This is a genomic window from Asticcacaulis sp. AC460 (assembly GCF_000495795.1).
Lineage (GTDB): Bacteria > Pseudomonadota > Alphaproteobacteria > Caulobacterales > Caulobacteraceae > Asticcacaulis.
In genome coordinates this window covers 113,826-164,943 of sequence record NZ_AWGD01000015.1, presented here as the reverse complement: position 1 = coordinate 164,943, position 51,118 = coordinate 113,826, and the positions used below count along the sequence as shown (strand labels likewise).

Below are 51,118 nucleotides of genomic sequence, written 5' to 3'. Positions count from 1 at the left end.
GACCGTCCTCAAGGGGACCGCCCACCGTTCAATCGCGACCGTCCGCAGGGCGATCGTCCGCCGTTTAACCGAGATGCACCCCGTGGTGATCGTCCGCAGGGCGACCGCCCGCCGCGCGATCCGAACCGTCCTTACACCCCGCGTGATCCCAATGCGCCGCCGCGTCCGCCGCGCGATCCGAACGCCCCGCGTCCGGACCGTGGCGAAACCGTGCGCTACAGCGCCAATTCGCCGCGTCCGCCCCGTCCGGGCACCGGTGCTGCACCTAATGCTCCGGCGACGCCGGAAGTCGACCGTATCCGCTCGTCGCGCGGCGCGGCCGGTCCTGTCAGGGCTCCGGGTAGCCGGGACGATGATGATCGTGGCGCCGTCAAGCGCGGCGGCAAGGCCGCCCCGACCAAGGCTGTCTCCCAGACCCGTGGCGAGCCCAAGCGCCGTGAAGGCCGCCTGACGCTTCAGGCCGTCGTCGGTGACGATGAGAACGCCGTCGAACGCATGCGTTCGCTGGCCTCGGTTCGCCGGGCCCGTGAGCGTGAGCGCGAAAAGCGCAAGGGTCACCAGGTCGAACAGGCCCGCGTTGCTCGCGAAGTCATCATCCCGGACGTCATTACCGTCCAGGAACTGTCCAACCGTATGGCCGTCCGCGCCGTCGACATCATCAAGATGTTGATGAAGCAGGGCATGATGTTGAAGATCAACGACGTTATCGATACCGATACCGCCGAGCTGGTGGCCGAGGAATTCGGTCACACTGTCCGCCGCGTGTCGGAATCCGACGTCCTGGAAGGCTTCATCGACGCCGAGGATCACAGCGACGACACCCAGCCGCGGCCTCCGGTCGTGGCCATCATGGGTCACGTCGACCACGGCAAGACCTCGCTGCTGGACGCCCTGCGTTCCACCGACGTGGCTGCTGGCGAAGCCGGTGGGATCACCCAGCATATCGGCGCTTACCAGGTTCGCCTGTCCAATGGCGAGCGCGTCACCTTCCTGGATACCCCGGGCCACGCCGCCTTCTCGGCCATGCGTGCCCGTGGTGCCAATGTGACGGATATCGTGGTGCTGGTCGTGGCGGCCGATGACGGGGTCATGCCCCAGACCATCGAAGCCATCAACCATGCCCGCGCCGCCAAGACGCCGATCATCGTTGCCGTCAACAAGATCGACAAGCCGGGTGCCAAGCCGCAGAACATCGTCAATGAACTGCTGCAGCACGAAATCGTCGCCGAAAGCCTGGGCGGTGAAACCCAGATCGTCGAGGTTTCGGCCAAGACCCGCCAGGGCCTGGACAACCTGATTGAAGCCATCCTGCTGCAGTCGGAAGTCCTGGACCTGCGTGCCAACCCCGACCGTACGGCCGAGGGCGTGGTCATCGAAGCCAAGCTCGACAAGGGCCGTGGTCCGGTGGCGACTGTCCTGGTCAAGCGCGGTACCTTGAAGCGCGGCGACATCGTCGTGGCCGGTTCCCACTTCGGCCGCGTCCGCGCCCTGATCAACGAGCGCGACGAGCAACTGGACGAAGCCGGTCCGGCCATGCCGGTCGAAATCCTCGGCCTCAATGGTGCGCCCGATCCGGGCGAAGCCATCGCCGTGGTCGAAAACGACGCCCGTGCCCGTGAGATCACCGAGTACCGTCAGCGTATCCGCCGTGAAAAGCAGGTTGCCCCGGTCGGTGCGGTCTCGCTGAGCGACATGATGAGCCGCCTGGCCGCCAACAAGGTCAAGGAACTTCAGCTGATCATCAAGGCGGATGTCCAGGGTTCGACCGAAGCCATTGTCGGCTCGCTGGAAAAGATCGGCAACGAAGAGGTGCGCGCCCGCATCATCCATTCGGGCGCCGGTGCCATCACCGAGTCCGACGTGCAACTCGCCAAGGGCTCCAACGCCCCGATCATCGGCTTCAACGTCCGTGCCGGCAAGCAGGCACGCGACCTGGCCGAACGCGAAGGTGTCGAGATCCGTTACTACGCGATCATCTACGACCTGCTGGACGACATCAAGGGCGTCCTGTCCGGCATGCTGGCGCCGGTTCAGCGCGAAACCTTCCTCGGCAACGCGGAAGTGCTCGAAGTATTCGACATCTCGAAGGTCGGCAAGGTCGCCGGCTGCCGGGTCATCGAAGGCAAGGTCCAGAAGGGCGCTCGCGTCCGGATCGTGCGCAACGAGGTCGTCATCCAGGAAATGGGCGTGCTCTCCACGCTCAAGCGCTTCAAGGACGAGGTCAACGAAGTCGTGGTCAGCCAGGAATGCGGTATGTCCTTCGGTCCGTTCCAGGACATCAAGCAAGGCGACCTCATCGAGTGCTTCACGGTCGAAGAGATCAAGCGCACGCTGTAATCTCGACATCGTTCAGATGTTTATCGGCCCGGCTGCAAAGCCGGGCCGATTTCGTTTTATGGCTACTCGCGCGTTTCGCGAAATAGCTGGTGGAATCGCAAATTGTCCCTGAAATTAGGCCAAACGCATCGATCAGGGGGCTGTCTTGCGTCACTCGAACTCCGGCGATGTCCTGGCGCGTCTGGCCCGGGACATCACAGCGCTTTGTTTGAAGACGGAAATCGCCAACCTGCAGGGTTGCGCGAAGCGTCGCGATGATCATGCCGCTCTGCGCATGCTGGACGCCGTGGCCGGCCTGCGCTGCGACATCGCCGTCCGCCCGGCCCTGACCGAAGTCGATCACGCCCTGTGCTGGCTGGAAAGGCTGCTGGAAGAGCAGGTGGCGCACCTCAGTCCGCAGCGGCGGCGACAGCTTTTGACACGGCGCGGCAAGGCGCCCGACAGTCTGGCGCAGATCCTCCGCCCGGCCCTGGCGGCGGGCCTGATCGGGGCGATCGCCACCCCCGCCGCCGCCGACCTGGCCTGCGACACCTCCGGCGCGGTGATCGTCTGCACGGCGACCCTGACTCCGCCCGACGGCACGGTCGGGCTGGAAAAGACAACGACCGCCGATGACGCTTCTTCCGGCAGTGACGGCGGGCTCTATGTTTCGGCCAAAGACGGCGATGACGGCGATACCGGTGAGGCCATTACCATCACCTTCAACGGCGAAATCACCACGGTCGACGCTCACGGCATGAAGGTCGGCACCGTCGGCGGACTGGGCGGCAAGGGTGGTGACGGCTATCTCGGCGCGTCGTCGGGTGACGGCGGCCGCGGTGGCCGTGGTGGTGTCATCACCATCACCAATAACGGGGTCATCACTGTGGCCGGCGACAACGCCAACGGTGTGGCTGCGGTCAGCAGCGGGGGCGACGGCGGCACGGGTGGCGGCGACATCGTCTCGATCGGCGGCAATGGCGGTGAAGGCGGCCAGGGCGGCATCGGGGGCTTTGTCGACATCACCAATTACGGCGCCATCATCGCCGAAGGCAGCCAGTATGCCGGCGGTATCGTCGCCCAGAGCCGGGGTGGCCACGGCGGCGGCGGCGGTGACAGTGTCGGGTTTGCGTCCACGGGCGGCGAAGCCGGGCGCGGCGCCGATGCCGGGACCGTGTGGGTCGTCAACTACGGCCGGATCGAAAGCCATGGCGCCTATTCCAACGGCATCCTGGCCCAGAGCATCGGCGGCTTCGGTGGCAGCGGCGGCGATGCGTTCGGGATCGCCATCGAAGGCGGTGACGGCCGCACCGCCGGCAACGGTAATGTGGTAATTGTCCAGAACGGCGGTCAGATCGAAACCTTCGGCGACCATTCCGAAGGCATCCTGGCCCAGAGTATCGGCGGCGGCGGCCATGGCGGTGACGCCAGCGGCTTTGCCGCCCTGGGCGGCTATGGCGGGGCCGGCGGCCTGGCCAGCGACGTCTTTGTCCGCAGCAGCGAGAGCATCGTCACTCACGGCGACGACGCCTCCGCCATGAAGGCACAATCGGTCGGTGGCGGTGGTGGCGACGGTGGCCGCGGCATCGGCGTGGCGGTCATCGGCGGCCAGGGTGCGGGCGGTGGCAATGGCGGTACGGTCAATGCCGACATCAGCGGCACCCTGCTGACCGAAGGCGACGATTCCGCCGGCATCTGGGCCCAGTCGGTCGGCGGCGGTGGCGGCTCCGGTGGCGGAACGATCAGCGGGTCGTTATGGGCCGGCTTTGCCGTAGGTGGTTCTGCGGCCAAGGGCGGTGACGGCGCCGGGGTCTTCGTCAACGCCCTGACCCATGAGACTTCGCCGGAAGGCCATATTGTCACCAAAGGCGACCGGGCGTTCGGCATCTACGCGCAATCCATAGGTGGTGGTGGCGGGCACGGCGGCTACGCCATCAGTGCTGCCCTGGGTGTTGCCGGCAGCGCCAGCGCGGCCGTAGGGGGAACCGGTGGCCAGGGCGGTGACGGCGGGGGTCGCGGGTTTCGACACCTATCAGTCGACCGGAAAGTCCGCCGTCACCGTGAATGCCGGTATTTCGGTCGAGTCCGACGACCCGTACGGCCCGCGCGGCCGGGTGAGCTACGAACACTATGAAAACAAGGGCTTCCGCTCGGACGGCGTCGCGATCAAGCTGGTCAAACCGTTCTGAGAAAAAAGTTTGCGTCTGAACGAATATGAATGTCCGGCTCAACGGGCGTTCAGGTTGAGGGGTTTATAACGGTCTTCATCAACGGCACGGAATTCACTTAATCCCCGGCCGGTTCATTGAAAGGAGACCAAGTTATGAAGACCTTGATCAAAACCACCATGGCTGCGGTCATCTCGTCCGGCCTGATCCTGGGCGCTGTCGCCGTCCCCACCGCCGCTTCGGCCCGTCAGTCCTATGTCTGCCAGGTCGAAAAGAAGGAAAACGCCCAGAAGGGTATGATTATCGGCGCCATCGCCGGCGGTCTGCTGGGCTCGCAGGTCAGCAAGAATGAACGTGGCCTGGGCGCCGTCGGCGGCGCGGTTATCGGTGGCGTCCTGGGCCGCAGCCTGGGCGAGGACAAGGGCAAGTCGAACTGTAAAAAGATCGAAGCCCAAGCCCGCGAAACCTACGGCAACCGCCGCGTCGACCGCTACCACAGCTATGACGATCGCCGGTATGACCGTGGGTATGCCTACGGATACCGTTAAGATTAAAGGGTTTGGTTAACCCCGCATTACCCGCCGGTAGGGCCTCCCCTGCCGGCGGGTATTTCATGGTTAAGGCTTATTAATCAATGTTGATGTTCATGCAATCCGTTGCGTGGAGATTCGTTCGCGATATAATCAAGCGTTGATCAAAATAACATCGTTCTGATGAATCCAGGGTTGTTTTTACCGCGCCGACTCGTCGTCCGGCAGGAATCTCCAGGTTCGCGGTCTCGCCTATAGGCAAACCGGGATGTGTCGTGTACACCGCGCGCGACTCAATTCCTCCCCCAAAAAACGCCCTAGGATGCCATAATGCCTGTCGCGCCCGACTTCCCGCCCGCTCCCGATCTCGTTGCCCCCAAACGCGCCCTGATTTCCCTGTCCGACAAGACGGGCCTGATCGAAACGGCGACGGCTCTGAGCCAGGCCGGGGTCGAGCTGATCTCGACGGGCGGCACGCGCGCCGCCATCCATGCAGCCGGGTTGGCGGTCAAGGACGTGTCGGAGATCACCAGCTTCCCGGAGATGATGGACGGCCGGGTCAAGACCCTGCACCCCAAGGTCCATGGCGGTCTGCTGGCCTATCGCGATGCGCCGGACCACGCGCGCGCCCTCGATGAGCACGATATCCTGCCGATCGACATTGTCTGGATCGACCTCTATCCGTTCGAGGCGACCGTCGCTTCGGGCGGTGGTTTCGAGGCGGCGATCGAGAATATCGATATCGGCGGTCCGGCCATGATCCGCTCCTCAGCTAAGAACCACCCCTATGTGTCCATCTGCGTCGACAAGGCCGGCATGGACCAGGTCCTGGCGGCGATTGCCGAGCGCGGCTGCACCGACCTGGCGTTGCGCAAGTCCCTGGCGGCCAAGGCGTTCGCCCGCACGGCAGCCTATGACTCGGCCGTGTCGTCGTGGTTTGCCGGACAGCTGGGCGATGACTATGCCGAACGCAAGACGGTCGGCGGCGCCCGCCTGCAGACCATGCGTTATGGCGAGAACCCGCATCAATCGGCGGCCTTCTACAAGACCGGCGAGGACCGCCCGGGTGTCGCCACCGCCAAGCAGCTTCAGGGCAAGGAACTGAGCTACAACAATGTTGCCGACACCGATGCGGCGATCGAACTGGTGGCCGAGTTTGACGCCCCGGCCTGCGTCATCGTCAAGCATGCCAATCCGTGCGGCGTGGCAGTCGGCGATGACCTGACGGCGGCCTATCGGCGGGCGCTGGAATGCGATCCAATCTCGGCGTTTGGTGGCATCGTCGCGCTGAACCGCCGTCTGGACCGGGCTACTGCGGAAAAGATCGTCGAGATCTTCACTGAGGTGGTGGTGGCGCCTGAAGTCGATGAGGACGTCATCGAAGTCTTTGCCGCCAAGAAGAACCTGCGTTTGCTGGTGACCGGCTCGTTGCCGGATCCGCTGGCCGGCGGTCAGGTGTTCCGTTCGGTGGCCGGTGGCATGCTGGTGCAATCGCGCGATACGGCGCGGATCACGGCGGCCGACCTGAAAGTGGTAACCCAGCGTCGGCCGACTCCGACCGAAATCCAGGACATGCTTTTCGCCTTTACCGTGGCCAAGCATGTCAAGTCGAACGCCATTGTCTACGCCAAGGACGGTCGCACCGCCGGCATCGGTGCCGGCCAGATGAACCGCCGGGATTCCGCCCGCATCGCTGCCTTGCGCGCCAGGGAAGCCGCGGAGGGCCTGAGTTTAGCTGAGTCGCTGGCGACCGGTTCGGCCTGTGCGTCGGAAGCCTTTTTCCCGTTTCCCGACGGTCTGTTGGAAGCCGCAGCGGCGGGCGCCACGGCGGTTATCCAGCCGGGTGGCTCGATGAACGACAAGGCGGTGATCGAAGCCGCTGATCAGGCCGGCCTGGCTATGGTGTTCACGGGCGTGCGGGTATTCCGGCACTAAGAGGAAGTAAGGTTGACCACGGAAGGCCCACGTTTCCAGGCCTTCCGTGGTAAAACCTTACTTAGGCTCCGGATACGCGCCTGTCTCAATGCTGCATATTGGCGCGGCCGACCGTACCGATGTCGGGTTTGTCGCCGGTCACCAGCGCCTTGAGATAGCTGACGCTGCGCACCACCGCATTGGGTGCTTCCCAGAATTCGGCGGTGTTGGCGTCGAACCGCAGCAAGGTGAGGTTGGGGTCGTCCTTGCCCTCCGGAAACCAGATCTTGGCATAGTCGGTCCATAGCTCGTCGATCTTGGCGCGATCGTCGACCAGGGCCGCACGGCCCGTTACCGACACATAATTCATTGCCTTCGGATCGGCATAGGTCAGCAGGGCGTCGTGATCGTCGCGGATCTCGTCGGCCTTGCGAGAGTGTTTGCCGGTGAAGAACCATAGGGTGCCATCGAAATCGTCGGTTTCCAGCGCCATCATTGGACGGGCGTGGGACTCATGGCTGTCCTCATCCCAGGTGGCCATCATGGCGACCTTGATATCCTTGATTAGCGTCCAGATCTTGGCGCGGGCTTCATCGCCGTACAGCGTATGCATAAGAGACTCTCCTGATTTTACAGGGAGTTTCCTTCAAAACGACGTAAGGAAGCGATAAGCGCCGCCCCTGCCGAAAATAAGAAGGCTACTGCACCGACACGGTGCGGCTGTAACGGCCGCCGCCGGCCGCCACGGTGCGCAGTTCGACCGAGCCCTTGACCTCGACCGGCGCACTGTAGGTTTTCCAGGCCCCGCCCTTCATCCGGTACTGGATGGTCAGCCCGCCATAGGGAAGATTGGCCTCCAGCACCCCGCCATTGACGCGCGCACCCGGTACCGGCACGCGGTAACGCACCCCGGCCTTGTCCAGCGCGGCCAGATGTGGCTTCAGGCGGGCATTGAAGCCTTGCCAGTCGCTGAGCAGGGCGGCGTTATCCACCTGACCGCCACCCCAGCTGTAGGACTTGCCGGCGACATAGGCCGGTTCCCACGATCCGGTGTGCCAGGCCCGTTCGGCCAGGGCGATGACGCGCGGATACAGCATGTAGTCGGCGATCTGGGCGCTGCGTACGCCCTCGCTCCACAGTTGGCCCTGGATGCCCGTGATCCGGCCCTGGCCGTTCAGCGGCACCGGATCGGCGATGGTGCCTGGCGTATTGGGCACGGTCTTCATGACCTCGGCATTGGCTGCCAGGTTTTCCGGCATGAAGACGAAGACCTTGTACAGGTCGGTGGCGCGTGACGCCCAGTCATAGCCGCGTTCCTTGGGGTCGAAGGCATAGGGCATGTCGAGATACATGACGTCCGGGGTCGACATTACGACATCCCAGCCGCGGTTGGCATGCTCATAGGCTTCCTTGCTGCCGCCGCTGAACAGTCCACCCCAGGAGTTGGACTGTACAGCCTTGGGCATCTTGGCCGGGTCGACATGGCCCATGCCGTCGCTCCACCCGGCCGGTTCGATGCCGCGGGCTTCCAGGATGGCCGAGACCTTCTGGATAAAATACGGCGTCATCTTTTCATGCGTCAGGCCTTGGGCCTGCATCAGGGCCTGGCAGGGCTTGGAGTCTTTCCAGGCTCCGGCGGTTTCGTCGGCCCCGATATGGTACAGTTTCAGCGGAGCGCCGGCGGCATTGTGGTATTCGGCGATCGAGTCGATGACCTTTTCGATGAAGCTGTAGGTCGACGGCAGGCAGATGTTCAGCGTGTTGTCGTTATAGTGCTGGATCGAGTCGTAGACGGTGGTGTCTTCCGGATCGATCAGGCGGTAGCGCGCGGCGTCCTCCGGCTTACCCTCGGCGATCAGCCGGCGGGCGCGGGACTCCATGGCGCGGGTGGCGGCGCGCGAATGGCCCGGCATGTCGAAGGACGGAATGACCGTGATATGGCGGGCCTTGGCGGCCATGACGATCTCGATATAGTCCTCACGCGTCAGGTAGCCGTCGGAATAGCCCCCGCCTTCGGCCAGGCCGCCCAGTTGCGGCAGCAGACACTTATCTTCCGCCGGGTCGTGGCAGCGGTGACCGCCGATATCGGTCAGCTCGGGCAGGTCGGTGATGGCCAGGCGCCAGCCCTCGTCATCGCCCAGGTGCAGGTGAAGCTGATTGAGCTTATAGGTCTCCATCCGGTCGAGCATGCCCAGGATATAGGCCTTGCTCTGGAAGTTGCGGGCGACGTCGATATGCAGGCCGCGGAACGCAAAGCGCGGGGCGTCCGTGATCTCCAGCGGCTTGAGGCGGCCGTTCTCGAATACCGCCTGCTGGCGCAGCGATTCCAACGCATAGGCGGCGCCGGCGGCATCGCCGGCGGTGATGGCGATTTTCCCGTTCTGCGCCGTCAGGTGATAGGACCCCGGCTTGCCCGAAGCGGCGTCGATCGTGATGGCCACCGGCACGCCGGTCGTGCTCAGGCGCAAGCCCGAGGTTTCCAGGTCGGCCACGGCGGGGCGGACATCCGACAGGTTGGTGTTGATGTCGATCTTCAGTCCGGCCTTCAGGTTCAGGGCTGCACCGTCCAGGCGTTTAACAGATACCGGCGTTGGCAGGATGATGAACTCCGGCGCGGCGACGGTCGCTTCGCGCTGGGCGGTCTGCTGGAAGAGGCGTTCCGGCGTCATCCAGACATTGGAATCTTCGCTGCCGAGTTTGGCTTCGTCGGTCAGGGGCGTGTGGAAGGGCAGGATTTCTTCGCCCGTCTGCGGATCGACAGCCGGACGGGTCGCGGCGATGGTGCGTGCCTTCAGGCCATCGGCGGCGATATAGGCATTGGGCATGATCTTGAAGGCGTTATACCAGCTGCCGTCGGCGTGGAACTTCAGGCTGTAGGTGGCGCCGGGCTTCAGCACCGCACCGGGTTTCGGCGTCAGGACATAGTTGTCGCCATTGATGTGCTTCAGGTCGAAGACGTCGCTGTCCAGCGCCTTGACCGGCATGACGAAACCGACATGCAGGCTCCAGGCGCCTTGCGGTACCGTCTTGGGCACGGTGAGCTGGATCTCGCTGACGAAGCCGCCGGGGGCCTTGTTGTCCAGAATGGTGAAGCGGTAGCCCAGGTTTTTGGCGAAGCTGTCGATCTCGGCCTGGGTGGCTGCCCAGGTGGGCGCAGTGAGCGCTGTCGTGGCCAGAAGCGTCAGGCCGGCGAAAAGCGTGTTGCGGACGATCTTGGACATGCGGGCTTCCCTCTTCGATTTTGTCCGGGAGGTTGGCGCATGGACCGGGCATTGTCAAGGAACGTCACGACCCGTTTGTTACCAATATAGAACCATTGTGGGTGTCGAACCAATCCTTACCTGTGCGGCAACTGTACAAAATACAAGGTTCGGGCGGTTTCTCGGTGAAAGGACTTCCTGCGCCCGGCTATGCCGATTACATACCAAGGCAAATCAATTGTTTGAATCAAAATCGAGGTAATCGGTGTCATATCGCGGGCCGAAACGAAAATTCCAAACGATTAAACCTTGAGTCCATCGTGCCCATCGCCTTTTGCGGCATTTCTTTTGCCAAATTGCATTAAGAAGGTGCGTCAGCGGATATTGGATAGAACCAATTACGGATGACTTTCGGGCAAACTAACAGTCCTGTCACATGGACTCCCTGTTCGACCGGACAGGCCCGGACAACAGAAATGACAGAAATATTAACCTGTTAGGGCGCTTGTACCACGCGATATCCGCGACGCATTCAGGTGCAATATACTGTATAATAAGGCCGTGACGGACGTTGACGGATGCATACCAATCCCGCATAGTAACTTCGTTCGCCGGTGATATCCAATCCACAGGTGAACAGGTCCGCAAGCGTTCCGGCCGCCCGGCAAGAGAACGGACCTGGAGAAAAACCGCCTGGGGAGGCAGACATGTCGTTTATGGAAACCGTAGGCCGGCTTCAGGTCGATGATCCGGCGCCTTTATACATGCAGCTGCAAAAGGTGCTGCGCGACGCCATCGTTGGCCGTATCATCAGCCCGGAAGCCGCCATTCCGCCCGAACGCGACCTGGCCGAGGAGTTCGGTGTATCGCGCCTGACGGTGCGCAAGGCCGTTGACGGCCTGGTCACCGAAGGCCTGATCACACGTCGCCGCGGTGCGGGTACCTTCGTAGCTGCCCGCGTCGAAAAGAGCTTTTCCAAGCTGTCGTCCTTCTCCGAGGACATGATTTCGCGCGGCCGGGTGCCGCATTCGGAGTGGCTGGCGCGGACCATCGGCGCGGTAACGCCCGAAGAATCCCTGTCGCTGGGCCTGTCGCCGGGCAGCCAGGTTTATCGCTTCCAGCGCCTGCGTTATGCCGACAGCCAGACCATGGCGCTGGAATATTCGACCATCCCTGCCTACTGCCTGCCTTCCATCGAGTCGGTGGGCGAGTCGCTCTACGCTGCCCTGGACGCCGCCGGCAATCGCCCGGTTCGTGCCCTGCAACGCCTGCGCGCTGTGTCGTTTTCGGCGGAGCAGGCGCAGATTCTGGGTATTCGTATCGGTGATGCCGGTCTGTTCATCGAACGCCGCGGTTTCCTGCAGGACGGCCGGGCGGCGGAGTTCACCCAAAGCTATTACCGCGGCGATGCCTATGACGTGGTGGCCGAGTTGAATCGCGCCTGATTTGATTTGGAATTGACCTTTGGTCGCATGGACAGTGGCCGAAATCCCGCGTAAAAACAAAGCCTGAGCTCCAACTATAACCACAGGCGGAACCCACGGATGGAAACCCCAGCGTCACAAGGCCCCGGTCGCAGCGTGCTGATCGTCGGTGGTGGCGCGGCCGGCTGGCTGACCGCCTCTTACCTGGCCAGCCATCTCGGCCAGGAACGCCACGGCGGGCCGCGCATCACCCTGCTGGAATCGCCCGACATCGGCATTATCGGCGTCGGCGAAGGCACGTTTCCGACCACCCGCAACATCCTGCGCACCCTCGGTATCGAGGAGGCGGAGTTCATGCGCGAAAGCCAGGCGGCGTTCAAGCAGGGCATCCGCTTCGACGACTGGGAAGTCGCGCCGAAGAACGACGTCCACAGTCACTATTTCCATCCGTTCGAAGCGCCCTATATCGGCAAGGACGAACTGGATCTGTTGCCCTATTGGCTGATCCAGGACCCCGCCACCCGGCCGCCCTATGCCGAGGCCGTCACCTTCCAGAAGCGCATCGCCGATGCCCGTCTGGCGCCCAAGCGGTTGTTTCAGGGGCATTATTCCGGTCCGCTGAACTATGCGTATCACTTCGACGCCGCCCGTTTCGCCGGGGTTCTGGCGCGGCGGTCCAAGGCCCTGGGTGTCCACCACTTGCAGGGGCTGCTGGGCGAGGTCGTGCTGGACGATACGGGGGCGATCAGCCACGCGATATCGCCGGATCATGGCCGGCTGGAGGCCGATCTCTATATCGACTGCACCGGTTTCCGCTCGGAACTTCTGGGCAAGGCGTTGAACGTACCGTTCCGGCCGGTGTCGGACATGCTGTTCGCCGACCGCGCGGTGGTCTGCCAGGTGCCCTACCCCAACCCCAATGCGCCGCTGGAAAGCTACACCATTGCCACCGCGCATGAGGCCGGCTGGACCTGGGACATCGGCCTGGCCAACCGGCGCGGCATCGGCTACGTCCATTCCAGCCACCACAGCAGCGAGGCCCGGGCCGAAGGGGTCCTGGCGGCCTATGTGGCGCGCAGCGGCGGCAAGGAAGAGGTCGAGATGCGGCACATCAAGTTCGATGCCGGCTATCGCACTCAGCACTGGGTGAAGAACTGCGTCGCCGTGGGCCTGTCGGCCGGCTTCCTGGAGCCCCTGGAATCGACCGGCATGGTGCTGATCGAGGCCGCGGTCAACAAGATCGCCGAATTCTTCCCGCATTCGGGGCGTATCGATGCTTCGGCCGGGCTGTTCAACGACCTGATGGTGAAGCGCTATGAAGCCATCATCACCTTCATCAAGCTGCACTATTGCCTGAGCAAGCGCGACGAACCTTTCTGGCGCGACAACGCGGCGCCGGACAGCATTCCCGAACGGCTGCGCATGCTGCTGGACATCTGGCAGCACCGCCCGCCGTCGCGCTATGATTTCGTCATCGACCACGAGACGTTTGCGCACTTCAACTATCAATACATTCTGTACGGCATGAACTTCCAGACGGATTACCGGCTGGCCGGCCAGGCCCTGCCGATGAAGGACAAGGCGGAGCAGATTTTCGCCCGTATCCATAGCTTCGGCGAACAGGCGGCCAAGGACCTGTCGGCGCACCGCGCCACCATCAAGGCCATCTACGACAACGGCTTTGTCGAACGCGCGCCATCCCCGGCGCCGGCATTGGCGCGGTAACCCTCACTTGCCGTTGTAGGACCTCCGCGCGAAGCGCCTTCATTCCCAGTGGCCATGAGCTTTTGCACTCTGGCTCCACGCCCAGAATTCCGTGTTTTCAGTGTCGCCGCGTAGCGGCTTCAGTGTTGTCCGTGTTCCCGCTTCTTGTCTCAGGAAGCTCCCAGCCGGCCTGCCTGCCGCTGACATCTAAGAGGAACACGGAAAACACTGAAGCGCCGCCGATGGCGGCGTGCACTGAAGGCACGGAATTCAGGGCGCTGACTCGACCGGGGCACAGCTCCAAATTGCGGGGAATGAAGGCGCTTCGCGCGGGAGATCCACCCTCATGAACTGTTTGTTCGATCGAATTTAGTGAGCTTTGTCGTAGGGGTGTGACGCTGATTCCAGGATGATGTCAGCGGCCAGGATCCCGTCCAGGGCGGAGATGATGATCTGCACCGACAGGGCGCACAGGATCAGCCCCAGCACGCGGATGACCACCACCATGCCGACGCGGCCGAAAATCCGCGAAATCGTGTTGGAGAACAGCAGGGTCAGCAGGATGGCCAGGGCAGTGGTGACGATGGCCAAAACGCCAACGATCTTGCCCGTGATACCGAAGCCATCGGCCACGCCGGCCTGGATGATGACGGTCGAAATCGTGCCCGGCCCGACCATCAGCGGGAAGGCGAACGGGACCACCAGCTTTTCGAAGCTCTTCTTGGCGGTTTCGCGGTGACCAAGGGGCTGGACGCCCAGATGGGCCTGGCCGTCACGGACCTCATCCTTCTGGGTGAAGCTTTCGATGAAATCGCCACGCGCCATGTCCAGCCCCATCAGGAATAGCAGCAAGCCGCCTGCGATGCGGAAGGCGTCCATCGAAATCCCGAAGAATTTCAGGATGCTGAGGCCTGCAAAAAAGAAGATAGTCAGGATCAGGGCCGTGAACAGCGCGATATAGATGCTGAGCCAGCGCCGGGACTTAGGTGATTGGGTCTGGGTCGCCGCGGCATAGATGGGCACGTTGCCGATCGGGTCGATCAGGGCGAACAGGGTAATGAAGAAATTGATGTAGAAGACAAACAGCGCGGCGAAGGAAAAGTTCTCGAACATGGCGGGCCCCTGATTCGCTGACAACGCGGCTTGTACCGGCATAGCAAATCGTCTACGTCCCCGACACCCCCGACCTTAGGAGACCGCCATGACCCTGAATGCCGACCCGCGCCTGATCGTGGCCCTGGATGAACCGGATCTCGCCTCGGCGCGCGCCCTGGTCGCGGCGCTGGGGGATTCGGTCAGCTACTACAAGGTCGGCCTGACGCTTCTGGCCCAGGGAGGTTTAAGCCTGTGCGACGAGCTGAAAACCCAGGGCAAGCAGGTTTTCCAGGACTGGAAGCTGCACGATATCGGCGCCCAGGTCGAAGGCGCCGCCCGCGCCGCTGTGGCCGGGGCTTGTGATCTGCTGACCGTCCACGCCGAACCCCAGGTGATGAAGGCCGCGATCGCCGGCCGTGGCGACGGGACGACGAAGATCATCGGTGTGACAGTGATGACGTCGCTGTCCCAGGCTGATCTCGACGAGATGGGCTATGGCATGGCTTTGAGCGACCTGGTGCTGCGCCGAGTCGACCAGGCGGTGGAGTGTGGCCTGGACGGGGTGGTGTCTTCGCCGCACGAAGCGGCCCTCATCCGGGCGCGGGTGCCGGCGGATTTTCTGATCGTGACCCCGGGCGTGCGTCCGGAAGGCGCCGACCTGAACGACCAGCAGCGCGTGGCGACGCCGCAGGAGGCGTTTTTGAACGGAGCTTCGCACGTGGTGGTTGGCCGGCCGATCACCCGTGCGCCGGACCCGAAGGCGGCGACCCTGGATATCCTGCGGGCCATCCACAACGCCTAAGCTAGAAGTCGACGGCTATACCCTTGCGTTCCCAGTCGCCGTAGCGCGTTGGCTCGGGGCCCGGCGGGCCACCTTCTTCCGCTGCACGGGCGGCTTCCGCTTCGGCCAAAGCGCGGCGTTCGGCGGCCTCGGCGAGGGCACGTTGCGCCGCCGGGGTCAGCACCTTTTTCGGCGTCAGGTCGGACAGGTCGGATTCGGATGACATTTCTGTAATCCCCTTGCAGGCTTGGGACTGGACCCTACATTTAGGTCTTGTCTCATGACATCGCAAGGAGCGATTTTTCTGATGAACCCGATGAAGACCTGGTTGCTTTTGGCCGGTATGACCGCCCTGTTCGGCGTCATCGGCCTGATGCTCGGAGGCCCGACCGGGATGCTGATTGCCCTGGGTCTGGCCGTCGCCATGAATCTGTTTGCCTACTGGAACTCGGACAAGGCCGTGTTGCGCGCGTACCAGGCCCAGCCGGTCGATCCGGCCCGCGCCACCGGCCTGGAGCGCCAGTACTATGACGACATCGAGGATCTGAGCCGCCGCGCCGGCCTGCCGATGCCGGCCGTCTATATCATCCATAACCCCCAGCCGAACGCCTTCGCCACCGGCCGTAACCCGCAAAACGCCGCGGTTGCCGCGACCACCGGTCTGTTGCAGGCGCTGGACCGGTCGGAAATTCGCGGCGTCATGGCGCACGAGCTGGCTCACGTCAAAAACCGCGACACCCTGACCATGACCATCACGGCGAGTCTGGCCGGCGCCATCGCGTCGATCGCCAACTTCGCCATGTTTTTCGGCGGTTCCAGCGATGACGAAGACGGCAACACCAATATCTTCGTCGTCTTCCTGATGGCCATCCTGGCGCCGATCGCTGCCATGATCGTCCAGATGGCGATTTCGCGAACACGCGAATACGAGGCCGACCGCCTCGGTGGTGAAATCTCGGGTGACCCGGAGTCGCTGGCGCGCGCCCTGCGCAAGATCGAAGCCTATGCTCGCGGCGTGCCCAATCACGCGGCGGAACGCAACCCGGCCTCGGCCCACATGTTCATTATCAATCCGCTGAACGGCCAGCGCATGGACAACCTGTTCTCGACCCATCCCGATACCGAGAACCGCGTCAACGCCCTGATTGCGCTCGGCATGAGCATGAAGCGCTCCGGTCGCGGCGACGACATGACCAGTGTGCCGACGACGTGACTTTACCGATCGTCTCCGTGACGTTATAGCCCCCCTGACCTGTCCCTCTCCCTACCCTGGGGGGAGGGATTTTTTTAAGAAAAGCCAAGCACCTTAGATGAAACCCGTAAAAAAGCCCCAGCAAAAACCGCGTCCGCGCAAACCCCAGGCCGCGCCCGAGCGCATCGTCGATGATGGCGATATCGGCATGAACGCCCGCCTGGCGGCCCTGACCCTCATCGATGCCGCGCTGGAGAAGCGCACCGGCTTCGACGAGGCGGTGACCCGCAGCGATTTCCTCTCCTTGAGCGATTCCGAACGTAGCTTTGCCCGCGCCCTGGCCATGCTGGTCCTGCGCCGACTGGGTCAGCTCGACCACATCATCGACCAGAAGACCCAGAAGGCGCCCAATGACGGGGTGTGGGCGCTGCTGCGCATCGGCCTGGTCCAGATCGGCTTCATGCAGGTGCCGGACTTCGCCGCCGTTTCGACTACCGTCAAGCTGGCTGAGCGCGAAGCCCATACCCGGCCCTTCAAGGGGATGATCAACGCCATCCTGCGCGGCGCGATCCGTGATGGCAGCCTCAACAAGCCGGTGGCGTCACGTCTGGCGCCCGACTGGCTGTTCCAGCGCTGGAAAGCGGCCTACGGTGAACAGAACGCCGAAGGCATCGCCCTGATGCTGACGCAAGAGCCGGCGACCGACCTCAGCTTCAAGACCCCGGCCGATCTCGACCGCCTGAAGGACGAACTTCATGGCGAACCCCTGGGTGGCTTGGCCCTGCGCTCGTCCCAGCGCGGCAATATCGCCGACTGGGCCGGCTATGGCGAAGGCGTGTGGTGGGTTCAGGATGCCGCTGCGTCCGTGGCTGCCGGCCTGTTGGGTGACCTGACGGGTAAGACCGCGATCGACCTGTGCGCCGCGCCGGGCGGCAAGTCGCTGCAGATGATCGCCGCCGGTGCGACCGTCACCGCGCTCGACCGGTCGAAGAACCGCCTGAAGCGCGTCGAGGAAAACCTGGCCCGCACCAGCCTTGAGGCCGAGGTCGTCATGGGCGACGCCGAAACCTGGGAAGATACCCGCCAGTTCGATGCCGTCCTGTTGGATGCGCCGTGCTCGGCCACCGGCACCCTGCGCCGCCAGCCCGACGTGTTGTGGGCGACGCGGCCGACCGATATCGCCAAGCTGGCCGATGTCCAGCACCGCCTGCTCGACTCGGCGTCGGGCCGGGTCAAGCCGGGCGGCTCCCTGGTCTATTGCACCTGTTCGCTGGAGCGCGAGGAGGGCGAAACCCAGGTCCTGGCCTTCCTGCGTCGCCATCCGGAGTTCGCCATCAAAAAGCCGGATGACGCAACGCTGACGGCTCTTGGAGTGCCGGCTGAATCGCTGGGACAACAGGGCTGGCTGCGGCTTTTGCCGCATCACCGGCCGGGCGGTCAGGACGGCTTTTTTATCGCCCATCTGGTGCGCCAAAACGGTTGACCATCCCCCTGACCACACTTTAAGCACACATATTCCACAGAGTAACTGAGATGACCGCACCGCTGATCTGTCCGTCGATTCTGGCGTCCGATTTCTCCCGGCTGGGCGAAGAGGTGAGGGCCATTACCGAGGCCGGCGCCGACTTCGTCCATATCGACGTCATGGATGGCCACTTCGTCCCCAACATCACCATCGGTCCCGATGTGGTGAAGGCCTTGCGGCCGCATACCAACCTGCCGTTCGACTGCCACCTGATGATTTCGCCGGTCGACAGCTTCCTCGAAGCCTTTCGAAATGCCGGCGCCGACCTGATCAGCGTCCATCCGGAAGCCGGGCCCCACCTGCACCGCACCTTGAAATATATTCGCCAGCTCGGCGCCAAGGCCGGTGTTGTCCTGAACCCGGCGACCCCGGTGGAAATCCTGGACTGGGTCATGGAAGACGTCGACCTGGTGCTGATCATGAGCGTCAATCCGGGCTTCGGGGGCCAGAGCTTCATCGAGTCGCAACTGCGCAAGATCGAGGCCGTCCGCGACCGGCTGGATACGGCCGGCAGCGGCGCGATCCTGCAGGTCGACGGCGGGGTCAATGCCCAGAATGCCGCGTCGTGCGTCTCCGCCGGTGCGACCGCCCTGGTCGCCGGCACCGCGGTGTTCAAGGGTGGCCCGGACGCCTATGCCGGCAATATCAAGACTCTGAAAGGCCTGTGATGCAGGCTTTCGAGCCCGGTACGCCGCAACTTCCCTCCGTCAAGACGCCCTGGGCCAAGGTCGTGGGCGTCATGCTGCGCAAGCAGCTGGGGGCGGAGCTGTTCGGTATGCCGGGCTATCGCCTGACCCTGAAAGGCCGCACGCCCGATGGTTTTCTGGCGGCGCCGCACGACGGCCGGCCGGTCCAGCCGATCATGGGCAAGGCTATCCTGTCGGGCCGCTTCCACCTGTCGAACGCAAGGATGAGCGTCCAGGGATCGGGCGATCCGTGGAACCGCCCCAGCCCGACCCGGGCCTTTGCTGTCGAACTGCACCGCTATGCCTGGCTGGCTTCGCTGATGGCCCATGGCGACGAAGGCACCCGCGAAGCCGTTCGCCTGTTTATCCTGTGGCACAAGACCTTCAACAACTGGACGCCGTTCAGTTGGGGCGAAGAGGTCCTGCCGCGGCGCCTGATCAATCTGTCGCTGTTCGCCCGCCGCATGGCCGCCCTGGCGGCGCCGGATGAGGTCCATCTTCTGGCCCAGTCGATGGCGGAGCAGGGCCGGCACCTGCTGCGGCTGTCGCAACAGACGCCGTGGGTGGCGCAACAGGCCGTGGCCCTGGTGCTTCTGGGCTGCGTCCTGTCCGGGCGGGTCGGTGATGGCTTCCGCAAGCGCGGTCTGAGCCGCCTACCCAGGGTGTTGAAAAAGGTCGTCCTGCCCGACGGTTCGCACGCCTCGCGCAGTCCGGAACAGGGGCTGGAGCTGCTGTACGACCTGCTGCTGGTCGAAGACGCCCTGTCCCAGCGCGGCATGGCCGTGCCGGACTATCTCGACCACTATATTGACCGACTGATGCGCTTCGTGCGGGCCTGTTCGCATCCCGACGGCAGCCTGTGTGCCTTCCAGGGTTCGGAATCCCTGCTGGAGGACTATGTCACGCCGGCCCTGGTTCGTAACGACCAGAAATCGGCGGCGGCGGCGCCCAATGTGCTGGACCATGGCCGCTACCACCGTCTGGCCGGCCGGTCGCTGAGCGTCTTCGTCGATGCCGGTGAATCGAAGACGGGTGTCATGGGCTATGCCGCCTGCGACCATCCGATGGCGTTCGAGGTATCGGGCGGGCGTGACAAGCTGATCGTCTTACCGGGCTGGTCACCGACCCAATCCGACCAGGAAGGGTTCCGCGTTATCGGTACCGGCAATACCCTGACCCTGAGCGAACGGCCGATCCTGGCGCCGGTGACCGGCCGGTTCGGCGAGATGCTGAACTTCGGCCTGGAAGGTCCGCGCTACAAGCTGCGTTCGCGCCGCGTCGAGGCCGAGGACTCCGGTTCGCTGCTGGAAATGGAGCACGAGGGCTGGCGTGATACGTTCGCGCTGAAACATGAGCGCCGGCTATATGTCGATGCGCACCGCGATGAGCTGCGCGGCGAAGAGCGGCTGACGCCGATGGAGACCAAGCAGAAGGACCTGCCGGTCGAGGCGACCTTTGCGGTTCGTTTTCTGCTGCATCCGGAGGTCCAGGCGTCGCTGGCGCGCGACAAGAAGAGCGTGCTGCTGCGCGGGCCGGGCGGCCGGGGCTGGTGGTTGCGGCACGATGCCCGCGATGTGGCGCTGGAAGGCGGCTGGGTGTTCGAACGCGGCGGGGCGCGCAAGTCAGTGCTGATCGTGCTGCGCGGCACGGCGCGGCTGGATTCCCCGACCCGGGTGCGGTGGAAGCTGTCGCCGGCGGAGGGATAGCCCTCCGGTTTTTACACCTCAGCCCGACAAGCTCACTGTTTCCTTATGCGCCATTTCGTATCTTGCTCTCGTTTACGGGATAATCAGCTCCAAGGAGGGCAATATGTCGAAGTTTGTAAAAGGTGCGGCCGTGGCCCTGATTTCTGCGGGGCTGGTGGCCGGTACGGTCGCTATCCCCCAGGCCAACGCCGTCTCCTATGTTTGTAAGTACGAACAGAAGAAGAGCGGCCAGAAGGGCGCCGTGATTGGCGCCATCGCCGGTGGCCTGCTCGGTTCTCAGGTCAGCAAGAACGAACGTGGTTTGGGTGCTGTCGGTGGCGCCGTAATCGGTGGCGTCGTCGGCAACAAGATCGGCAAGAACAACGCCAAGAAAAAGTGCGTCGAACAGGCGGCCTATCGCAGCGAGACGCACTATCGCAAGCTTCCGAACGGCAGATACGAAAAGGTGGTTTACCGGTACGTCCGCGAGTAACCTTTTCACCGGTTCGGAAAGAGCCCCGCTGTCAAAGGCGGGGCTTTTTATTGCCGCTTTTTGCCGGCTATAGTGACGGCATGAAACTCGTTGGCTGTTTCCTTGCCCTTGGTCTGATCGCAACACCCATCCTGGCTGATGAGGTCAGCAGCGACGATGCCCGCATCGAAGTCTCCAAGCAGGACAAGAAGCTGATCTCGGTCGTCGAAGACTATGTCACCAATAGCCGCGGCTGGGATAGCGGCGACTATACCGTCCAGTTCTACCGTCATGAGGACGACATGGTCGTCTTTTCGGTGTGGTACGAGAGCGGCGACAGCGCCCGGACCCTGGTCTACAACAATGCCCGTTCCTTTCGCGCCGTGGTCAATCCCAAGACCAAAAAGGTCGAAAGCGAACGCTTCTTCTGATTTCCTTTGAAACCTTGTACTTTTTCAAGGTTTTGATGCTATAGGCCGGGTCATGCTCGACACCTCCGCCTTCGACCCGACCCACTACGTCCTGATCATCAAATGCCCCGACACCCGCGGTATCGTCGCCGCCGTGTCCGGCTATCTCAACGACAACGACATCTCGATCGTCGAGTCGAACCAGTTCAACGATGCCCATCGTAGCGAAGACCGGGGTGACATGTTCTATGTCCGCGTGGTGTTCAAACAGGCCGGCCCCAAGACGCCGCCGATGGAGACCCTGCGTGACGGTTTCAAGCCGATCGCCCACCGCTTCACGATGGATTGGGAGATTTTCAGCCTGTCGGCCAAGCCGCGGGTGTTGATCGCCGTGTCGAAGTTCGGCCACTGTCTGTATGAGCTGCTGCATCGCTGGAAGGCGGGCCTGCTGCCGGTCGATATCGCCTGCGTTATGTCCAACCATGAAGACATGCGGTCGTTCGTCGAATGGAACGACATTCCGTACGTCTACCTGCCGGTCAACAAGCAGAACAAGGACGAGCAGGAATCGGCCTTCCTGTCGCTGATCGACCGCCATCAGGCGGATCTGGTCGTGCTGGCGCGCTATATGCAGATTCTCAGCGACGACCTGGCGCGCAAGCTGGAAGGCCGCTGCATCAACATCCACCATTCGTTTTTGCCGTCGTTCAAGGGCGCCAAACCGTACCATCAGGCCCATGCCCGCGGTGTGAAGATCATCGGTGCCACGGCGCACTATGTCACCTCGGACCTGGACGAGGGCCCGATCATCGAACAGGACGTTCAACGCGTGCACCATGGCCTGACCCCGGATCAGCTGGTCGTCATTGGTCGCGACATCGAGTCGCGGGTATTGGCCCGCGCGGTGACCTGGCACGCGGAACGCCGCGTGATCATTAATGGCGGCAAGACCGTGGTCTTCAGCTGACGAGATCGCGGGCGGTGGAATCTCCACTTATCCCCAGTTGTGAGCACCTATCCGCCTCCCGCAGGTGCGTTAAGGCTTGATTAAGGTTCTTTTGCGCTGCACAATTGTGCCGACTCCCTTATAGCGTAAGCCTTTCGTCACATTTCCTTCACACAACGGGGCGAGCTCGATGTTCGAACTGTCGCGTAACGATTCCCCTGTCACGGGAAAACGCAAGCCCTCGCGCGCCAAGGCCGAACTGACAGTCGCGACCTATGCCGAGGTCGACGGCATCGGCATGGGCCTGCTCAGCAACGGTGAACCCTACCTGACCCAGCGTGGTCTGGCGGCGCTGTGCGGGGTGCAAAACGCCCATATCGGCAATATCGGCCGTGACTGGGACAGCGGCAAGCCGCGCGTCGCAGCCATCCAGGAACGGTTGGGTTTTCGCCGCGCCCAGGCCCACCGCGTTCTCAGCCATGACGGCCACCGCCTGTTCGCCTATGACATGGCCATCGCTCAGGCGGTGCTCGACTACTATGCCCTCGACGTCGCCAAGCCTGAAGCCGTGCGCAACCGCCGCCGGTTTGCCGATGGCGCTTTGAAAAGCCATGTCCTGAAGCAGTTCAATGCCGCGCCGGCGCCGGTAGAGCCGTTGCGCTTCGAGCCGGTTGCGGCCCGGGACGAAGAAGAACCGCAGGGCGCCATTGCGATTTTCCTGATGCAGGTCTGGACCCTTTACACCATGTCGTTCTGGATGGCGGTCAATCACATCGATGACCTGCGCGTACGGTTGGCCCAGGCGCCGTGGAATCGCCTGGGCTTTTACCTGCCGTTGAAAGCCTTCCTCGAGATTCAGGCCGAGTTTTTACGCAGAAACGGGACCTTCAGCGTCAAGTAAGTCGCTGCTCGCCACAGCCATTCGAACGGCCCGTACAGGAAGGCCTTGAACCACAGGTGGGCTAGGACAACCTGGACCAGGAAGGCCCCGACGCCGATCAGGATGGCGGTGGTCTGGGTCATGGTGGCATGCAGCCCCAGGCCGAAGCTGTAGAAGACCGGCACGAAGACGATCGACTGCACCAGGTACAGGGTCAGGGTCATGCGGCCGGCCGGCGCCAGCAGATTCAGCAGTTTACCCGCAAAGCTGTAATACAGCGCCAGGAAGCCCATCATCAGAGTGAACATGATGGCGAGGTCACGCCAGCTTGACAGCATGGCACCCCACAGCGGGCGCGCCATGCCTTCGGTTTCCGGCATCAGGCCGGTCAGCTTGTCCTTCTGGTAGAACAGGACGACGGCGATTGCCGCGGCGATGATCAGGCTGATGATGCGGGTCTTGGCGAATTTCTCCGGCTGGCCGAAGAAGTCGATCCGCCCCAGCACCATGCCGATCAGCGACAGTCCCAGGATCTGGCTCAGCCGGCCGGACTCGGCCATGAACAGCCATTTGAACGGATGGCCGTCGACCCAGTTCATGCGCACGGTTTCAATAAAGCTCTTACCCGTGAGGTAGGCTTCGGGGACGGTGCCGCTCCAGAAGCCCATGGGTTTGTTGGCCCATTCGGCGCCGTTCAGCGCATTGACCATCTGGAAGATCATCCACGGCTGCAGCAGGAAGAACGCGCCGATGGCCAGGACCAGGGCATTGGATTTCAGCCGATAGAAGGGGATGATGAACAGCCCCATCAGCGCCAGGACTTCCAGGATATCGCCGCGGTACCACAGGCCGTGCAGCAGGCCGATGACGCCCAGCACCACTAGGCGCCAGACGAAGCGGAGCGAAAAGTCCTGACCGCGCTTGGCCGACCGGTCCATAATGATGAAGAACGACACGCCGAAGCACAGCGCCAGCATGGCAAACGCCTTGCCGCCGAAGACGGTGAAAATGATGTCGTGCCACATAAGCTGGGTCGGTTCGGTGACCGGGTGGGCCCAGTACAGCTCGAACAATTCCGGCATGTGGACGATGAACAGCCCGAACAGGGCAAAGCCGCGCAGGGCGTCTAGCCCCTCCATGCGCGGTACGAAATCCGGTTTCACAGCAGCCACGGTATCTCCCTCATATTTATATGGTTTTCCCTGTCATAACCCGCAGCGTGCATTTTTCCATAGAAAAATCAGCAAAAACCCCTATATGGACCGGATGAAACGACCCTTTAAAGCCAAACCCCACGGGCAAAAGCCAGCCGAACTCGGCCCCAATCAGCGTCAGTTGCGCGGTGGTGAACTGGTGCGCCACGCGCTGGTGGAGATCCTGCGCGAAGAAGAGATTCACGACGACGCCTTGCAGGACGTGTCGGTCACCATCACCGAAGTGCGGATGTCGCCGGACCTGCGCCACGCCACGGTTTTCGTCGAACCGCTGGGCGCCGGCATCAACAGCAATGTTCAGGTGGGTCCGATCGTCGACGCCCTGAACAAGCACAGCAAATATATGCGTGGTGTCCTGGGCCGGATGATCGATATGAAGTTCACGCCGGCGCTGAGGTTCCTGCATGATGAGAGCTTCAATGAGGCGGCGCGGATCGATGCGCTGTTCATGCGTCCCGATATCGCTCGCGACCTGCGTCATGACGACGAGGATGAGGAAGACAACTAAGGCGACATACCTTTTCTTCTCCTCCCCATCGCGATGGGGAGGTGGCGCGGCGCTCGCTGGAAGCCGATAGGCTGGAGGCGAAGTCCGCGACGGAGGGGTCCATTCCCCGTCCGTAGGGACCCTCCGTCTCGACGCGTTTCGCCCCATAAGGGGCTCACTTGCTCGCCACCTCCCCATTGCCATGGGGAGGAGAAGAGGGTTTTAACCTCTTCTGCAAACCCAAAGACTGAACTATGGCCCGAAAGAAAAAAGGCGATCCCGTTCATGGCTGGATCTGCTTCGACAAACCGCTGGAAATGACCTCGACCGCCGCCGTGTCGAAAGTGCGCTGGCTGTTCCAGGCCCAGAAGGCCGGGCACGCGGGTACGCTGGATCCGCTGGCCACGGGCATCCTGCCGATCGCGCTGGGGGAAGCCACCAAGACCGTGCCCTTCCTGATGGAGGCCGATAAGGTCTACAGCTTCACCATCACCTTTGGTACGACAACCGACAGCTACGACGCTGAAGGTCAGGTCACCGCCACCTCCGACGCCCGCCCCACCCGCGAAGCCGTCGAAGCCCTGCTAAACAGCTTTGTCGGCGTCATCGAGCAGGTGCCGCCGGCGTTTTCGGCCATCAAGGTCGACGGCAAGCGCGCCTACGACCTGGCGAGACAGGGCATCGAGGTCGAGCTGAAGGCCCGGGAGGTCGAGATCTTCGATCTTACGCTGGACGACTTTACCGGCGAGACCGCCACCCTGACCTTGCATTGCGGCAAGGGCACCTATGTCCGTTCGATCGCCCGCGACCTGTGCGCAGAACTGGGGGTGTGCGGCCATGTGACGACGCTGCGCCGTGAGGCTGTCGGTGCGTTTGCAACAAAAAACGCAATAACACTGGAAAAGCTGGAAGATTTGGTGCATAGAGGCGCCGCTTTGGACGCTTTGCTTGGCGTCGAGACAGCGCTGGACGACATCCCGGCCCTGCCTGTGACGCAAGACGAGGCCTCAAAGCTGAAGCAAGGCCGTGACCTTGCCCTTTTGCCCCGCCAGATCAACCTGATTGCCGAGGCTCAAAAAGCCCGCCGCGAGGCAGGCTTTGACGAGTTTCCGGATACGGTCCAGGCGGTGTTGAACGGCACGGTTCAGGCGCTTTGCGAACTGCGCGAGGGTAGGCTTTACCCGACGCGTATTCTGAACCTTTAGTCCTGGAATAGGAGATTCCCCGATGTCGATTGCTGCTGACCGTAAGTCGGAAGTTATCAAAACCCACGCCCGCACCGAAAATGACACGGGCGGCCCCGAAGTGCAGATTGCCATCCTGTCGGAGCGCATCGCCAACCTGACCGAGCACTTCAAGGAACACAAGAAGGACAACCACTCGCGTCGTGGCCTTCTGAAGATGGTGTCGCAACGTCGCCGCCTTCTCGACTACCTCAAGGATCGCGATACCGGCCGGTATCAGTCGATCATCGAACGCCTGAGCCTGCGTCGCTAAGGTTCAACGACCCAGGGGCTTGAGGTTCCACCTCAAGCCCCATTCTTATGTTTGAAGACCTCGCCCGAACGGTGAGTTTATCCACCCCGCGAAGTGAACCGCTTCGCTGATCACGTGCTCTGACGCATATCACCAGAGCTTTAAAACGCTGCTCCGATAGCAGTTGACCCGCCGGGCATGGGGCCTGCCGGGTCTGAACGAAAGAAACGCAATGTTTGACATCAAAAGAAAATCCATCGACTGGGCCGGCCGTAAGCTGACCCTGGAAACGGGCCGTATCGCCCGCCAGGCCGACGCCGCCGTGCTCGCCACCTACGGTGAGACCACCGTGCTGGCGACCGTCGTCTATGCCCGCGCCCCCAAGCCCGGCCAGGACTTCTTCCCGCTGACCGTGAACTACCAGGAAAAGACCTTCGCCGCCGGCAAGATCCCGGGTGGCTACTTCAAGCGCGAAGGCCGTCCGTCGGAAAAGGAAACCCTGGTTTCGCGCCTGATCGACCGTCCGATCCGCCCGCTGTTCGTCAAGGGCTTCAAGAACGAAGTCCAGGTCGTCTGTACCGTCCTGTCGCACGACATGGAAAACGATCCGGACATCGTCGCCATGGTTGCCGCTTCGGCTGCCCTGACCCTGTCGGGCGTGCCGTTCATGGGCCCCATCGGTGGCGCCCGCGTCGGCATCATCGACGGTGAATTCGTCCTCAACCCGACCGGTGACCAGGTCAAGGAATCGGACCTCGACCTCGTCGTCGCCGGCACCACCGACGCCCTGATGATGGTCGAATCGGAAGCCAAGGAACTGTCGGAAGACAAGATGCTGGCCGCCCTGATGTTCGCTCACCGCGGCATGCAGCCGGTCATCGAAGCCATCATCGAAATGGCCGAGCACGCCGCCAAGGAACCCTTCGACTTCGAAGCCGAAGATTTCTCGGGCATCGTGACCTCGATCAAGGGCCTGGTTGGCCAGGACATCCGTGATGCCTATACCATCACCGGCAAGCACGATCGCCATGCTGCGGTCGGCGCCGCCAAGTCCAAGGCCGGTCTGGCCCTGGTGAAGACCGAAGCCAATCCGGAAGGCGTCGACGCTGCCAAGTTCGGCGCGGCCTTCAAGGAATGTGAAGCCGACGTGCTGCGTCGCGACATCATCGAACATGGCAAGCGCGTTGACGGCCGTCCGGTCGACAAGGTCCGCGCCATCGTGTCGGAAGTCGGCGTCCTGCCGCGCACCCACGGTTCGTCGCTGTTCACCCGCGGCGAAACCCAGGCCCTGGTGGTTGCGACCCTGGGCACCGGCGATGACGAGCAGTTCATCGACGCGCTGGACGGCACCTATAAGGAAAAGTTCCTGTTGCACTACAACTTCCCTCCGTACAGCGTCGGTGAAACCGGCCGTATGGGCTCGCCCGGCCGCCGCGAAATCGGCCACGGCAAGCTGGCCTGGCGCGCGGTTCGTCCGATGCTCCCGACCGCGGAAGAGTTCCCCTATACCGTCCGCGTCGTCTCGGAGATCACCGAGTCGAACGGTTCGTCCTCGATGGCGACCGTGTGCGGCACCTCGCTGGCCCTTATGGATGCCGGCGTGCCGCTGAAGTCGCCGGTCTCGGGCATCGCTATGGGCCTGATCCTGGAGCCGTCCGGCGAATACGCCATCCTGTCCGACATCCTGGGTGACGAAGATCACCTGGGCGATATGGACTTCAAGGTTGCCGGCACCGTCAACGGCATCACCTCGCTGCAGATGGACATCAAGGTCCCCGGCATCACCGAGGAGATCATGACCAAGGCGCTGCGTCAGGCCAATGAAGGCCGCCTGCACATCCTGGGCGAAATGAACAAGGCCATTTCGGGTGCCCGTGAAGAGCTGGGTGAATTCGCGCCGAAGATCGAGACGATCAAGATCGCCGTCGACAAGATCCGCGAAGTCATCGGTTCGGGTGGCAAGGTCATCCGCGAAATCGTCGAAAAGACGGGCGCCAAGATCGACATCGCCGACGACGGCACGATCAAGATCGCCGCTTCGGAACAGTCGAAGATCGACGCCGCCCGCGATTGGGTCAAGTCGATCGCGTCGGAGCCGGAAGTTGGCGCCATCTACAAGGGCAAGGTCGTGAAGGTCGTCGATTTCGGCGCGTTCGTGAACTTCTTCGGCGCCAAGGACGGCCTGGTCCACATCTCGCAGATCAGCAAGGAAAAGGTCGGCAAGGTGTCGGACGTCCTGAACGAAGGCGACGAAGTGAAGGTGAAGTTCCTGGGCTTTGACGACCGCGGCAAGACGAAGCTGTCGATGAAGGTGATCGATCAGGAAACCGGTGAGGACCTGACCGAGAAGCTGGAAGCCGAACGTGCGGAACGCAACGCGGCCCGCGCTGCGGCTGGTGAAGATGGTGATGAAGGCGAGCTGGAAACGGCCGATGCCGGTGGCCGTGGCGATCGTGATGGCGACCGTCCGCGTCGCCGTCGCCGTCGTGATTAATGGGGTCGAAGGGGCCTGCGGCCCCTTCATCTTCTCTTGAATAAAGAAAAAGGGCGCCCCCGCTTTGGGGAGCGCCCTTTTTCTTTATAGGGGAAAGGCGAGGGGTCGCGGACCCCTCGACCCCATAACCCGACAGCGCCTTCGACACGAACGATGGGATTGCCTGACGCGACGACGGCGCTTATCCTGAACTGCCAGGGGGTGTCATGCCTACAAAACGCTCAATCCGATGGTCGACCTGGCTAGCCTGGTCGCCGCTTGCCGTCTTTGCCCTATGGTATCTCGGCTTACCCGCCATCTGCGGCAATGGCCCGTGCATCGGCAGGGCCGGCCTTCCGGTTATCAATGAACTTTTCAGTTATTCGAAATGGCTGTTGCTAGCGCTGGTTATCGCGACCCTCATTGTGGGGCTACTGCGCAAACTGACAAAACTCGGCTGGGTCGGATTTGTGGTTTCTTTTTTGCCCGCCATGTTTCATGTCCTCATGTTCATTGACTAAGGCGGCGAGCGACATGACCGATACCCTTACCGACCAAATCCTCGACCGCGGCGCTGTCCTGCTGCTGGCCAATACCGGTAAGCCGCAAACCCTGGTCGGATGCGAACTGGAAGAGCTCGATCTATCGGATATCGTTCTGAATGGCTGGGTGTTCGACCAGTGCATCCTGAAAAAGTCGAAGTTCACCTCGGCCAAGCTGGAAAAGGCGCAGTTCATCGGCTGCAAAGGCGGGCAGGCCGACTTCACCAGCGCTGCCCTGGGCGAAGCCAAATTCACCGGCTGCGATTTCAACAATACCCGGTTTCGTGGCGCGCATCTGACCCAGGTAAAGTTCCAGCGCTGCAAGCTGACTGGCGCCGACTTCAGCCAGGCCCGCACCTTCGATATCGTCTTCGAGGAATGCAAGCTGAACGACGCCCGGTTGGCCAATACGTCCTTCGCCAAACAGACCCTGAAACAGCTCGACCTGCACAATGCCGACCTGAACCGCTGCGATTTCCGCGACTCGGTTTTCGAAGACTGCTCCCTGCGTGACGCCATGCTGGATCATGCGCGATTTGAGGGCGCTGACCTGCGCGGAACCGATATCGGCGGTGTAAGGCTGGATGACGCCAAACGGTTCAAGGGTGCGACGATTTCACGGGCTCAGGCGGCGGAGTTGTTAGCCGAGTTGGGATTGAAGGTAAGGTAAGATTCCTGAGGCCGTGAGCGCAGGAAATCGTCCGTAAGAATACCCCTCCGCCGGCTTCGCCTGCACCTCCCCACTTCGTGGAGAGGAGGGCGTTTGAACATTCTATATGAGTTTGTCCTGCTCACTCAGGAATCAAACCCTTCTCCCGTAGCACCGCGTCCATCGCCGGATTGCCGCTGGGCTCGGTCCAGTCGCTGACTCCTGCCGCGATCAGCAGCCGCGCACCTTCGGCATAGTCACCATGACCGTAATTGGTGGCGCCGTGGTGCAGCCAACCGCTGGGCGTGGCATTGAACGAACATTCGACGGCATCCAAAGGCGCACCATAAGCCAACAACAGCTTGATCAGTGCCGCATTGCCGCGCCAGCAGGCCTGATGCAGCGCCGTTTCGCCCATATCTCCACGAGCATCGACCGGGACACCAGCTTTCAGTAGAGCTTCCACGGCGGCGATATTGCCGTGTTCGGCCAGTTGCGGGAGCAGGCGGGCATTGGCCGGTGAGGCGACGCTTTCCGGCGGCACCTCGCCGCCTTGGCCGGCGACCACGGCATCCAGCGCCGAAAGCCGCGTATCGGCGCCACGTGAAGCAAGCGTACCCGCCACCGCTCTCTGACCGGCCACCACCGCCATCGCATAGGCCGTGCGGCCGTCGCCGCGTACCGCGTCGATATCAGCGCCGGCGTCCAGCAGCATGGTGATAATCGCCGCAGATCGTCCTCGTCGCACGGCCCAATGCAGGGCGGTATCGCCTTGCGCATTGGCCAGGTTGGGATCGCCGCCGGCCTCTAGCAACAGCCGCAAGCCTTCACGGTCTTCTCGGTCGAGGATATGCTTGATGGCATTGGCTTCGTCGACGCGCGCGCCATGCTCCAGCAGCAGCTTCATGCAGGTCAGGTCGCGATGTTCGGTGGCGTGATACAGCGACTCGCCGTCGTTCGGGTCGGCGCCGGCTTCCAGCAGGATGCGGGTGATCTCGGCATTGCCCAATAGACCGCTGGCGGCATAAAGGCACGACAGCGGTCCATGCTCAGCGGCAAACACCGTATCGGGATCGGCGCCGTTGTTGAGCAGCAACCGTACCGTCAAAGCCAACCTGGCGGCGCGTGGAGAATTCGGCGTGCCGAAACGCGAAAAGCACACGTAAACAAGCGGTTCTACGCCCTCCGGTCCGGACGGTTCGGTGGCGAAGTTGGGATCGGCGGCGATGGCGTCGGCGACCTTTTCCCAATCGCCCAGCACCAGGGCGGCATAGACTCCGGCCTGGGCGACATCCGGGTGCTCGGCCAGGATATCGTGCGCTCGCCGGCCGTCGGAGGTCGCCGCGGCGATAAACCGGTCGACCAGCTCACGAAAATCCAGGTTGGACTCGATGACGAAGGCCTGGAACCGCGGCCAGCTGCTGAAGCCCTGTTCACGGGCGATGGCCAGTTGCGCCGCGTGCAGGGCGGGTTCGCCCTGGGCGCCATAGCGCTTCAGCCGGGCATTGGCGCCGGGGTCGCCGGCGCGGGCGGCCTTCAGCAACGCCTTGGCGCGCTTCTTATAGAAGTCGAGATTGAGATCAGCGGTTTGGGAAAGCTGTTGCATGAGAACGAACGCCCTTCAGGTCTGCCCACCGGTCCGCAAGTCGGGGCTGAAAGGATGGTTCGTAAGCGTAAGTCGTATGAAAGGTGGGAAAATCCCTGCCCGCGGACCGGCTGCGTCCTTCAACGCGCGCCGACTATGCCGCAGGCGGGGTTTCCGTGCAAGCCGGAGCTTGCGCCTTCTCACCTTTGAACGGGTACACAAGCTGCTGGAAGTAACCCTTGGGGACTGGATGGCCGCCGATGCCATAGCCGGACGGCCACTTGTCGCCGGGCAGGTAGTAGGTGCCGAACAGCTTGTCGATCCACGGGAAGTGCACGGCGAAATTGACATCAATGGCTTCCTTTTCGATGCCGTGGTGCCAGTGGTGAAAGCGCGGCGTCACCACGAACGGCGCCAGCCAGCGATCGTTAAAGCGCAGATTGGCGTGGACCCAAACCGAGACCAGGTAGACGAAGAAGATGTAGCCATAGAGCGCGTCCTGGCTGAAGCCCAGGGCGTACATGGGAATGATGGTCAGGCCGCGCAGGCCGATGATTTCGACGATGTGCATCTTCGACCCGGCCAGCCAGTCCATGGTCCGCGCCGAATGGTGGACGGCATGGAACTTCCACAGGAAGGGGATCTGGTGGAACAGGCGGTGAAAACCGTACTGCATGAAGTCCGACAGCAGCATCAGCTCGATGAACTGCAGCGCGAGAGGTTGGGACGCTACGGCATCGCGTAATCCCTGCCAGCCGGTGGTGTGGGCCAGGACGGCCATGGACGGCGCCAGCGACAGGAAGGCCATGACCTGGATAAACAGGCCGCTGACCAGGAAATAGGACAGATCCTCGCGCCAGTCGTCGCGGAACAGGGGCTGTTTGTGATCGCCGCAGAACAGCTTTTCCAGCGGCACGAACAGGAAGCCCTTGAACAGCAGGTTCAGCACAAACCAGTCGACGCCGAGATTGACCTGGGCGGCGCGGGGCAGGGTGGCGCTGCCGATGGCGCCGAGCGTCGTGGTCAGCAGGACCAGGAACAGGGCGGTGAATCCCAATACCTTGTTACGGCGCAGGACCAGGTTGACGCAGGCCAGGACGAAACCCATCAGCGCCAGGACCTGGACGGCGGCGATATAGATCGGATTGCTGCGCAGGGGCGCCAGGTCGTCGACCGAGAACAGGGCGGGATATTGCTGGCTGAGCAGGAGGAGCAGGGCGCAGCCGCCGAGGATAAGCGCAAGGACCCCGCTGATATAGCCCGACCCGAACCGCCGCGCTTCTTCGGGCGCTTCCAGGTCGTTGCGGATGGCAAGTCGCAAGGCGTTCAGCATGGTCTATCCCCTTAAAAACCTTGGGAAAGCTGTAACACAACACCGCTAAGGAAAGGTTGACTTAGCGTCACCGGTATAAAGTTACATCTGTCATCCCACGACCACACCTGTAACGAAAAAATAGCATTGTTCCGCTATGCCATGACGGTGATTACCTTATGGATCAACGACTTCACATTTCCCTAGGGTAAACTTTTTTGTGCGATGCGGGGAAATGGCTTGCGCCCGAGTCGCAAATTGACTACGGGCCGCCCCCATCGGGCCGCCGTGCGGCTGCTGTTCAGGACCTCTTCATGACCCATCTGTCTCGCCTTCTGGCTTGTTCCGCTTTGGCTTCCGGTCTGCTTACTGCGTCGGCCTTTGCTGCGGAACCGACGACCGAGGTTGTCATCACGGCGCAGAAGCGGCCTGAACCCCTGAGCCGCGCACCTTTGTCGGTGGCGGTGGTGACGGGTGAACAGATGGAACGCAACGGCGCCCACGACCTGAAGGACCTGCAGGTCCTGACGCCGTCCCTGCTGATTACCTCGACGGCCAACGAAGCCCAGACCACGGCCCGCCTGCGCGGCGTCGGCACGGTCGGCGACAATCCTGGCCTGGAATCGTCGGTCGGCGTGACCATCGACGGCGTGCTGCGGCCGCGTACCGCCACAGCCATGAGCGACCTCGGCGTGCTGGACCGCGTAGAAATTCTGAAAGGCCCGCAGTCGGACACCTACGGCAAGGGCGCCTCGGCCGGCATCATCCAGGTGGTGACCAAGCTGCCCAGCCTGACCCCGTCGCAATCCTATGAGCTGACCGCCGGGTCGCAATGGACCCTGGGCGCCTCGGCCTATCTGACCGGTCCGCTGGCTGACAGCCTGGCCGGCTCGCTGTATGTTGCCACGCGCCAGCGCGACGGCCAGTATGACATCCATACCGGCGACGGCCCGCGCACGAAAACCGATGACGGCGACATCAATTATGACTCGATCCGCGGCCAGCTGCTGTACGCGCCCAGCGGGTCGCTGCGGATGCGCCTGATCGCCGACTATACCCGCCGCGACGAAAGCTGCTGCGCCGGCACGGCCATCGCCATCGGCGGCACACGCGGCTATATCGACAGCCTGTCCGACGACGAAGGCACGGCCTCGGTGGTCGATCCGGAAGGCCGCGAAGCCTGGGCCAACCGCCCGACCGGCCAGGAAATCAATGACGGCGGCGTGTCGTTGCAAACCGACCTGGCCATTACCCCTACCCTGCAACTGACTTCGATTACCGCGGCGCGCTACTGGGACCACAACAGCGGCTACGATGCCGATTTCAGCTCGGCCGACGTCTATTACCGCAACGAAGGCGGCAGCTTCGGCAACCGCTTCAACACCGTGTCGCAGGAAGTCCGCCTGAACGGCAAGACCTGGCGCTTCGACTGGATGGCCGGGGTGTTCCTCGATACGGAAGAGCTGACCCGCAACGACGAAACCATCTACGGCGCGGACTATGAAGGTTATCTGAGCCTGCTGCTGTCGGGCGGCGCCAACCCGGCGCGCGTGTCGGAGATCACCGGTTTGCCGGTCGGCCAGTCGTTTGTGCCGGGCCAGGGTGCCCACGACGTCCATGATCAGCGCGAACGCAACGCCGCCATCTTCGGCCATGTCGACTGGTTTGTCACCGACACCCTGACCGTCCTGATCGGCGCGCGCAGCAACCATCAGAAAAAGACCCTGGTGTCGCACTATACGACCTCGGACGCCGGCATTGCCTGCGCCCGCGCCACGGCGTCGAAAAGCGTGATCTGCCAGGCGGCGTCCAACCCGGCCTTTACTGACCTGACCAACGTCCAGGGCGCCGAGGAAAGCGCCACGGTCGGCTCCATCAAGGTCAAATGGCAAATCACACCGGGCATCATGACCTATGCCTCCTATGGCGAAGGCTGGAAGGGCGCCGGTTTCAACCTGGACCGCGAACAGACCTCGGCCTTTGCCGTCGATCGCAACACGTCGTTCGGCGCCGAGACCTCGCGCGCCTATGAACTGGGTGCCAAGGCCCGGTTCTTCGACGGCCGCCTGGCGGTGGACGGCACCCTGTTCGACCAGCGTTTCCGCAACTTCCAGCTGAACACCTTCCTGGGGACGTCCTTTCTGGTGACCTCGATCCCCAACCTGCGTTCGAAGGGCGTGGAGTTGGAGTCGCGCTATGTCACGGGCTTCGGTTTGAACCTGCGGGCGGGAGCGACCTATACCGACGCCAAGTTCGGTCCGGAAGCCATCACCGGCCTGCCGCTGCTGGCCAACAATACGCCGTCGTTCGCGCCGGAATGGTCGTCGGCCTTCGGTCTCGACTACAGCCGCATGGTGCATGGCCTGAAGCTGACGGCCAGCCTGGATGGCCGCTACAACAGCGACTACAATACGGGTTCGGACCTGGCGCCGATCAAGATCCAGAAGGCCTATACGCTTTATAACGGCCGTGTCGGCATCGGCGCGCCGGATGGCAACTGGACGCTGGAACTGTGGGGCCTGAACCTGACGGATGAGACCTACTACCAGGTGGCGTTCTCGGCGCCGTTCCAGTCGGGCTCGTTCAAGGCGTTCACCGGCAATCCGCGCACGGTGGGTCTGACCCTGCGCCTGAAGCACTAACACCCGCACCAGACTGGACCCCGGCGGGCCTGTGTGCTACGGCCCGCCGCCATGTCCTATGAAGTCACCGTCCTGACCATGTTCCCCGAGGCTTTCCCAGGCCCGCTCGGCGTTTCGCTGATCGGGACGTCGTGGAAAGAATCTGGCCTGTGGTCCCTGGAGACACTGGACATCCGGACCTTTTCGAGCGATAAGCGCGGCTTTCTTGACGACACCCCCGCCGGAGGTGGACCAGGTCAGGTGCTGAAGGCCGATGTCATCGCCAAAGCGCTTGATTCGCTTGAACTTTCCGACCGGCCCAAAGTGTACATGTCCGCCCGGGGCAAACCCCTGACCCAGGCGAAAGTCAAGGAATGGGCTGCTGCACCCGGACTGATCGTCCTGTGCGGCCGGTTCGAAGGGGTGGACCAACGGGTGCTCGACGCCCGCGGGTTCGAGGAAATCAGCGTCGGCGATGCCGTCCTTGCGGGCGGGGAAGCGGCGGCGATGGTGACGATCGAGGCAGTGGTGCGGCTTATTCCGGGGGTTCTCGGCGCATCGGAAAGCCTCGAGACCGAAAGCTTCGAGGATGGACTCCTGGAGCATCCGCAGTACACGCGACCGCGGACGTTCGAGGGCCTCGACATCCCCGAGGTGCTGTTGTCGGGCGACCATAAGAAAATGGCCGTCTGGAAACAGCAGCAAAGAGAGGCAACCACGAAGGACAGACGGCCCGATCTGTGGGACGCCTGGCTTTCCAAATCACAGGCAAAAGGCTCTCCGAAGCCTCAATAATTCAGGAGTACTCACATGAACCTGCTTCAGCAGATCGAAGCCGAAGAAGTCGCCAAGCTGGCGGCCGGCCGTAACTTCCCCGCTTTCCAGCCGGGCGACACCCTGCGCATCAACGTCAAGATCAAGGAAGGCGAGCGCGAGCGCGTCCAGGCCTTCGAAGGCGTCTGCATCGCGCGTGCCGGCTCGGGCATCAATGAGACCTTCACGGTCCGCAAGATCAGCTTCGGCGAAGGCGTCGAGCGTAAGTTCCCGCTGTTGTCGCCGAACATCGACTCGATCGAAGTCAAGCGCCGCGGTGTCGTCCGTCGCGCCAAGCTGTATTACCTGCGTGACCGTCGCGGCAAGTCGGCCCGTATCGTCGAGCGTTCGCAAAGCTCGACCCGCGGTTCCAAGGGCGACGAACTGCGCGCTGCCATGGCCAATGCCGCGCCGGCTCCGAACCTGGACGCCGAATAAGCATTGGGCGAAACGCCAAAATGAAAAACCCGCCGGAGCGATCCGGCGGGTTTTTCTTTTTCCGATAGTGATGAACGCCTATTCGAAAACGCCCTCGGCCAGGCGCAAATGATCGCGCAGTGCTACTTCGGCGTCGGCGGCGCTGTTGCAGTCGATCATCACCATCAGGCTGCCCTTCGGCAAAAGCGTCCCGCCCGTTACGGTCACCGTGCCCGGGGCCTTGGGATCAGTGGCGATCCAGACGGCCATCTTGATCGGCGTCTTGCCGTTACCGCTGCCGAGCGTCAAAATCTTGGTTTCCGTGACGGTCAGGCCCTCCAGGAAGGACGGAGTCTCCGAGGACGTCAGCATGTCACCGATATTTTCCTGGATCAGGTCCAGGGTAAGGATATCGCTATCATCCTGGACGCGGTCGGTCGCGACGACCATATCGACATAGTGATCCCGATCCTTCAGGCCGTAGGTGAAGAACCGGATGCCGTTGTCGACATCGGTCGTGTCATCCGGGCCCAGGGTTACGGTGTAGGTGCCATCCTCGGCGGTGAAGGTGCGTACGCCGGCGATATCGGCCACCTGGCCGCGATTGGCCTTGGGCGCCGGCACCACTTCATAAACAGATTGAGCGAAGGCCGGCGCACCGGTCAGCAGAACGGCAGCGGCGGCGAGGCCGGCAAACAGACGCATGAACCTATTCCTGAATTACTTGGTTTCCGGCGCTTTGGTCGGCGGTCCCGCGGCGGCAGATGACGACGTCGCGCCTTCGCTGCCGAACTTGGGCAGGAGCTCGGTCGGCACCTCGACACCGAAGATTTCCGGCGGCGCTTCCTTGGCGCCCATTTCCTCGCGGACGAAGTGCCAGGCCTTTTCATTGGAGCAGCCGCAGACGCGAAGCTGGTTGTTCTTGTCGCGCCAGATCAGCAGCGGATAGCTGACCGTCACCTTGTTCCGGCGCAGCAGTTCATTGATCTGGTCGTTGAAGCCGCGGCCGGCCCCGACCACGGCGGTGCGGGCCAGGCTGTCGTCAGCGATCGGAAGGCCCTCGGCCGTCCAGGTTTCGTCGGTCGACATGTGCCAGGCCTTGTAGAAGTTCCAGTTCCGCGTCAGCCACAGCTCGGCGATGGTGGAACGTTCCTCCGGCGTCGAGCGGATGGCGCCGGCCTGGTCGGGAAGGGCGAAGACGACGATGCGGGTCTCGATATTCGACGCCTGGAACTTGGGCAGTTCCTTGTCTTCATAGTCATTGCAGGTCTTGCAGCTGCGATAGGTGACCAGGTACATCGACTTGTCCTGGGCGCCCGGCGTCAGGTAGTCGGCCTGGTTCAGCAGCTTCTGAATGCGCGGCAGGTCTTCGGCGCTGGTGATGGTCACCGGGGCGTAGCGGATGAACTGGTCCCAATAGACCCAGTAGCCGGTCCCGATTATCGCCGGGATCAGCACCACCAAAGCCATCAGCCACAACAGGACTTTCCTGTTCATCCAAACCCCCGAAGCGCTTCTGCCCGACCTGCGCGATGCGCGACACTATAATCGCTAAAGCCCCATCCGCCTAGCTTAACCATGTTGCGGCAAATTCATACAGATTTACAAATGGTTAATGTAAAAAATCCATCAATTTGTGATGGCGGACCGCATCAACCCCGATTTAACATGGCGAACAGTGCAAAAATCACACACAGAATACTGATCACCCACAACGCCAGATAGGGAATTACCGCCTTGGGGCGGCGGCGGTCTTCGCTGGATGGATTGGGGGCCGGGTCGGTCATGGCGCCAAACTAGCACCGAACTGTGAAACTTGCCAAGACGCGCAAAACTGTTCAGACGAAGGACGTATGGCGAAGCTGCATATCATCGATGAACTGATCTACGAACGGGCGCCACGTCTGGTGGCGTCCTTCGCCTGGCCGATGGTCAAGCCGGTGCTGTACGCCATTCTGGGCTATCCGAAGGCGCGCCATACGGCCGATGCGGTGGCGCACCTGTCGGGCGCCGGCGCGCTGGACTATGTCTCGGACCTGCTGTCGCTGGATGTCCAGGTCCGTCACATCGAACGGATTCCGGCTTCGGGCCGATGCGTGGTGGTGGTCAATCACCCCACCGGCATTGCCGACGGGATCGCGGTTTACGATGCCTTGCTGCGGATACGTCCCGACGCGATCTTCTTTGCCAATGCCGACGTTCTGCGGGTCAATCCGCGCTTCGGCGAGGCCATCATCCCGGTCGAGTGGGTCGAAGCCAAGCGCACGCGCGAAAAGACCCGCGCGACTTTTGCGGCCGCCAAGGCCGCTTTCGAAGCCGAACGCTGCGTGGTGATGTTCCCGGCCGGGCGGCTGGCGCGGCGCAATCCGCAAGGCGAGCTGGTCGACCCGCCCTGGGCGCCGACGGCGGTGTCGTTGGCGCAGAAATACCAGGCCCCGATCGTGCCGATCCACCTGACCGGGCCCAATTCCTTCTGGTTCCACTTGTTTCATAAGTTTTCCCAGGAACTGCGCGACATCACCCTGTTTCACGAACTGCTCAACAAGGCGGGTAAACGCTTCGATTTGACGGTCGGTCCGGTGATTGATCCGGACACGGATGGTTTCGATACCGATGGGCTGAAAACCTATGTCGAAAAGACCCTGGCGGGGTCACCGGATGCCGCCTATGGCTGAGACTGTACACCTCCCCGACGAAGCCGCGACGGCAGCGTTGGGCGCTTCGATTGCACCCGGATTGAAGGCCGGCGATGTCGTCTACCTGACCGGCGCGCTCGGCATGGGGAAATCGTCCTTGGCGCGGGGCCTGATACGTGCCCTGACCTATCCGGACCAGGATGTGCCGTCGCCGACCTTCACCCTGATCCAGTCCTATGAGGCGGCGGACTTCACCCTGCTGCATCTCGATCTGTACCGGCTGGAATCGCCGGACGAGGCCTACGAACTGGGCCTGGACGACGCCCTGCCATCGTCCGTGTTGCTGATCGAATGGCCCGACCGCTTGGGGCATCTCGGCTACGACGACCGGCTGGACATCGTGCTGGAACTGGCCGATAAGACCAATCCTTCTGCGGGCCGGATCGCGCATCTGGTTCCGCGTGGAAATTTCAAGGTTTAGTATGACTGCGACGACACCGGACCGCGAGGCGATCAAGCAGCGGTTTTTAAGCGATTCCGGCTTCGGCAATGCCGAGCGCCAGCCCCTGCCCGGCGATGCCTCGACCCGCCGCTATGAGCGCCTCATCAAGGACGGCCAATCCTACATGCTGATGGATCAGCCGCCGGCGCTGGAAACCCAGCCATGCCGGCCGGAGCAGACCCCGTCCGACCGTGTCGAGTCGGGCTATAACGCCATGGCGCGCCTGGCGGCCGGGCGGATCGACGCCTTTGTCGCCGCGGCCGGTTATTTGCGGTCACAGGGCCTGTCGGCTCCGCAGTGCTATGAGCTGGATGCCGCCAATGGCCTGCTGATTTCGGAAGACCTGGGTGACGACCTGTTCGCCGCCCTGATCGCCAAGGGTCAGGACGAGCAGCCGCTGTATATGGCGGCCATCGAGGCCCTGGCGCAGTTGCACGAATTGACCCCGCCCGATGTGCTGCCCGGACAATTGGGCACGCCGGGCTGGCCGTTGCTGACCTATGACGATCTGGCGCTGAAGACCGGCGCGGGTTTGTTCACCGAATGGTACCCGCGCTATGCCGGTGGAGAAGCGCTTTCGGACCAGGCCCTGGCCGAGTGGGAAGCCCTGTGGTCGCCGTTACGCAAACGCGCCGAAGCCGGGGCGACCGCCTTTGCGCATCGTGACTACCATGCCGAAAACCTGATGTGGTTGCCGGATCGTTCGGGCGTCGCCCGGGTGGGGATGATCGACTTCCAGGACGCCCTGCGCGCCCACCCGTCGTGGGACCTGCTGTCGCTGCTGCAGGACGCTCGCCGCGATGTCTCGCCGGAACTGGAAAAGGCCGCGCTGGACCACTATTTCGGTCTGCGCCCGCACGTCGACCGCGACGCCTTCATGGCCGATTACAATGCCCTGGCGACGCTGAACGAGGCGCGGATCCTGGGCATCTTCGCGCGCCTGGTCGTGCACTACCACAAGCCGCGCTACGAGCAGTTCATCCCGCGCATGTGGCGCCATATCGGCCGCAATGTCGAAGCGCCGGGCATGGAAGGGCTGAAAGATTGGTTCCATGCCTACGGTTTCGGCGATAAGCTGAAAGCATGATTCCCGAGACAGCCTTTATCCTGGCGGCGGGCTTAGGCACCCGCATGCGCCCGCTGACCAATGACCGGCCCAAGGCCCTGGTCGAGGTCGGCGGCCGCGCTTTGATCGATCACATGCTGGACCGCTTGGCGGCGGCGGGCGCGAAGCACTTCGTTGTCAATGTCCATGCCTTTGCCGACCGGCTGGAAGCCCACCTGAAGGCGCGGACCGATCTGGATATCGTCATCTCGGACGAGCGCGAGGCCCTGCTGGAAACCGGTGGGGGCCTGAAGAAGGCGCGGCCGCTGCTGGGTGAGGATCCGATCTGGGCGGCCAATATCGATAGTGTCTGGCTGGAGGATATTGACGGCGCGGCGTTGAAGGCGCTGAGCAGCCTTTGGAATCCTGACGAGATGGACGCGGCGCTGTTGCTGGCGCGGATGGAGCGAACGACGGGGTTCGACGGCGCCGGCGACTTTTTCATGGATGGTGACCGGCTGCGTTTCCGTGGCGAGGCCTCGTCTGCGCCGCTGAACTATATGGGCGTGCACATCACCAAACCGCAGATCGTCGATGGCGTGGATGAGGCGGCATTTTCGCTGGCGAAGATCTGGCGGGAGTTAGCGCCGAAAGGCCGAATCGCCGGAGTCGTGATGGATGGCGACTGGATGCATGTCGGCGATCCCGCTGCCCGCGATATCGCTGAGGGTCGGTTAGCCGTTCGGGACCGGTAAAGGGTTTAGTCGAACAGCGTCGCCAAGCCAATGATTTCCAGTTGGTTCGCCAGGGTCTTGAACACCGGAATCTCGGCAACATAGCCGCTCAACCGGCCCTTGGCGGTATAGCGTTGACGGAAGACCTCGGCATCGAACAGGTCGCCGATCAGGTCCATCAAATCGCCCGTCAGGTAAATCCCACCCCGCGCACCCAGGATCAGGCCGACATCCGATGCCATCGCCGCCAGCCAGCCCATGCTCATCCGGATCGCTTCGCTTGCGCGTTCATCACCTATGCTGGCCAGGGCGACGATCTCTTCCGGCGACTTGCGGACCACTTCGTCGCCGTCCAGTTCGCTGAGTGCCTTCCAGACGTGGACCAGACCGTCCAGCGAGATGGCCAATTCGCGGGCGACATGGCCATGGCGGCGGGCCAGGACCTGGCGCACCTGCCACTCACGTTCGGACGTCGCCGGCAGGTCCGAATGTCCGCCTTCGCAGGGGATGGCGGTCCAGCTACCGGCGCCGTCGGGCGCCAGGGCGGCGAGGCCAAGGCCATGGTGGGGCCCCAGGACGGCGATCACCTGCTCGTCGATGGCGTCTTCGCCGCAGATCTTCTCGACCTCGTGACTGTTGAGCCGGGGAATGGCCAGGGCGCGGGCGACGAAGTTGTTGACCAGGTTGACCCGTTGCACGCCCAGAAGCGCGCGGACATCGTCCCGGACGATTGACATGCCCTCCTGAGGCAGTTGCAGCTTGCCCTTGCTTTCCCAGCCGCGCGACGAAATCGCCACGCCCTTCAGACGTGGATGGCCGTTCTGCGTCAGAAAATCGATCATGGCATCGTCGAACGACGCCCGGTCGGGACAGGAATAGGGTGTCGCCTCCGGCGGGCGCGAGCCCGGATGCGCCAGGGCCATTTCGACCTCGGCGCCGATCGCGAAATCACACAGGAGGACGTAGTCGGACATGCCAAAATATCCTGGAGGGACTTCAATCGAACAGGGTTGCCAGGCCGATGACCTCGAGGTCACGGGCCTTGGCGAGATAGACCGGTATCTCGCTGACATAGCTGCTTAGCCGGCCCTTGTCGCCATAGCGGGCGACGAAGGCGTCGACGTTCAGCTGGTCACCGATCATGTCCATCAGTTCGCCGGCCAGGTAGACCCCGCCGCGGGCGCCCAGGATCAGGGCAACGTCGGAGGCGAAGGCGGCGAACCAGCCCATGCTGAGATCGATCGCCTGGCGGCAGCGGGCGTCACCCGTGCGGCACCGGGCGACGATCAGCTCAGATTCCGGGACGATTCCGCCGTCTTCGCCGTCGAGCTTGGCCAGGGCCTGCCAGAGGTCGCGCAGGCCGGGGATGGAGACGACCCGTTCCCGCGACACATGGCCTTTGTACTTTTCGTGCAGGACCTTCCACACCTTCCATTCCAGGTCCGTGACCGGGGTCAGGTCGGAATGCCCGCCTTCGCAGGGCATGGCGGTCCAGTTGCCCATGCCGTCGGGCGCCAGGGCGGCCTGGCCCAGGCCACGATGCGCGCTGATGACGGCGATGACCTGTTCTTCCAGGGCGTCGCCGCCGCAGATCTTGAGCCGTTCGGTGCTTTCCAGGCGCGGGATAGCCAGCGCCTTGGCGACACAGTCATTGACCAGGTTCAGGCGCTGGATATTGAGGAATTCGCGCACCTCGGCGCGGTTGATCGAAAACCGGTGGTTCGGCATAGCCATATTGCCGCGGTCTTCCCAGCCGCCGGCCGAGATCGCCGCACCCATCAGTGGGGGATTGTCATGCTGGTTCAGGAAATAGCGGATCGAGGCCTGGAAATCCTCCCAGGTTTCGCACGGAAATTGCTGGGTGTTGTCGGGGCGTTCGCCCCGCCGGGCCAGGGCCAGTTTGAGACATATCCCGTTGCTGATGTCGCTCAGCAGCACATATTCGCCCATGATATCCTGCCCATTGATACGCTTATGAGGGGCCGGCCATTGCACACACCGGCTTCGTTAACAGACAAAATTAAAATCGATTTGTTGATTTTTACTAAAGGTCTGACCTAGAGCTTACGATTATGACGGTTTTGTCGAAAATATGCGGTATTTCTACGCTTTCGGCCGCTCAAGCGGCGGTTAAGAGCGGCGCGGACCTGCTTGGATTTATCCACTTTGCGAAGAGTCCACGACATTTGACGCAACCGTCAATGACGCAACTGATGCAGGCGATTCGCTGCCATGGTATGACCACACCGCTGACGGCCGTCGTGGTTAATCCGGACGATGAACTTTTGACAGCCTTGACCGCGTCGGCGCAGCCGGACCTGATCCAGCTTCACGGTCATGAAACGCCGGATCGGGTGGCCGAAGTCCGGTCGCGGTTCGGCCTGCCGGTGATCAAGGCGATCAGTGTCGAGACGGCCGACGATATTGCTGCCGCCAAGCTATATGACGAGGTCGCCGACTATCTGCTGTTCGACGCCAAAACGCCGAAGGACGCCGTCCTGCCCGGCGGTATGGGGTTAAGCTTCGACTGGCCGCTGATGCGCGCCTGGACGGGAGTCAAGCCGTGGCTTCTGGCCGGGGGACTGACGCCCGATAATGTCGCCGAGGCTCTCCGTTTGAGTGGTGCGCCCGGGGTGGATGTCTCCTCAGGGGTTGAATCGACGCCGGGCGTTAAGGATGAGCGACTCATTTCCGGCTTCCTTAAAGCCGTAAAGTCGCTATAACCCGCTTTCTTTAAAACGTCCGCATCCATGTCTGGCTTGATCTGAATCAGCAAGCCGGACGTAGTTGCGGCACCAACAGCAAGACTTCAGAAGGATCCTTTGCAGTGAGCGATCTGCGTCCCAACACCTATTCCCAACCGGATGCCAAGGGCCGGTTCGGGGAATTCGGCGGTCTCTATGTGCCTGAGACCCTGATGCCGCTGGTGCTGGAGCTGAACGCCGCCTGGCAAAGCGCCAAAACCGATCCCACCTTCTGGGCCGAATATCACAGCCTCCTGAAGCACTTCGTCGGTCGGCCATCGCCCCTGTATCTGGCGGAACGCCTGACCGCCCACTACGGTGGTGCGAAGATCTACTTCAAGCGCGAAGAGCTGAACCACACCGGCGCGCACAAGATCAACAACTGCATCGGCCAGATACTGCTGGCCCGGCGCATGGGGCGGACGCGGATCATAGCTGAAACCGGGGCGGGCCAGCACGGCGTCGCTTCGGCCACAGTGTGCGCCAAGTTCGATCTTCCCCTGGTGGTTTATATGGGCGCGACCGATGTCGAGCGTCAGGCGCCGAACGTCTTCCGCATGAAGCTGATGGGCGCCGAAGTGACCCCGGTCACGGCTGGCAACGGCACCTTGAAGGATGCTTTGAACGAAGCGCTGCGGGACTGGGTGACCAATGTCAGTGACACCTATTACATGATCGGCACTGCGGCTGGCATGCACCCGTATCCCGAGATGGTCCGCGATTTCCAGACGGTCATCGGCAAGGAAACGCGCGAGCAGATTCTGGAACAGGAAGGTCGCCTGCCTGACGCCGTCATCGCCTGTATCGGCGGTGGCTCCAACGCCATCGGCATGTTCCATCCCTTTATCGACGACGAAGGCGTGCAGATCGTCGGCGTCGAAGCGGCGGGCCACGGCCTGGACGTCTATAACGGCCACTCGGCTTCGCTGAACGGCGGCCGCCCGGGCGTGCTCCACGGCAACCGCACCTACCTGCTGCAGGACGACGACGGCCAAATCCTGGAAGGCCACTCGATTTCGGCCGGCCTCGACTATCCTGGCATTGGCCCGGAACACGCCCACCTCTTCAAGACCGGCAGGGCGCGTTACATCACGGCCACGGACGACGAGGCGCTGGAAGCTTTCCAGCTCACGTCGAAGCTTGAGGGCATTATCCCGGCTCTGGAGTCGTCTCACGCCATTGCCCGCGTCGGCGAACTGGCGCGTGAGATCGGTAAGGATGGCATTGTTGTGCTGAACCTCTCGGGCCGCGGCGACAAGGATATCGCCACCGTCTCCAAACGTCTGGGCATGGGAGGGATCTCAGCATGACCGTCTCCCGCATCGACGCCCGCTTTGCGGCTCTGAAGACCGAGAACCGTGCCGCCTTCATCGCCTATATCATGGCCGGAGATCCGGACGTGGACACCACGCTGGACATCCTGAAAGGCTTGCCCGCGGCCGGGGCCGACCTGATCGAGCTGGGTTTTCCCTTCTCCGATCCGATGGCGGAGGGGCCCACCATTCAGCATGCTGCTGAACGCGCTTTGAAGAACGGCACCAAGATCGCCGATGTCTTCAACCTGGTCCGCCGCTTCCGTGAACACGACCAGACGACACCGATCATCCTGATGGGCTATATGAACCCCGTCGAGTCCATGGGCTACGAGGCCTGGGCGGCCAAGATGGCGGAGGTCGGCGCCGACGGGCTGATCATCGTCGACTGCCCGCCGGAAGAAGCCGATGGCCTGACCGACGCACTGGACGCGGAGAATCTGGCACTGATTCGCCTGGCCACCCCGACCAGCGACGAAAACCGTCTCAAGACCCTGGTGAAGCGGACGCGCGGATTTATCTATTACGTTTCCGTGACCGGGGTGACGGGCGTGAAGGAAGTCAACGCCGAGGCCATCCGTGATGAGGTCCGCAAGGTCCAGGAAGCGGCGCAATTGCCGGTAGCGGTGGGCTTCGGCATCCGCACCGCCGAACGCGCTGCCGAGGTTGCCCGCATCGCTGACGCCGCGGTTGTCGGTTCAGCACTTGTTGACGAAATCAAGAATAGTTTACCTGATTCGCAAGCCGGCAAAGCGAAAGTGCTGGAAAAGGCCGCAATTTTGGCTCAGGCTGTGCGTTCGGCGCGTTAAGGAGTAGCAGATAGTAATGGCTATGGCTGATACGACCAAGGGTCCGAAACTGCCGGGGGGCGCCAAGCCCGCCGATCGTCGCGAACGCGGAGGCTGGCTGGCCAAGATCGCCCCCGGCGTCTCCAAGTTCGTCAGCCGGCGTGAAACGCCGGAAAATCTGTGGGTCAAGGACCCCGACACCGGCGACATGATCTACCGGTCGGACCTGGAAGCGGCCATGTGGGTGACGCCTTCGGGCCGCCATATGCGCATCGGTCCTGACGCGCGCATGAAATTCACCTTCGACGACAGCAAGTGGACCGATATTCCGCTGCCCGGCGTCCACGAAGATCCGCTGCATTTTTCGGACGGTAAGCCCTATTCCGAGCGTCTGAAGGCGGCGCGTGCCGCCACCGGCGAGCAGGACACCATGGCCGCCGGCTACGGCACGGTCCAGGGCACGCCCTGCGTCGTGCTGGTCCAGGACTTCGCCTTCATGGGCGGATCGCTGGGCATGGCCGCCGGCGAAGGCTTTATCGCCGCCGCCCGCGAAGCGCTGGCGCGTAAATGCCCGATGGTCGCCTATACCGCCGCCGGCGGCGCCCGTATGCAGGAAGGCGCCCTGTCGCTGATGCAGATGGCGCGCACCACCCTGGCCATCCAGGAACTCAAGGCGGCGCAGCTGCCCTATATCGTCGTCCTGACCGACCCGACCACGGGCGGTGTTACGGCGTCCTATGCCATGCTGGGCGATATCCACCTGGCTGAACCGGGCGCTTTGATCGGTTTCGCCGGTCCGCGTGTCATCGAAACCACCATCCGCGAAAAGCTGCCGGAAGGCTTCCAGCGTTCGGAATACCTGGTCGAAAAGGGCATGGTCGACCGCGTGGTGCCGCGCTCGGAACTGCCGGAAGTGCTGGGCGCCCTGATGTCGATGCTGATGGGCGGCCGTCGCAAGGCGGCTTAAGTTCGAAGCCGGGGGGCGATGGTAAGACCGCGTAAACTGTTGTTGTCGCTGTTCGCCTGTGCGGTGGCCGCACCGGTCGGTACGTTTGTGGCGACATACCCATTCAGTGTGGTTTGGATTTCCAGAGATACATGGCCGGAGCGTCTGGTCGACTCCTGGTTCTTTACCCTGGGTTTGGCGCCGGTTCTTTCCGGCGTCACCTTCGCCGCCATGGTGATCATCGGCTTACCGTATCAGGCCATCATGCAGAAGCGCGGTGAGACTGACTGGCTCTCCCATGTCGGGCCGCCGATCCTAGGCGGTTGTCTGATTTCGGTCATGACCATGATCGGGATTCTGTACCTGCCGGCAGCAGCCCTCAACGGATTTATCGCGGGCAGCGTTTTCTGGCTGATCCGCCGCCCGGACAAGGACTTAGACGAAGAGGCAAAGGCCTGATGGCGATTCAGATCAAAGCGACGCGTGCTCTGAAAAGCCTGGCCGGCTTATTGGTGGGCGCCGTGGTCAGTACGGCCATAGCCCTGCCGTTCACGGGAATGGTGCACGAAAGTCCCGATCCCGAACTGAACGAAGGCTACGCCTCTATGCTGATTGCCGGGTCCCTCATGGTCACCATGTTTGCGGTCCCGGTTGGCCTGGTTGGCCACGCTATTCTCAGCGCTTTGAAGCGGCGCGAAGCGGTCGTCTATGCGATGTCGGGCGGGGTTGGCGGTTTCCTCTTCAGTTTTGTGATGGGGGGCGGCATCGACCGGTTGCAGACCATCCCGTTGTACACGCTTTGGGCGGCCGGTTGTGCGCTGATCGCCTGGTTGATCCGGCGGCCGGACAAGGATGCCGTCGTCCCGCTCGATACGCACTTCTGAGGTCGCATGAAACTCGTTGGAGAGCGGGTATTTCGAAATGTCCTCGGCCTGGTGGTCGGAGCATGGCTAGGGACAGCCATCACTATGGCAACCTACACCGCCATTCAAATCGCCTTGGGCCATCGCGAAGCCGTAGATGGGATTATCGCCGGAGTTCCCACCCTGGGCCTGTTTGTTTTTATCGTCATGGCGCCGCTGGTCTTAATCGCGCACGCAGCCCTGTGCGCGCTCAAGCGGCCTGCCTGGTTCTACTATGTCGGATTGGCGGCAGTCGTGGGTTATTTTTTGGGCTCACTGGTCACCTACGTCGAAAGCTCTATCTCGCGGCTATGGATGGATGGCGGATTCGCCATATGGGCCGCCGTGTGCGTGGCAATCTTCTGGCTGATCCGGCGGCCGGACAAGGATGCCGTCGTCCCGCTCGACACGCACTTCTAATCGTCCTAAACCGGCGCCATGACCGACCGCCTGCTGCCGTTCGATGCGCCGCTGGAGCGCTTGAAAGCCCTGCATCCCAAACGGATCGACCTCAATCTCGACCGGATGCTGCGGGTCTGCGCGGCGCTTGGCAATCCGCAGGACCGGCTGCCACCGGTGGTCCATGTCGCCGGCACCAATGGCAAGGGGTCGACTCTGGCCCTTTTGCGCGCCATGGCCGAAGCCCAAGGGGTGCGCGTTCACGTCTATACGTCGCCTCACTTGGTGCGCTTTGCCGAGCGCATCCGTCTGGCCGGTCGTCTGATCACGGATGATGCGCTGGCCGATGTGCTGGACCGTGTCGAAAAGGCCAATGGCGGCGAGCCACTGACCTTCTTCGAAGCCACGACGGCGGCGGCGTTCCTGGCCTTCTCGGAGACCCCGGCGGATGTGCTGCTGCTGGAAACCGGGCTGGGCGGGAACCTGGACGCGACCAATATCGTGGTCCGGCCGAAACTGACCCTGATCAGCCCGATCGACTACGACCATAAGGATTTCCTCGGCGAGGAGCTGTCGCAGATCGCCCGCGAGAAGGCCGGCATCTTCAAGCGCGGTACTCCGGCCGTGTCGGCGCGTCAGGCCGATGAGGCCCGCGCCGCGCTTGAGCGGCAGGCTTTGAAGTTGAATGTGTCGCTGGAGTTTGCCGGTGAAGGTTTCGACGCCTGGCGCGAAGGCGACCGGCTGGTGTTTCAGGACGAGGATGCCTTGCTGGACCTGTCCCTGCCGCGTCTGCCGGGTGAGCATCAGATCGGCAATGCGGCTGTGGCCGTCAAGGCGGCGCGGCTGCTGGGCTGGTCGCCGGAAGCGATAGATAAGGGGCTACAGACGGCGGTGTGGCCGGGGCGGCTGCAGGCCTTGAAAGCCGGGCCGTTGTTTGAAGTGCTGCCGGCGGGGTCGGACCTGTGGCTGGATGGCGGGCATAATCCCCATGCGGCCCGGGCTTTGCGCGACTTTATCGACCGGATGCAGGCGCGCGACGCCAAGCCGCTATATCTGATCTGCGGGCTGATCAATACCAAGGATGCCGGTGAATTTTTTGGCGCCTTTGCCGGGGTGGAGGCGGATGTGGCTTGTGTTGGCTTTTCCAGCGAGGCGGTGATTGCGCCGGACGTGCTGGCGCTGGCAGCGCAAGCAAAAGGGCTCAGGGCCTATGCGGCCGAGAGCCCTTTACAGGTTATAAAATCCTTGCCCAATGAGCCTTGCCGCGTTTTGATCTGCGGCTCGCTATACCTGGCCGGTGACGTACTAGCCGCTTCCGAAGCGACTTGGCCGACTTAGGAAACGCCGGATTCGCTTAGCCATTCCAATAGCTTGGCCTTAGGCAGGGCGCCGACCTTCATCGAGGTCATCTGGCCGTCCTTGAACAGGATCATGGTCGGAATACCGCGCACGCCGAAACGCGACGGCGTCATCGGGCTGTCCTCGATGTTCAGCTTGGCGATCTTGACCTTGTCGCCCAGGCCTTCCGCCACCTCTTCCAGGATCGGCGCGATCTGCTTACAGGGACCGCACCATTCGGCCCAGAAATCCACCAGCACCGGGGTGCTCGACTTCAGAACGTCGGCTTCAAAGCTTTCGTCGGTAATCTTATGCGTCGCCATCATTGGCTCCTTTCGAACTTTGCCCGGAATGTAGGAGGTGTTGCATATGAAATCAACGCGGAGGTCAGCGAGAAAGAATCTCGTCCAACCTAAGCTGGACTAATGTCTCGGACATTGGCGTCAGGCGCGGGCCGTCGGTCCACAACAAAGCCGCCTCGACCGCCCGGTCCGGGTAGACTTGACGCAGCAAAGCGACATAGCCCGCCATCTGGCGCTGATAGGCCACGGCGGCATCTTCGGCGCGGTCGGGGGCCGGGCGGTTGGACTTGTAGTCGATGATCACCACACGGTCGTCGGTGATCACCAGCCGGTCGATCCGCCCCGACAACATGATGGCCTCGCCACGCGGATTGACGCCGACCTGTCCGGCCAAGGCGATTTCCGGCCGCGACTGCGGACCGAAGGCCTCGGCAAAGCGGGCATCGGTCAGTACCGCCATGACGGCGCCGGTCATCTCCTCGCGCTGAGCGTCGGTCAGGTCAGCCTGTCGGCCCAGATAGCGGCCGGCAACGGCGATGCGGTTGTCCGGTGCGATATCCGGCAGGATTTCGAACAGCTTGTGGATCAGGTTGCCGCGCCGGTACCGCCCAAGACTGCCGATGGTCTGCAACGGAGACGGCGCGGTTTCGCTCTCGGTGCGATCCTCGTCGCCCATCTGCGAAATGGCCGCCCAGCGTTCGGTCTCGATATCGTCATGGGTGACCATAGCCAGGGCGAAGTCGGGCAGGGGCACTTCGGGTTCGTGCAGGCGCGCTTCGGCGGTCAGGGCCTCGCTGTGCTCGCCGAAGACGCGCACCTGAGCCTCGTCATGGATTTCGCCATCGTCGAACGGATTCACCAGGGTCATAGGGTGAGAGGTTGTTTCCAATCGATCGAAAGCATCCGACGCGAGATCGTACCATGAAGGGAAGTTGCCGGTCGCGGCCGGTTT

The 51,118-nt window shown here is 62.6% G+C and carries 49 protein-coding genes (1 of these 49 running past the window's edge); 36 read left to right on the top strand and 13 right to left on the bottom strand.

The genetic code is table 11. From position 1 onward, the window contains the following. Nucleotides 1-495: 495 nt before the first annotated feature. The 4 genes from infB (at nucleotide 496) to purH (ending at nucleotide 6,949) form a co-directional block, all read left to right on the top strand. Nucleotides 496-2,337 carry a translation initiation factor IF-2 gene (gene infB / locus ABAC460_RS33500; RefSeq protein WP_369794090.1) on the top strand — a complete coding sequence of 614 codons (1,842 nt, stop codon included), beginning with the start codon at nucleotides 496-498 and terminating at the stop codon, nucleotides 2,335-2,337. Between the two features lie 145 nt (nucleotides 2,338-2,482). Further along, complete coding sequence (locus ABAC460_RS33495; RefSeq protein WP_023453034.1) at nucleotides 2,483-4,450, top strand: hypothetical protein; 1,968 nt, start codon at nucleotides 2,483-2,485, stop codon at nucleotides 4,448-4,450. A gap of 189 nt (nucleotides 4,451-4,639) precedes the next feature. Continuing rightward, a complete protein-coding gene (locus ABAC460_RS0124405) occupies nucleotides 4,640-5,032 on the top strand; it encodes a glycine zipper 2TM domain-containing protein (protein WP_023453033.1) in 393 nt (130 codons plus the stop codon). A gap of 312 nt (nucleotides 5,033-5,344) precedes the next feature. Continuing rightward, a complete protein-coding gene (purH, locus tag ABAC460_RS33490; RefSeq protein ID WP_023453032.1) occupies nucleotides 5,345-6,949 on the top strand; it encodes a bifunctional phosphoribosylaminoimidazolecarboxamide formyltransferase/IMP cyclohydrolase in 1,605 nt (534 codons plus the stop codon). An 85-nt stretch (nucleotides 6,950-7,034) separates the two neighbouring features. On the opposite strand, the gene ABAC460_RS33485 is transcribed toward purH, so the two are convergent. Together ABAC460_RS33485 and ABAC460_RS33480 are read right to left on the bottom strand one after the other, a co-directional pair. Then, the gene (locus tag ABAC460_RS33485; protein WP_023453031.1) at nucleotides 7,035-7,541 is read right to left on the bottom strand and encodes a pyridoxamine 5'-phosphate oxidase family protein; all 507 of its coding nucleotides are present in this window, start codon (nucleotides 7,539-7,541) and stop codon (nucleotides 7,035-7,037) included. An 85-nt stretch (nucleotides 7,542-7,626) separates the two neighbouring features. Next, nucleotides 7,627-10,149: a family 20 glycosylhydrolase gene (locus ABAC460_RS33480; RefSeq protein ID WP_023453030.1), complete on the bottom strand. Its 2,523-nt coding sequence runs from the start codon at nucleotides 10,147-10,149 to the stop codon at nucleotides 7,627-7,629. Between the two features lie 686 nt (nucleotides 10,150-10,835). Between ABAC460_RS33480 and ABAC460_RS33475 the strand changes: the two genes are divergently transcribed. Together ABAC460_RS33475 and ABAC460_RS33470 are read left to right on the top strand one after the other, a co-directional pair. Further along, a complete protein-coding gene (locus tag ABAC460_RS33475) occupies nucleotides 10,836-11,573 on the top strand; it encodes a GntR family transcriptional regulator (RefSeq protein ID WP_031236649.1) in 738 nt (245 codons plus the stop codon). Between the two features lie 99 nt (nucleotides 11,574-11,672). Then, nucleotides 11,673-13,277, top strand: a complete 1,605-nt coding sequence (locus ABAC460_RS33470; protein WP_031236648.1) for a tryptophan halogenase family protein — start codon at nucleotides 11,673-11,675, stop codon at nucleotides 13,275-13,277. 348 nt (nucleotides 13,278-13,625) lie between these two features. On the opposite strand, the gene ABAC460_RS33465 is transcribed toward ABAC460_RS33470, so the two are convergent. Continuing rightward, nucleotides 13,626-14,369 carry a MarC family protein gene (locus tag ABAC460_RS33465; protein WP_023453027.1) on the bottom strand — a complete coding sequence of 248 codons (744 nt, stop codon included), beginning with the start codon at nucleotides 14,367-14,369 and terminating at the stop codon, nucleotides 13,626-13,628. Between the two features lie 94 nt (nucleotides 14,370-14,463). Between ABAC460_RS33465 and pyrF the strand changes: the two genes are divergently transcribed. After that, nucleotides 14,464-15,153 carry an orotidine-5'-phosphate decarboxylase gene (pyrF, locus tag ABAC460_RS33460; protein WP_035426073.1) on the top strand — a complete coding sequence of 230 codons (690 nt, stop codon included), beginning with the start codon at nucleotides 14,464-14,466 and terminating at the stop codon, nucleotides 15,151-15,153. Nucleotide 15,154: 1 nt separating this feature from the next. Here the strand turns inward: pyrF and ABAC460_RS33455 are convergent, their stop codons facing one another. Then, nucleotides 15,155-15,358, bottom strand: coding sequence for a DUF1674 domain-containing protein (locus ABAC460_RS33455; protein ID WP_023453025.1), 204 nt, complete (start codon nucleotides 15,356-15,358; stop codon nucleotides 15,155-15,157). Nucleotides 15,359-15,439: 81 nt separating this feature from the next. Between ABAC460_RS33455 and htpX the strand changes: the two genes are divergently transcribed. The 8 genes from htpX to ABAC460_RS33415 all read left to right on the top strand — a co-directional run bounded on the left by htpX (nucleotide 15,440) and on the right by ABAC460_RS33415 (nucleotide 22,949). Beyond that, nucleotides 15,440-16,345 carry a zinc metalloprotease HtpX gene (gene htpX / locus ABAC460_RS33450; protein WP_023453024.1) on the top strand — a complete coding sequence of 302 codons (906 nt, stop codon included), beginning with the start codon at nucleotides 15,440-15,442 and terminating at the stop codon, nucleotides 16,343-16,345. A 97-nt stretch (nucleotides 16,346-16,442) separates the two neighbouring features. Continuing rightward, nucleotides 16,443-17,807 carry an RsmB/NOP family class I SAM-dependent RNA methyltransferase gene (locus ABAC460_RS33445; RefSeq protein WP_023453023.1) on the top strand — a complete coding sequence of 455 codons (1,365 nt, stop codon included), beginning with the start codon at nucleotides 16,443-16,445 and terminating at the stop codon, nucleotides 17,805-17,807. Between the two features lie 50 nt (nucleotides 17,808-17,857). Further along, nucleotides 17,858-18,517, top strand: a complete 660-nt coding sequence (gene rpe, locus ABAC460_RS33440) for a ribulose-phosphate 3-epimerase (RefSeq protein WP_023453022.1) — start codon at nucleotides 17,858-17,860, stop codon at nucleotides 18,515-18,517. Continuing rightward, nucleotides 18,517-20,241, top strand: coding sequence for a heparinase II/III family protein (locus ABAC460_RS33435; RefSeq protein ID WP_023453021.1), 1,725 nt, complete (start codon nucleotides 18,517-18,519; stop codon nucleotides 20,239-20,241). Before rpe ends, ABAC460_RS33435 begins: the two co-directional genes overlap by 1 nt. Nucleotides 20,242-20,344: 103 nt before the next feature. Continuing rightward, complete coding sequence (locus ABAC460_RS33430) at nucleotides 20,345-20,713, top strand: glycine zipper 2TM domain-containing protein (RefSeq protein WP_023453020.1); 369 nt, start codon at nucleotides 20,345-20,347, stop codon at nucleotides 20,711-20,713. A gap of 50 nt (nucleotides 20,714-20,763) precedes the next feature. After that, nucleotides 20,764-21,123, top strand: a complete 360-nt coding sequence (locus ABAC460_RS33425; protein ID WP_023453019.1) for a hypothetical protein — start codon at nucleotides 20,764-20,766, stop codon at nucleotides 21,121-21,123. A gap of 52 nt (nucleotides 21,124-21,175) precedes the next feature. Next, complete coding sequence (gene purU, locus ABAC460_RS33420; RefSeq protein WP_023453018.1) at nucleotides 21,176-22,069, top strand: formyltetrahydrofolate deformylase; 894 nt, start codon at nucleotides 21,176-21,178, stop codon at nucleotides 22,067-22,069. A gap of 169 nt (nucleotides 22,070-22,238) precedes the next feature. After that, the gene (locus ABAC460_RS33415; RefSeq protein ID WP_023453017.1) at nucleotides 22,239-22,949 is read left to right on the top strand and encodes a hypothetical protein; all 711 of its coding nucleotides are present in this window, start codon (nucleotides 22,239-22,241) and stop codon (nucleotides 22,947-22,949) included. Here the strand turns inward: ABAC460_RS33415 and ABAC460_RS33410 are convergent. Then, nucleotides 22,904-24,100 carry a DUF418 domain-containing protein gene (locus tag ABAC460_RS33410; RefSeq protein ID WP_235075788.1) on the bottom strand — a complete coding sequence of 399 codons (1,197 nt, stop codon included), beginning with the start codon at nucleotides 24,098-24,100 and terminating at the stop codon, nucleotides 22,904-22,906. The genes ABAC460_RS33415 and ABAC460_RS33410 overlap by 46 nt on opposite strands. Before the next feature lie 94 nt (nucleotides 24,101-24,194). Here ABAC460_RS33410 and rbfA point away from each other — a divergent pair, with 94 nt between their 5' ends. The 6 genes from rbfA to ABAC460_RS33380 all read left to right on the top strand — a co-directional run bounded on the left by rbfA (nucleotide 24,195) and on the right by ABAC460_RS33380 (nucleotide 29,790). Next, on the top strand, nucleotides 24,195-24,650 hold the full coding sequence (rbfA, locus tag ABAC460_RS33405) for a 30S ribosome-binding factor RbfA (protein ID WP_031236647.1): 456 nt from the start codon (nucleotides 24,195-24,197) through the stop codon (nucleotides 24,648-24,650). A gap of 233 nt (nucleotides 24,651-24,883) precedes the next feature. After that, nucleotides 24,884-25,834: a tRNA pseudouridine(55) synthase TruB gene (truB, locus tag ABAC460_RS33400; RefSeq protein WP_023453014.1), complete on the top strand. Its 951-nt coding sequence runs from the start codon at nucleotides 24,884-24,886 to the stop codon at nucleotides 25,832-25,834. 22 nt (nucleotides 25,835-25,856) lie between these two features. Then, nucleotides 25,857-26,126, top strand: a complete 270-nt coding sequence (gene rpsO, locus ABAC460_RS33395; protein WP_006271130.1) for a 30S ribosomal protein S15 — start codon at nucleotides 25,857-25,859, stop codon at nucleotides 26,124-26,126. A gap of 211 nt (nucleotides 26,127-26,337) precedes the next feature. Beyond that, nucleotides 26,338-28,599 carry a polyribonucleotide nucleotidyltransferase gene (pnp, locus tag ABAC460_RS33390; RefSeq protein ID WP_023453013.1) on the top strand — a complete coding sequence of 754 codons (2,262 nt, stop codon included), beginning with the start codon at nucleotides 26,338-26,340 and terminating at the stop codon, nucleotides 28,597-28,599. Nucleotides 28,600-28,805: 206 nt separating this feature from the next. Further along, nucleotides 28,806-29,099, top strand: coding sequence for a hypothetical protein (locus ABAC460_RS33385; protein WP_023453012.1), 294 nt, complete (start codon nucleotides 28,806-28,808; stop codon nucleotides 29,097-29,099). A gap of 13 nt (nucleotides 29,100-29,112) precedes the next feature. Continuing rightward, nucleotides 29,113-29,790, top strand: a complete 678-nt coding sequence (locus ABAC460_RS33380; protein WP_023453011.1) for a pentapeptide repeat-containing protein — start codon at nucleotides 29,113-29,115, stop codon at nucleotides 29,788-29,790. A 121-nt stretch (nucleotides 29,791-29,911) separates the two neighbouring features. Here ABAC460_RS33380 and ABAC460_RS33375 read toward each other — a convergent pair whose 3' ends face one another. Together ABAC460_RS33375 and ABAC460_RS33370 are read right to left on the bottom strand one after the other, a co-directional pair. Beyond that, nucleotides 29,912-31,375, bottom strand: a complete 1,464-nt coding sequence (locus ABAC460_RS33375; protein ID WP_023453010.1) for an ankyrin repeat domain-containing protein — start codon at nucleotides 31,373-31,375, stop codon at nucleotides 29,912-29,914. A gap of 133 nt (nucleotides 31,376-31,508) precedes the next feature. Continuing rightward, nucleotides 31,509-32,687: a sterol desaturase family protein gene (locus ABAC460_RS33370; protein ID WP_023453009.1), complete on the bottom strand. Its 1,179-nt coding sequence runs from the start codon at nucleotides 32,685-32,687 to the stop codon at nucleotides 31,509-31,511. A 293-nt stretch (nucleotides 32,688-32,980) separates the two neighbouring features. On the opposite strand from ABAC460_RS33370, the gene ABAC460_RS33365 reads away from it, so the two are divergent. The 3 genes from ABAC460_RS33365 to rplS are packed head-to-tail and all read left to right on the top strand — an operon-like array spanning nucleotide 32,981 to nucleotide 36,538. Continuing rightward, the gene (locus ABAC460_RS33365) at nucleotides 32,981-35,308 is read left to right on the top strand and encodes a TonB-dependent receptor (protein ID WP_023453008.1); all 2,328 of its coding nucleotides are present in this window, start codon (nucleotides 32,981-32,983) and stop codon (nucleotides 35,306-35,308) included. 51 nt (nucleotides 35,309-35,359) lie between these two features. Then, complete coding sequence (trmD, locus tag ABAC460_RS33360) at nucleotides 35,360-36,082, top strand: tRNA (guanosine(37)-N1)-methyltransferase TrmD (RefSeq protein WP_023453007.1); 723 nt, start codon at nucleotides 35,360-35,362, stop codon at nucleotides 36,080-36,082. Nucleotides 36,083-36,097: 15 nt separating this feature from the next. Further along, the gene (gene rplS, locus ABAC460_RS33355; protein WP_023453006.1) at nucleotides 36,098-36,538 is read left to right on the top strand and encodes a 50S ribosomal protein L19; all 441 of its coding nucleotides are present in this window, start codon (nucleotides 36,098-36,100) and stop codon (nucleotides 36,536-36,538) included. 78 nt (nucleotides 36,539-36,616) lie between these two features. On the opposite strand, the gene ABAC460_RS33350 is transcribed toward rplS, so the two are convergent. Both ABAC460_RS33350 and ABAC460_RS0124400 read right to left on the bottom strand, forming a co-directional pair. Further along, nucleotides 36,617-37,222 (bottom strand): hypothetical protein, encoded by a 606-nt coding sequence (locus ABAC460_RS33350; RefSeq protein ID WP_023453005.1) that lies wholly within the window; start codon nucleotides 37,220-37,222, stop codon nucleotides 36,617-36,619. Between the two features lie 15 nt (nucleotides 37,223-37,237). Next, nucleotides 37,238-38,014: a hypothetical protein gene (locus ABAC460_RS0124400; protein WP_155914612.1), complete on the bottom strand. Its 777-nt coding sequence runs from the start codon at nucleotides 38,012-38,014 to the stop codon at nucleotides 37,238-37,240. A gap of 356 nt (nucleotides 38,015-38,370) precedes the next feature. Here ABAC460_RS0124400 and ABAC460_RS33345 point away from each other — a divergent pair, with 356 nt between their 5' ends. From ABAC460_RS33345 to murU, 4 genes are read left to right on the top strand one after another with little or no spacing between them, the layout of a single operon-like run. Then, the gene (locus ABAC460_RS33345) at nucleotides 38,371-39,192 is read left to right on the top strand and encodes a GNAT family N-acetyltransferase (RefSeq protein WP_023453003.1); all 822 of its coding nucleotides are present in this window, start codon (nucleotides 38,371-38,373) and stop codon (nucleotides 39,190-39,192) included. Further along, nucleotides 39,185-39,634, top strand: a complete 450-nt coding sequence (gene tsaE, locus ABAC460_RS33340; RefSeq protein ID WP_031236645.1) for a tRNA (adenosine(37)-N6)-threonylcarbamoyltransferase complex ATPase subunit type 1 TsaE — start codon at nucleotides 39,185-39,187, stop codon at nucleotides 39,632-39,634. Before ABAC460_RS33345 ends, tsaE begins: the two co-directional genes overlap by 8 nt. Nucleotide 39,635: 1 nt before the next feature. Further along, nucleotides 39,636-40,742, top strand: coding sequence for an N-acetylmuramate/N-acetylglucosamine kinase AmgK (gene amgK / locus ABAC460_RS33335; RefSeq protein ID WP_023453001.1), 1,107 nt, complete (start codon nucleotides 39,636-39,638; stop codon nucleotides 40,740-40,742). Next, nucleotides 40,739-41,455 carry an N-acetylmuramate alpha-1-phosphate uridylyltransferase MurU gene (murU, locus tag ABAC460_RS33330; protein ID WP_023453000.1) on the top strand — a complete coding sequence of 239 codons (717 nt, stop codon included), beginning with the start codon at nucleotides 40,739-40,741 and terminating at the stop codon, nucleotides 41,453-41,455. Before amgK ends, murU begins: the two co-directional genes overlap by 4 nt. A gap of 5 nt (nucleotides 41,456-41,460) precedes the next feature. On the opposite strand, the gene ABAC460_RS33325 is transcribed toward murU, so the two are convergent. After that, nucleotides 41,461-42,408, bottom strand: coding sequence for a glucokinase (locus ABAC460_RS33325; protein WP_023452999.1), 948 nt, complete (start codon nucleotides 42,406-42,408; stop codon nucleotides 41,461-41,463). A 22-nt stretch (nucleotides 42,409-42,430) separates the two neighbouring features. Beyond that, on the bottom strand, nucleotides 42,431-43,384 hold the full coding sequence (locus ABAC460_RS33320) for a glucokinase (RefSeq protein WP_023452998.1): 954 nt from the start codon (nucleotides 43,382-43,384) through the stop codon (nucleotides 42,431-42,433). A 122-nt stretch (nucleotides 43,385-43,506) separates the two neighbouring features. Between ABAC460_RS33320 and ABAC460_RS0124395 the strand changes: the two genes are divergently transcribed. The 8 genes from ABAC460_RS0124395 (at nucleotide 43,507) to ABAC460_RS33285 (ending at nucleotide 49,864) form a co-directional block, all read left to right on the top strand. Next, nucleotides 43,507-44,157, top strand: coding sequence for a phosphoribosylanthranilate isomerase (locus ABAC460_RS0124395; protein WP_031236644.1), 651 nt, complete (start codon nucleotides 43,507-43,509; stop codon nucleotides 44,155-44,157). A 104-nt stretch (nucleotides 44,158-44,261) separates the two neighbouring features. Next, on the top strand, nucleotides 44,262-45,488 hold the full coding sequence (trpB, locus tag ABAC460_RS33315; protein ID WP_023452996.1) for a tryptophan synthase subunit beta: 1,227 nt from the start codon (nucleotides 44,262-44,264) through the stop codon (nucleotides 45,486-45,488). Next, nucleotides 45,485-46,300, top strand: a complete 816-nt coding sequence (gene trpA, locus ABAC460_RS33310) for a tryptophan synthase subunit alpha (RefSeq protein WP_023452995.1) — start codon at nucleotides 45,485-45,487, stop codon at nucleotides 46,298-46,300. The genes trpB and trpA overlap by 4 nt, the downstream gene beginning before the upstream one ends. A 16-nt stretch (nucleotides 46,301-46,316) precedes the next feature. Next, a complete protein-coding gene (locus tag ABAC460_RS33305; protein WP_031236643.1) occupies nucleotides 46,317-47,246 on the top strand; it encodes an acetyl-CoA carboxylase carboxyltransferase subunit beta in 930 nt (309 codons plus the stop codon). An 18-nt stretch (nucleotides 47,247-47,264) separates the two neighbouring features. Beyond that, the gene (locus ABAC460_RS33300; protein ID WP_023452993.1) at nucleotides 47,265-47,684 is read left to right on the top strand and encodes a hypothetical protein; all 420 of its coding nucleotides are present in this window, start codon (nucleotides 47,265-47,267) and stop codon (nucleotides 47,682-47,684) included. Next, on the top strand, nucleotides 47,684-48,109 hold the full coding sequence (locus ABAC460_RS33295) for a hypothetical protein (protein ID WP_023452992.1): 426 nt from the start codon (nucleotides 47,684-47,686) through the stop codon (nucleotides 48,107-48,109). The genes ABAC460_RS33300 and ABAC460_RS33295 overlap by 1 nt, the downstream gene beginning before the upstream one ends. An 84-nt stretch (nucleotides 48,110-48,193) precedes the next feature. Then, the gene (locus tag ABAC460_RS33290; protein ID WP_023452991.1) at nucleotides 48,194-48,547 is read left to right on the top strand and encodes a hypothetical protein; all 354 of its coding nucleotides are present in this window, start codon (nucleotides 48,194-48,196) and stop codon (nucleotides 48,545-48,547) included. Between the two features lie 18 nt (nucleotides 48,548-48,565). After that, nucleotides 48,566-49,864 carry a bifunctional folylpolyglutamate synthase/dihydrofolate synthase gene (locus ABAC460_RS33285; protein ID WP_023452990.1) on the top strand — a complete coding sequence of 433 codons (1,299 nt, stop codon included), beginning with the start codon at nucleotides 48,566-48,568 and terminating at the stop codon, nucleotides 49,862-49,864. Here the strand turns inward: ABAC460_RS33285 and trxA are convergent. Then, nucleotides 49,861-50,187 (bottom strand): thioredoxin, encoded by a 327-nt coding sequence (trxA, locus tag ABAC460_RS33280; RefSeq protein WP_031236640.1) that lies wholly within the window; start codon nucleotides 50,185-50,187, stop codon nucleotides 49,861-49,863. The genes ABAC460_RS33285 and trxA overlap by 4 nt on opposite strands. 64 nt (nucleotides 50,188-50,251) lie before the next feature. After that, nucleotides 50,252-51,118, bottom strand: the 3' portion of a protein-coding gene (addA, locus tag ABAC460_RS33275) for a double-strand break repair helicase AddA (protein WP_023452988.1). Its footprint extends 2,634 nt past the window's final position; the window shows 867 of its 3,501 coding nt (coding positions 2,635-3,501); the start codon falls outside the window, past its right edge — the gene reads right to left on this strand; its stop codon occupies nucleotides 50,252-50,254.

What these genes read in the sequence shown, in the direction of transcription:
- infB (WP_369794090.1), top strand. Translation starts at nt 496, where the DNA reads ATGCGTTCGCTGGCCTCGGTTCGCCGGGCCCGTGAGCGTGAGCGCGAA.
- ABAC460_RS0124405 (WP_023453033.1), top strand. Translation starts at nt 4,640, where the DNA reads ATGAAGACCTTGATCAAAACCACCATGGCTGCGGTCATCTCGTCCGGC.
- purH (WP_023453032.1), top strand. Translation starts at nt 5,345, where the DNA reads ATGCCTGTCGCGCCCGACTTCCCGCCCGCTCCCGATCTCGTTGCCCCC.
- ABAC460_RS33485 (WP_023453031.1), bottom strand. Translation starts at nt 7,541, where the DNA reads ATGCATACGCTGTACGGCGATGAAGCCCGCGCCAAGATCTGGACGCTA.
- ABAC460_RS33480 (WP_023453030.1), bottom strand. Translation starts at nt 10,149, where the DNA reads ATGTCCAAGATCGTCCGCAACACGCTTTTCGCCGGCCTGACGCTTCTG.
- ABAC460_RS33475 (WP_031236649.1), top strand. Translation starts at nt 10,836, where the DNA reads ATGTCGTTTATGGAAACCGTAGGCCGGCTTCAGGTCGATGATCCGGCG.
- ABAC460_RS33470 (WP_031236648.1), top strand. Translation starts at nt 11,673, where the DNA reads ATGGAAACCCCAGCGTCACAAGGCCCCGGTCGCAGCGTGCTGATCGTC.
- ABAC460_RS33465 (WP_023453027.1), bottom strand. Translation starts at nt 14,369, where the DNA reads ATGTTCGAGAACTTTTCCTTCGCCGCGCTGTTTGTCTTCTACATCAAT.
- ABAC460_RS33455 (WP_023453025.1), bottom strand. Translation starts at nt 15,358, where the DNA reads ATGTCATCCGAATCCGACCTGTCCGACCTGACGCCGAAAAAGGTGCTG.
- htpX (WP_023453024.1), top strand. Translation starts at nt 15,440, where the DNA reads ATGAACCCGATGAAGACCTGGTTGCTTTTGGCCGGTATGACCGCCCTG.
- ABAC460_RS33445 (WP_023453023.1), top strand. Translation starts at nt 16,443, where the DNA reads ATGAAACCCGTAAAAAAGCCCCAGCAAAAACCGCGTCCGCGCAAACCC.
- rpe (WP_023453022.1), top strand. Translation starts at nt 17,858, where the DNA reads ATGACCGCACCGCTGATCTGTCCGTCGATTCTGGCGTCCGATTTCTCC.
- ABAC460_RS33435 (WP_023453021.1), top strand. Translation starts at nt 18,517, where the DNA reads ATGCAGGCTTTCGAGCCCGGTACGCCGCAACTTCCCTCCGTCAAGACG.
- ABAC460_RS33430 (WP_023453020.1), top strand. Translation starts at nt 20,345, where the DNA reads ATGTCGAAGTTTGTAAAAGGTGCGGCCGTGGCCCTGATTTCTGCGGGG.
- purU (WP_023453018.1), top strand. Translation starts at nt 21,176, where the DNA reads ATGCTCGACACCTCCGCCTTCGACCCGACCCACTACGTCCTGATCATC.
- ABAC460_RS33415 (WP_023453017.1), top strand. Translation starts at nt 22,239, where the DNA reads ATGTTCGAACTGTCGCGTAACGATTCCCCTGTCACGGGAAAACGCAAG.
- rbfA (WP_031236647.1), top strand. Translation starts at nt 24,195, where the DNA reads ATGAAACGACCCTTTAAAGCCAAACCCCACGGGCAAAAGCCAGCCGAA.
- truB (WP_023453014.1), top strand. Translation starts at nt 24,884, where the DNA reads ATGGCCCGAAAGAAAAAAGGCGATCCCGTTCATGGCTGGATCTGCTTC.
- rpsO (WP_006271130.1), top strand. Translation starts at nt 25,857, where the DNA reads ATGTCGATTGCTGCTGACCGTAAGTCGGAAGTTATCAAAACCCACGCC.
- pnp (WP_023453013.1), top strand. Translation starts at nt 26,338, where the DNA reads ATGTTTGACATCAAAAGAAAATCCATCGACTGGGCCGGCCGTAAGCTG.
- ABAC460_RS33385 (WP_023453012.1), top strand. Translation starts at nt 28,806, where the DNA reads ATGCCTACAAAACGCTCAATCCGATGGTCGACCTGGCTAGCCTGGTCG.
- ABAC460_RS33380 (WP_023453011.1), top strand. Translation starts at nt 29,113, where the DNA reads ATGACCGATACCCTTACCGACCAAATCCTCGACCGCGGCGCTGTCCTG.
- ABAC460_RS33375 (WP_023453010.1), bottom strand. Translation starts at nt 31,375, where the DNA reads ATGCAACAGCTTTCCCAAACCGCTGATCTCAATCTCGACTTCTATAAG.
- ABAC460_RS33370 (WP_023453009.1), bottom strand. Translation starts at nt 32,687, where the DNA reads ATGCTGAACGCCTTGCGACTTGCCATCCGCAACGACCTGGAAGCGCCC.
- ABAC460_RS33365 (WP_023453008.1), top strand. Translation starts at nt 32,981, where the DNA reads ATGACCCATCTGTCTCGCCTTCTGGCTTGTTCCGCTTTGGCTTCCGGT.
- trmD (WP_023453007.1), top strand. Translation starts at nt 35,360, where the DNA reads ATGTCCTATGAAGTCACCGTCCTGACCATGTTCCCCGAGGCTTTCCCA.
- rplS (WP_023453006.1), top strand. Translation starts at nt 36,098, where the DNA reads ATGAACCTGCTTCAGCAGATCGAAGCCGAAGAAGTCGCCAAGCTGGCG.
- ABAC460_RS33350 (WP_023453005.1), bottom strand. Translation starts at nt 37,222, where the DNA reads ATGCGTCTGTTTGCCGGCCTCGCCGCCGCTGCCGTTCTGCTGACCGGT.
- ABAC460_RS0124400 (WP_155914612.1), bottom strand. Translation starts at nt 38,014, where the DNA reads ATGAACAGGAAAGTCCTGTTGTGGCTGATGGCTTTGGTGGTGCTGATC.
- ABAC460_RS33345 (WP_023453003.1), top strand. Translation starts at nt 38,371, where the DNA reads ATGGCGAAGCTGCATATCATCGATGAACTGATCTACGAACGGGCGCCA.
- tsaE (WP_031236645.1), top strand. Translation starts at nt 39,185, where the DNA reads ATGGCTGAGACTGTACACCTCCCCGACGAAGCCGCGACGGCAGCGTTG.
- amgK (WP_023453001.1), top strand. Translation starts at nt 39,636, where the DNA reads ATGACTGCGACGACACCGGACCGCGAGGCGATCAAGCAGCGGTTTTTA.
- murU (WP_023453000.1), top strand. Translation starts at nt 40,739, where the DNA reads ATGATTCCCGAGACAGCCTTTATCCTGGCGGCGGGCTTAGGCACCCGC.
- ABAC460_RS33325 (WP_023452999.1), bottom strand. Translation starts at nt 42,408, where the DNA reads ATGTCCGACTACGTCCTCCTGTGTGATTTCGCGATCGGCGCCGAGGTC.
- ABAC460_RS33320 (WP_023452998.1), bottom strand. Translation starts at nt 43,384, where the DNA reads ATGGGCGAATATGTGCTGCTGAGCGACATCAGCAACGGGATATGTCTC.
- ABAC460_RS0124395 (WP_031236644.1), top strand. Translation starts at nt 43,507, where the DNA reads ATGACGGTTTTGTCGAAAATATGCGGTATTTCTACGCTTTCGGCCGCT.
- trpA (WP_023452995.1), top strand. Translation starts at nt 45,485, where the DNA reads ATGACCGTCTCCCGCATCGACGCCCGCTTTGCGGCTCTGAAGACCGAG.
- ABAC460_RS33305 (WP_031236643.1), top strand. Translation starts at nt 46,317, where the DNA reads ATGGCTATGGCTGATACGACCAAGGGTCCGAAACTGCCGGGGGGCGCC.
- ABAC460_RS33300 (WP_023452993.1), top strand. Translation starts at nt 47,265, where the DNA reads ATGGTAAGACCGCGTAAACTGTTGTTGTCGCTGTTCGCCTGTGCGGTG.
- ABAC460_RS33295 (WP_023452992.1), top strand. Translation starts at nt 47,684, where the DNA reads ATGGCGATTCAGATCAAAGCGACGCGTGCTCTGAAAAGCCTGGCCGGC.
- ABAC460_RS33290 (WP_023452991.1), top strand. Translation starts at nt 48,194, where the DNA reads ATGGCAACCTACACCGCCATTCAAATCGCCTTGGGCCATCGCGAAGCC.
- ABAC460_RS33285 (WP_023452990.1), top strand. Translation starts at nt 48,566, where the DNA reads ATGACCGACCGCCTGCTGCCGTTCGATGCGCCGCTGGAGCGCTTGAAA.
- trxA (WP_031236640.1), bottom strand. Translation starts at nt 50,187, where the DNA reads ATGGCGACGCATAAGATTACCGACGAAAGCTTTGAAGCCGACGTTCTG.